This is a genomic window from Novosphingobium lindaniclasticum LE124 (genome assembly GCF_000445125.1).
GTDB classification, from domain to species: Bacteria; Pseudomonadota; Alphaproteobacteria; order Sphingomonadales; family Sphingomonadaceae; genus Novosphingobium; species Novosphingobium lindaniclasticum.
On the sequence record NZ_ATHL01000047.1, the window covers coordinates 1 to 53,161 of the forward strand.

The 53,161-nt window shown below is 65.9% G+C and carries 43 protein-coding genes; 21 read left to right on the plus strand and 22 right to left on the minus strand.

Annotated features, from left to right (window positions below; all coding sequences use genetic code 11):
- The 7 genes from odhB to L284_RS30805 all read left to right on the plus strand — a co-directional run.
- Positions 1-973: 2-oxoglutarate dehydrogenase complex dihydrolipoyllysine-residue succinyltransferase (gene odhB / locus L284_RS30790; protein ID WP_021233169.1), on the plus strand; the 973-nt coding region annotated here is incomplete at its 5' end.
- Positions 974-1,090: 117 nt separating this feature from the next.
- The gene (gene lpdA, locus L284_RS30795; RefSeq protein ID WP_021233170.1) at positions 1,091-2,488 is read left to right on the plus strand and encodes a dihydrolipoyl dehydrogenase; all 1,398 of its coding nucleotides are present in this window, start codon (positions 1,091-1,093) and stop codon (positions 2,486-2,488) included.
- A 207-nt stretch (positions 2,489-2,695) separates the two neighbouring features.
- Positions 2,696-3,103 carry a hydroxyisourate hydrolase gene (gene uraH, locus L284_RS0123850; RefSeq protein WP_052018343.1) on the plus strand — a complete coding sequence of 136 codons (408 nt, stop codon included), beginning with the start codon at positions 2,696-2,698 and terminating at the stop codon, positions 3,101-3,103.
- Positions 3,104-3,239: 136 nt separating this feature from the next.
- Positions 3,240-3,668 carry a hypothetical protein gene (locus tag L284_RS46820; RefSeq protein ID WP_152524616.1) on the plus strand — a complete coding sequence of 143 codons (429 nt, stop codon included), beginning with the start codon at positions 3,240-3,242 and terminating at the stop codon, positions 3,666-3,668.
- A gap of 21 nt (positions 3,669-3,689) precedes the next feature.
- Positions 3,690-4,463, plus strand: a complete 774-nt coding sequence (locus tag L284_RS0123860; protein ID WP_021233173.1) for a TorF family putative porin — start codon at positions 3,690-3,692, stop codon at positions 4,461-4,463.
- Positions 4,464-4,548: 85 nt separating this feature from the next.
- The gene (locus L284_RS30800; RefSeq protein ID WP_021233174.1) at positions 4,549-6,090 is read left to right on the plus strand and encodes a DUF4403 family protein; all 1,542 of its coding nucleotides are present in this window, start codon (positions 4,549-4,551) and stop codon (positions 6,088-6,090) included.
- Positions 6,091-6,195: 105 nt separating this feature from the next.
- The gene (locus tag L284_RS30805) at positions 6,196-7,170 is read left to right on the plus strand and encodes a quinone oxidoreductase family protein (RefSeq protein WP_152524617.1); all 975 of its coding nucleotides are present in this window, start codon (positions 6,196-6,198) and stop codon (positions 7,168-7,170) included.
- Positions 7,171-7,176: 6 nt separating this feature from the next.
- Here L284_RS30805 and L284_RS30810 read toward each other — a convergent pair whose 3' ends face one another.
- The 3 genes from L284_RS30810 to L284_RS30820 form a co-directional block, all read right to left on the minus strand.
- Positions 7,177-8,829, minus strand: a complete 1,653-nt coding sequence (locus L284_RS30810) for a dipeptidyl-peptidase 3 family protein (RefSeq protein WP_021233176.1) — start codon at positions 8,827-8,829, stop codon at positions 7,177-7,179.
- A gap of 260 nt (positions 8,830-9,089) precedes the next feature.
- Complete coding sequence (gene recN / locus L284_RS30815) at positions 9,090-10,751, minus strand: DNA repair protein RecN (protein ID WP_021233177.1); 1,662 nt, start codon at positions 10,749-10,751, stop codon at positions 9,090-9,092.
- Positions 10,752-10,833: 82 nt separating this feature from the next.
- Entirely contained in the window at positions 10,834-11,631 is a 798-nt protein-coding gene (locus L284_RS30820) for an outer membrane protein assembly factor BamD (protein WP_021233178.1), read from the minus strand.
- A 179-nt stretch (positions 11,632-11,810) separates the two neighbouring features.
- Between L284_RS30820 and L284_RS30825 the strand changes: the two genes are divergently transcribed.
- A complete protein-coding gene (locus L284_RS30825; protein WP_021233179.1) occupies positions 11,811-13,592 on the plus strand; it encodes a cation:proton antiporter domain-containing protein in 1,782 nt (593 codons plus the stop codon).
- A 47-nt stretch (positions 13,593-13,639) separates the two neighbouring features.
- Here L284_RS30825 and L284_RS30830 read toward each other — a convergent pair whose 3' ends face one another.
- The 7 genes from L284_RS30830 to dapA form a co-directional block, all read right to left on the minus strand.
- Positions 13,640-14,185 carry a hypothetical protein gene (locus tag L284_RS30830; protein ID WP_021233180.1) on the minus strand — a complete coding sequence of 182 codons (546 nt, stop codon included), beginning with the start codon at positions 14,183-14,185 and terminating at the stop codon, positions 13,640-13,642.
- A gap of 268 nt (positions 14,186-14,453) precedes the next feature.
- Entirely contained in the window at positions 14,454-17,114 is a 2,661-nt protein-coding gene (gene alaS / locus L284_RS30835; RefSeq protein WP_021233181.1) for an alanine--tRNA ligase, read from the minus strand.
- 247 nt (positions 17,115-17,361) lie between these two features.
- Positions 17,362-18,438 carry a recombinase RecA gene (gene recA, locus L284_RS30840; RefSeq protein WP_021233182.1) on the minus strand — a complete coding sequence of 359 codons (1,077 nt, stop codon included), beginning with the start codon at positions 18,436-18,438 and terminating at the stop codon, positions 17,362-17,364.
- A 96-nt stretch (positions 18,439-18,534) separates the two neighbouring features.
- Positions 18,535-21,012 carry an ATP-binding protein gene (locus tag L284_RS30845; protein WP_021233183.1) on the minus strand — a complete coding sequence of 826 codons (2,478 nt, stop codon included), beginning with the start codon at positions 21,010-21,012 and terminating at the stop codon, positions 18,535-18,537.
- Complete coding sequence (locus tag L284_RS30850) at positions 21,009-21,617, minus strand: DUF2062 domain-containing protein (protein WP_021233184.1); 609 nt, start codon at positions 21,615-21,617, stop codon at positions 21,009-21,011. The genes L284_RS30845 and L284_RS30850 overlap by 4 nt, the downstream gene beginning before the upstream one ends.
- Entirely contained in the window at positions 21,614-22,096 is a 483-nt protein-coding gene (gene smpB, locus L284_RS30855) for an SsrA-binding protein SmpB (RefSeq protein ID WP_021233185.1), read from the minus strand. The genes L284_RS30850 and smpB overlap by 4 nt, the downstream gene beginning before the upstream one ends.
- 140 nt (positions 22,097-22,236) lie before the next feature.
- Positions 22,237-23,118: a 4-hydroxy-tetrahydrodipicolinate synthase gene (gene dapA / locus L284_RS30860; protein WP_021233186.1), complete on the minus strand. Its 882-nt coding sequence runs from the start codon at positions 23,116-23,118 to the stop codon at positions 22,237-22,239.
- Between the two features lie 80 nt (positions 23,119-23,198).
- On the opposite strand from dapA, the gene L284_RS30865 reads away from it, so the two are divergent.
- Positions 23,199-25,175 (plus strand): lytic transglycosylase domain-containing protein, encoded by a 1,977-nt coding sequence (locus L284_RS30865; RefSeq protein ID WP_021233187.1) that lies wholly within the window; start codon positions 23,199-23,201, stop codon positions 25,173-25,175.
- Positions 25,176-25,350: 175 nt separating this feature from the next.
- Here L284_RS30865 and L284_RS30870 read toward each other — a convergent pair whose 3' ends face one another.
- Positions 25,351-26,760: a glycoside hydrolase family 27 protein gene (locus L284_RS30870; RefSeq protein WP_021233188.1), complete on the minus strand. Its 1,410-nt coding sequence runs from the start codon at positions 26,758-26,760 to the stop codon at positions 25,351-25,353.
- Between the two features lie 123 nt (positions 26,761-26,883).
- Between L284_RS30870 and greB the strand changes: the two genes are divergently transcribed.
- A complete protein-coding gene (gene greB, locus L284_RS30875; RefSeq protein WP_031341675.1) occupies positions 26,884-27,369 on the plus strand; it encodes a transcription elongation factor GreB in 486 nt (161 codons plus the stop codon).
- Positions 27,369-27,875: a hypothetical protein gene (locus L284_RS30880; RefSeq protein WP_031341676.1), complete on the plus strand. Its 507-nt coding sequence runs from the start codon at positions 27,369-27,371 to the stop codon at positions 27,873-27,875. The genes greB and L284_RS30880 overlap by 1 nt, the downstream gene beginning before the upstream one ends.
- Before the next feature lie 52 nt (positions 27,876-27,927).
- Here the strand turns inward: L284_RS30880 and L284_RS30885 are convergent, their stop codons facing one another.
- A complete protein-coding gene (locus L284_RS30885) occupies positions 27,928-28,596 on the minus strand; it encodes an outer membrane protein (protein WP_031341677.1) in 669 nt (222 codons plus the stop codon).
- Positions 28,597-28,863: 267 nt separating this feature from the next.
- Here L284_RS30885 and rlmN point away from each other — a divergent pair, with 267 nt between their 5' ends.
- Positions 28,864-30,192, plus strand: coding sequence for a 23S rRNA (adenine(2503)-C(2))-methyltransferase RlmN (gene rlmN, locus L284_RS30890; RefSeq protein ID WP_021233192.1), 1,329 nt, complete (start codon positions 28,864-28,866; stop codon positions 30,190-30,192).
- Positions 30,193-30,344: 152 nt separating this feature from the next.
- The gene (locus L284_RS30895; protein ID WP_031341680.1) at positions 30,345-31,271 is read left to right on the plus strand and encodes a formylglycine-generating enzyme family protein; all 927 of its coding nucleotides are present in this window, start codon (positions 30,345-30,347) and stop codon (positions 31,269-31,271) included.
- A gap of 57 nt (positions 31,272-31,328) precedes the next feature.
- Here the strand turns inward: L284_RS30895 and L284_RS30900 are convergent, their stop codons facing one another.
- From L284_RS30900 to L284_RS30915, 4 genes are all read right to left on the minus strand, one after another.
- Positions 31,329-32,069 carry a LuxR C-terminal-related transcriptional regulator gene (locus L284_RS30900; RefSeq protein WP_021233194.1) on the minus strand — a complete coding sequence of 247 codons (741 nt, stop codon included), beginning with the start codon at positions 32,067-32,069 and terminating at the stop codon, positions 31,329-31,331.
- Positions 32,070-33,101: 1,032 nt separating this feature from the next.
- Positions 33,102-33,785: a PIG-L deacetylase family protein gene (locus L284_RS30905; RefSeq protein ID WP_021233195.1), complete on the minus strand. Its 684-nt coding sequence runs from the start codon at positions 33,783-33,785 to the stop codon at positions 33,102-33,104.
- Positions 33,786-33,788: 3 nt separating this feature from the next.
- A complete protein-coding gene (locus L284_RS30910; protein WP_021233196.1) occupies positions 33,789-34,694 on the minus strand; it encodes a methionyl-tRNA formyltransferase in 906 nt (301 codons plus the stop codon).
- 16 nt (positions 34,695-34,710) lie between these two features.
- A complete protein-coding gene (locus L284_RS30915; protein ID WP_021233197.1) occupies positions 34,711-35,955 on the minus strand; it encodes a glycosyltransferase family 4 protein in 1,245 nt (414 codons plus the stop codon).
- Positions 35,956-36,431: 476 nt separating this feature from the next.
- Between L284_RS30915 and L284_RS30920 the strand changes: the two genes are divergently transcribed.
- The 3 genes from L284_RS30920 to L284_RS30930 are packed head-to-tail and all read left to right on the plus strand — an operon-like array spanning position 36,432 to position 40,700.
- Complete coding sequence (locus L284_RS30920; protein WP_160172102.1) at positions 36,432-38,528, plus strand: nucleoside-diphosphate sugar epimerase/dehydratase; 2,097 nt, start codon at positions 36,432-36,434, stop codon at positions 38,526-38,528.
- 13 nt (positions 38,529-38,541) lie between these two features.
- Positions 38,542-39,855 carry a DegT/DnrJ/EryC1/StrS family aminotransferase gene (locus L284_RS30925; RefSeq protein WP_235054316.1) on the plus strand — a complete coding sequence of 438 codons (1,314 nt, stop codon included), beginning with the start codon at positions 38,542-38,544 and terminating at the stop codon, positions 39,853-39,855.
- Positions 39,852-40,700, plus strand: a complete 849-nt coding sequence (locus L284_RS30930) for a sulfotransferase family protein (RefSeq protein ID WP_021233200.1) — start codon at positions 39,852-39,854, stop codon at positions 40,698-40,700. Before L284_RS30925 ends, L284_RS30930 begins: the two co-directional genes overlap by 4 nt.
- A gap of 250 nt (positions 40,701-40,950) precedes the next feature.
- Here L284_RS30930 and L284_RS30935 read toward each other — a convergent pair whose 3' ends face one another.
- The gene (locus L284_RS30935) at positions 40,951-43,419 is read right to left on the minus strand and encodes a PhoX family protein (protein ID WP_021233201.1); all 2,469 of its coding nucleotides are present in this window, start codon (positions 43,417-43,419) and stop codon (positions 40,951-40,953) included.
- Between the two features lie 111 nt (positions 43,420-43,530).
- Positions 43,531-44,259, minus strand: a complete 729-nt coding sequence (locus L284_RS30940; protein WP_040712738.1) for a Crp/Fnr family transcriptional regulator — start codon at positions 44,257-44,259, stop codon at positions 43,531-43,533.
- A gap of 277 nt (positions 44,260-44,536) precedes the next feature.
- Between L284_RS30940 and L284_RS30945 the strand changes: the two genes are divergently transcribed.
- The gene (locus tag L284_RS30945) at positions 44,537-45,145 is read left to right on the plus strand and encodes a heme oxygenase-like domain-containing protein (protein ID WP_021233203.1); all 609 of its coding nucleotides are present in this window, start codon (positions 44,537-44,539) and stop codon (positions 45,143-45,145) included.
- Entirely contained in the window at positions 45,138-47,699 is a 2,562-nt protein-coding gene (locus tag L284_RS30950; RefSeq protein WP_040712740.1) for an HWE histidine kinase domain-containing protein, read from the plus strand. The genes L284_RS30945 and L284_RS30950 overlap by 8 nt, the downstream gene beginning before the upstream one ends.
- 27 nt (positions 47,700-47,726) lie before the next feature.
- Here L284_RS30950 and L284_RS30955 read toward each other — a convergent pair whose 3' ends face one another.
- Both L284_RS30955 and L284_RS30960 read right to left on the minus strand, forming a co-directional pair.
- Positions 47,727-48,359: a hypothetical protein gene (locus L284_RS30955; protein ID WP_021233205.1), complete on the minus strand. Its 633-nt coding sequence runs from the start codon at positions 48,357-48,359 to the stop codon at positions 47,727-47,729.
- Between the two features lie 78 nt (positions 48,360-48,437).
- Positions 48,438-49,451: a DNA topoisomerase IB gene (locus L284_RS30960; RefSeq protein WP_021233206.1), complete on the minus strand. Its 1,014-nt coding sequence runs from the start codon at positions 49,449-49,451 to the stop codon at positions 48,438-48,440.
- A gap of 92 nt (positions 49,452-49,543) precedes the next feature.
- On the opposite strand from L284_RS30960, the gene L284_RS30965 reads away from it, so the two are divergent.
- The gene (locus L284_RS30965) at positions 49,544-50,026 is read left to right on the plus strand and encodes a hemerythrin domain-containing protein (protein ID WP_021233207.1); all 483 of its coding nucleotides are present in this window, start codon (positions 49,544-49,546) and stop codon (positions 50,024-50,026) included.
- A 106-nt stretch (positions 50,027-50,132) separates the two neighbouring features.
- On the plus strand, positions 50,133-50,597 hold the full coding sequence (locus L284_RS30970; RefSeq protein ID WP_021233208.1) for a pyridoxamine 5'-phosphate oxidase family protein: 465 nt from the start codon (positions 50,133-50,135) through the stop codon (positions 50,595-50,597).
- A 113-nt stretch (positions 50,598-50,710) separates the two neighbouring features.
- Here L284_RS30970 and L284_RS30975 read toward each other — a convergent pair whose 3' ends face one another.
- The gene (locus L284_RS30975) at positions 50,711-51,118 is read right to left on the minus strand and encodes a response regulator (RefSeq protein ID WP_040712743.1); all 408 of its coding nucleotides are present in this window, start codon (positions 51,116-51,118) and stop codon (positions 50,711-50,713) included.
- Positions 51,119-51,165: 47 nt separating this feature from the next.
- A complete protein-coding gene (locus L284_RS30980) occupies positions 51,166-51,837 on the minus strand; it encodes a sigma-70 family RNA polymerase sigma factor (RefSeq protein ID WP_021233210.1) in 672 nt (223 codons plus the stop codon).
- A gap of 476 nt (positions 51,838-52,313) precedes the next feature.
- Between L284_RS30980 and L284_RS30985 the strand changes: the two genes are divergently transcribed.
- The gene (locus tag L284_RS30985) at positions 52,314-53,105 is read left to right on the plus strand and encodes a response regulator (RefSeq protein ID WP_021233212.1); all 792 of its coding nucleotides are present in this window, start codon (positions 52,314-52,316) and stop codon (positions 53,103-53,105) included.
- Positions 53,106-53,161 lie beyond the last annotated feature (56 nt).

A 53,161-nucleotide genomic window follows, 5' to 3' on the forward strand; every position in this document is an offset into this window, starting at 1 on the left:
GGCCGCTGCCGCTCCGGCCGCTGCTGCCCCGGCTCCGGCACCCGCCGCTGCCGCCGTCGCCCCCGCTGCCGCCCCCTCGGACGAAGGTTCGGCCGGTTCCTCGGTCCTCTCGCCGGCCGTGCGCCGCGCGATCCTGGAACACGGCATCGACCCGGCCACCATCAAGGGCACCGGCAAGGACGGCCGCATCACCAAGGACGACGTCCTTGAAGCGGCCAAGAACAAGCCCGCCTCGGCGCCGGTCTCGGCTTCGGCTGCCGCCGCTCCGGCCGCGCGCAGCGAGGAACGCGTCAAGATGACGCGCCTGCGCCAGACGATCGCCAAGCGCCTGAAGTCCGCGCAGGACAACGCCGCGCTGCTCACCACCTTCAACGACGTCGACATGTCGGCCGTCATCGAGGCGCGCGAGAAGTACAAGGACGTGTTCCAGAAGAAGCACGGCATCAAGCTGGGCTTCATGTCGTTCTTCGCCAAGGCTTCGGTCCTGGCGCTCAAGGACATCCCGGCCGTCAACGCGCAGATCGACGGTGACGAGATCGTCTACCACGACTACGTCGACATCTCGGTCGCCGTCTCGGCCCCGAACGGCCTCGTCGTTCCGGTCGTCAAGGACTGCGACAAGCTGGGCTTCGCGGGCATCGAGAAGGCCATTGCCGAATTCGGCAAGAAGGCCAAGGAAGGCACGCTGACCATGGCCGACATGACCGGCGGCACCTTCACCATCTCGAACGGCGGCGTGTTCGGCGGCCTGATGTCGACGCCGATCATCAACCCGCCACAGTCGGCCGTGCTCGGCCTGCACCGCATCGAGGACCGCGCCGTGGTCCGCAATGGCGAGATCGTGATCCGCCCGATGATGTACATCGCGCTGTCCTACGACCACCGCATCATCGACGGCCGCGAGGCGGTCACCGCGCTCAAGACCATCAAGGAAGCGATCGAGGATCCCACCCGTCTCCTCATCGACCTCTGAGTGAACAAGCCCCGCCCGCCCCGATCCGGTCGGGCGGGGTTTTCACTTGAGCCGAAACGACTATTTTCCGCTCGTGCCCTGATAGTTGCGAAGCACGAGCGTACGGAGGCCTGAACAATGGCTGATTACGATTACGACGTCCTTGTCATCGGTGCCGGCCCTGGCGGCTACGTCGCGGCGATCCGCGCCGCGCAGCTCGGTCTGAAGACCGCCTGCGCCGAAGGCCGCGAGACGCTGGGCGGCACCTGCCTCAACGTCGGCTGCATCCCCTCGAAGGCCCTGCTCCACGCTTCGGAATATTTCGAAGCGGCCAAGGGCGGCGCAATGGCGGCGATGGGCATCAAGGTGACCCCTGAACTCGACCTCCCCACCATGCAGGGCCAGCGCAAGGACGCCGTGAAGGGCCTGACCGGCGGCATCGAATTCCTGTTCAAGAAGAACAAGATCGACTGGCTGAAGGGCTACGCCCAGTTCAAGGACGCGCACAGCGTCGAGGTCGCGGGCAAGACCGTCACCGCCAAGAACATCGTGATCGCCACCGGCTCCTCGGTGACCCCGCTTCCCGGCGTCGAGATCGACAATGCCGGCGGCGTCGTCGTGGACTCGACCGGCGCTCTGGAACTGGCTTCAGTTCCCAAGAAGATGGTCGTCATCGGCGGCGGCGTGATCGGTCTGGAACTCGGTTCGGTCTGGCGCCGTCTCGGTGCGGAAGTCACCGTCGTCGAGTACCTCGACCAGCTCCTGCCCGGCATGGACGGCGAAGTGCGCCGTGAAGCGGGCAAGATCTTCAAGAAGCAGGGCATGGTCCTGAAGCTCGGCACCAAGGTCACCGGCGTGACCGTGGAAGGCAAGACCGCCAAGGTCACCGTCGAGCCCGCCAAGGGCGGCGATGCCGAAGTCATCGAAGCCGACGTCGTGCTGGTTTCCATCGGCCGCCGTCCCAACACTGAAGGCCTCGGCCTCGACAAGATCGGGCTGGAGCTGAACCAGCGCGCCCAGATCGAGACCGACCACGACTTCGCCACCAAGGTGGACGGCGTCTGGGCCATCGGCGACGTGATCCCCGGCCCGATGCTCGCCCACAAGGCCGAGGACGAAGGCATCGCCGTGGCCGAGAACATCGCAGGGCTCACCGGCATCGTGAACCATGACGTGATCCCGGGCGTGGTCTACACGCAGCCGGAATTTGCAGGCGTCGGCCTCACCGAGGAAGCCGCCAAGGAACGCGGCGCCATCAAGGTCGGCAAGTTCCCGATGCTGGCGAACTCGCGCGCCAAGACCAACCACGAGCCCGACGGCTTCGTGAAGGTGATCGCCGATGCCGAGACCGACCGCGTCCTCGGCGTGTGGTGCATCGCCTCGGTGGCGGGCACGATGATCGGTCAGGCCGCGCAGGCCATGGAATTCGGCGCGACCTCGGAAGACATCGCCTACACCTGCCACGCGCACCCGACCCATTCGGAAGCGATCAAGGAAGCGGCCATGGCCGTGCTGGGCAAGCCCATCCACATCTGACCGGCGCCTTCCTTCGCGCCAGGAAAAAGGCCGGCGGTGCGGATGCATCGCCGGCCTTTTTGTATTCCTGAACGAGCTTGTAACCCGCCCGCAGGAACCGGGGCTTTGTCACGGATCCATGGTGCAACAATCGCAACCTTTCGCCGGTTGCTGATTGATCTGCATTACTATGTAACGAACGCCAACCATCCAGCACCGGAATCCGTCATGAACCGCATCGCTCTCGCTCTTGCCCCGCTTGCCGGCCTCGCTCTCGCGTCGGCCCCGACTTTCGCCACGGCCGCGGAGATTTCGACCCATGTCCTCGATCTCGCCAAGGGAGTCGGCGGCCGCGATGTTCCCGTGGTGCTGTTGAGGAAGGCGACCGACGGCACCTGGAGCGAGGTCGCGCGCGCGCGAACGGATGAAAACGGCCGCGTTCGCGCGTTCGGCGCCAACAATTTCGAACCCGGCACTTACAAACTGCAGTTCGACATGACGGGCTACCCCGCCCCGCAGGCCTCGCCCTTCTTCCCGGAGATCGACCTGGTTTTCGCCGTGTCCGACAAGGCCGCGCACTATCACGTCCCGGTAGTCGTCAGCCCCTATGGCTATTCCACCTATCGCGGCAACTGAGGGTCGTTTCGCGCGAACCGTAAAGCATAGTCAAGCATGGGAAACGGGTCAGCAACGATCGATCACTATCTCCTCGATGCACAATACGTGAGCACGTAGTGCCTACGTTTTAGGCACCATAGAGAGGATGATGACAGTGAGCCTGCTAGCCCTGGTCGCCGCGGCTGCCGCCGCTACCGCCCCCGCACATAGCCTCGAGATCGAGCATCGCGGCGCGAATTACGCCGTGGACTATGTTACGCATGTCGAGACGCGGTCCAAGGCCATCGGCATCTCGCCGTCCACGCGCCCCAGTTCGCGCCGCTGCCTGGTGACGGCCGAAATCGCCGTGGAACGCCGCATCCAGCCTGCGAGCGGCGGCCAGGCCATTGCCTCGCGCCTGCCCGGCACGCGCAGCTTCACCCAGAATCACCCGGGCGACTGCCGCCGCGACGGCAAGGAAGCCGCCAAACTGGTCGCCAGCAAGTCGAAAGCCATCGGCGCCCATGTCCGGGAACGCGCATCGGCCGATCATCAGGACACTTTGGCCGCGATCGACGCCGCGCGTAATTTCGCAGTGAACTGAAAACAGGCTACACGCCTCCGCATGAACCGTACTCTGATTCCGGCGGCCCTTCCGGCCGTCTTCGCCGCCCTGTTCACCCCTGCTGCCAGCCAGGCCCAGACCGCCTCGCCCAGCGTCTCGATCGAAGCGACCACCGATCTGCGCGAGCGTGGCCTGAGCTGGAGCGGCGGCAAGGCCGCCATGTCGGCCGAGGCCACGCTGCCGGTTTCGCCCGCCGTCACGGTGGACCTTGGCGCGGCCACCCTGCGCGACAGCGCCAGGCACGGCGGCGCCGATATCGGCCTTACGCTTTCGCCCGAGATCGCGCTGTTCTCCACCGGAGGATGGACCCTTTCCGCGGGTGCCAAGGGTCACGTCTTCGTCGGCGCGTCGGGCCTCAGCTATGCCGAAGCGACCTCCACGCTCGCTTATGCCATCGGCCCCGCGCAGCTTGCTTTCGGCGCCAGCTTCGCACCGTCGCAGAAGGCGATCGGCGGCAGCGATCTCTATCTCGAAGGCAATGCCGCAATCGGCGTTCCGGGCACGGCGCTCACCCTCTACGGCGGCGGCGGCTACAGCACCGGGTCGACCCGCGACACCGCCCTGGCTGCAGAGCGGGTCCGGCGCCTGCGTCCCGACGGCAGTTATTGGGACTACTACGTAGGCGCGGAACACCAGATGGACCGTCTGGCGCTCGGTCTGCGCTACACCGGCACTTCGATCGACCAGGACCGGGTCGCTGCGATAAGCGACCGCCGCTATCTCGACCGCCACACCGGCTCCCGTATCTCGGCCTACTTGCGCTTCACGCCCTGAGCTTGCGCGCGCGGGCCGCGTTGGAACCCTGTCCTGCCTCGGGTATTGTTCCTGATCTTGGGGACATATCCGGGGCTTGTGCAGGATGCGAACGGGGCGGGCTGGTGCAGCAGGCAGAGCGAAACATCGGCAAGGCCGAACCCTGATCTCGCTGGGGCTGCTGGTCCTGGGCCTTTCGATCGCCGGCTGCAAGCGGCAGACGGCGGAGGGCCCACCCCCCAGAGCGAACGACCCCATCGCCATCGCGCCGCAAGCCTCGCTCATCACCGTTCCGATCCATGCGGACGTAAGCGGCCTCGCCGCCGCGCTGGAGAAGGAGATCCCGCGCCGGCTCTGGGGAATCGACCGTCCCGAAACGCCCTGCGTGCCTTCGAAACGGGTCGACCTTGCCGTCGTCAAGATCAGGACGCCCACGATCAAGTGTCGCATCGTCGGTGAAGTGACGCGCGGCCCGCTGCGCCTGGTAGGCGGTGGCAGCAGCGGCCGTGAAGGGCGCGATCTCGTCCTCACCATGCCGCTCCATGCCGTGGTCCGCGCCGAGGATATCGGCGGGGTGCTGAAGCGGGAGACGGCCACCGCCGATGCCAATGCCCGTGCGACCATCCGCCTGACCATAGCCTCGGACTGGACGCCGCGCGCCGCCGTGGACATCCGTTACGACTGGACCAACGAGCCGCACATCGATTTCCTCGGCCAGCGCATCGCCTTCACCGAGCAGGCGGACAGCAAGCTCAAACCCGTCATCGCGCGCCTCGAGCGCACGCTGCCGGCCCAGTTGGCACGCCTGAAACTGCGCCCCCAGATCGAGCGCGCCTGGGCCTCTGCCTTCACAGCGCTGCCGCTCAACAAGAAGAACCCGCCCGTGTGGATGCGGGTCACGCCGCAGGAGCTGCAATACGGAGGCTATGCGCTCAAGGGCAACCGCCTGGAGCTTCGGCTCGGCTTGAAGGCGCTGACCGAGACCTTTATCGGAGACCGTCCGGCGGATCCCCGGCCCAGTCCGCTGCCGCCGCTGCGACCGCTGGCGGAAGGGGCCGGAAAACTCGCCTTCTTCATACCCGTCATCGCCGATTATCGTCAGCTCGAGCCGGTGCTGATGCGCGCCTTGCGCAAGCGGGCGGCCCGGCCTTTCGAGGTGCCGCATTTCGGCCCGGTCCGCGCGGATTTCCACAAGGCCACCCTCTACGGCACGACCGGCGGCCGCCTCGCCGTGGGCGTTACCTTCACGGCGCAGGACACGGCGAAGCGGGTCAAACCGGCGCGCGGCACCGTGTGGATGACCGCCACCCCGGTCAATGCCGAGAACTCGCGCAAAGTGGATTTCGCCGACTTCCACGTCAGCGGCACCACAGACGCAGTGGGCGGCGACCTGCTGCTGCAACTGGCCAATGCGCCCGGTCTGTCGAGCACTCTGGCTGCCGCGCTCGGGCAAAATTTCGAGAAGGACTATCAGGAACTGCTCGGCAAGATCGCCGTCGCCATCGACGAAAAGCGCGAAGGCGCCTTCGTGATCCGCGCGCAAGTCCGCGAGGCGCATACCGGCCGGATCAGGGCCAGCGGTCAGGGGCTTTACATCCCGGTCTCCGCCAAGGGCACCGCCTCGATCACGTTGCAGCCCGAGCCCTGAAGCCGTCTCGAAACTGGACGCAGGTTTTACGTCACTCTTGACGTGCAAACGATTTATACAGAGCTGTCCAACTTTTCGGCCCATGATGACGACGACGAGGACCGCGTGAACGCAGTATTTTGCTCCGGGGCCAAGAGCGGCCCGCTGCTGACCTTCGGAGAAACCCCCGAGCCTCGGCTTGGCCCGGACATGGTGCTCATCCGTGTCGAACTGGTCTCCATCGAAGCTATCGATCTGATCAAGCTGGCGCTCTATCGCAGCGGCCTGGCCGAAGCGCCTTGCTCGGGCGCAGTCGGCTGCCAGGCCAGTGGTACGGTGGAAGCCGTGGGCGCCCACGTCACCCGTTTCCGCCTGGGAGACCGCGTCGTCGGTTATCACGGCTGCGGCAGCCATGCGGAACTCTTCGCGGCGCCGGAAGCCTCCACCTGGCACTTGCCGGAAGGGCTCGATCCCAGCATCGCCGCGGCGGCGCCCTTCACCCTCGCCGCCACCAGCGACACCCTCCACACGCGCGGGAAGCTGCAGGCGGGCGAGACGATCCTGATCAACCATGTGACCAGCAGCCTCGGCATCATGACCGTGCAACTGGCGCTGGAAGCCGGTGCGAACGTCATCGGCATCGCCCGTCATCCGGCTTGCGACGAACGTCTGCGCGGCATCGGCCTTGCCCATATCCTGAACGAAGGGCGTGACGATATCCTCGCCCGCTGCCTCGAACTCACCGCCGGGCGCGGCGTGGACTTCGTCTTCGACGTGAGCGCCGGGGAGCGGGCGGCCGATCTCATCCGCCTGGTGGTTCCGGGCGGCCGGTACGCAGCCCTGTCGGCCGCCGGCTGCCTGGGTGCGGCGGATTATGGTCGCGACGGCACCGCGCCCGCCCCGCAGCGCCTGACGATCATGCCTGCCACGCCGATGCAGGATCCGGTCCTTCACGGCCGGGTCGCCAAGATGCTGGAACGCGTCGCGAAAGGCGAACTGCTGCTCCCGATCGAGTACGAGTTTGCCCTTTGCGAGGCCGCCGAGGCCTATGACTTCATCCTCGGCGGCAGCCCTTTCGGCCATGTGGTCATGCGGCCCTGAGCGGGATCAGATCGCTTCGGGATAGACCGGCCGGATATCCACCGGCAGGTCGGCCATGCTGGCGATCACGCTTTCGGCTTCGCTGTCGAGCTTCGCCCAGCGCGCCATGAAGGCCTTGGTGCCCGCGTAGTCGCCCTTGGCCTGGAGCATCAGCATGTCGTGCAGAAGATCGCGCAGCCCCGCTTCCATCTTCGCATCGTCATAAGTGTAGCGCCTGGTCGCCGCGTCGTAGGTGAAGGCGCCCTTCGCGCGCAGATAGCCATATTGCAGCGCCGCGCCCTTGCCGTGGGCCTCCACCGCGCCGAAGCGCACCGCGCGGAAAATGCCGGCGACGTAAGTAGCGAACAGCTGCGGGCGCTCGGCAGCCGGGATCTCGCCCTTCTGCATCATCAGCAGGATGTCCCAGACGCCCGCGACATCGGCCTTGGCTTCCTCGATCGCGGAGTTCTGCTCCTTCAGGGCCTTGTCCACCGTGGTGGTCTGGCCATTCACGACGATCGTGCCCGGCCCCAGGCTGTGCGACAGCTCGTGGAACAGCGTCTCAAGCTGCATGTACTTGCGATCGACCTGCGCCGCCTGCGAAGGCACCAGCACCAGCGCGCCCATCGGCTTGAGAATGCGCTCGAACTTGGCGCCCAGCACGTTGGAAAGGATCACCTTCTTCGCGCCCTTGGCCTCGCGCACCCGCTCGTCGTTGGGCAGGTTGAAGGCCACCGTCTGCGGGCCCGGCACATTGTCGCCGCCGCCGCGAATCTGCTCGGCCACGGCGATCGGGCTTTCGAAACCGCGCTGGAAGTTCTTGTATTCCTCCGCGATCGGCAGGTTCGCTTCCATGTCGCGCAAGTGGTTCTTGTACTTGGCAAGCGCCGCCGATTCGACCGGATCCTTCAGCGTCACGAAGCTCTCGAACGAGGTCTTCGCGCCCATCAGTCGGTCGGTGTAGACCTCGTAAGGCCCGATCGCGACTTCGATCGGCGTGTCCTTCAGGTCCATCCACGCCAGCTCGCTCTCGTAGTAGTCATCCGTGCGGAAGGCCTTGGCGCGCAGGCCGAGGAACCGCTTCAGGCTGGCATTGCTGGTCCGCGCCGCCGCTTGGTCCAGCAGCTTCGCCGCCGGCTCCAGCCATTCCCTGTAAGCGACCGAATAGGGCACCGCGACGAGCTTGCCACCGTCCCGGCGAACCACCGTATAGGGACTGGTCAGCGCCGCCTTCTCACCCGGATGCGCCGCAAGATAGGCCTCGAAGTCGGCGCGTGTCAGGTCCTCGGGATAGAACCCCGCGCCTTCCGGCATCGGCGTGGTGCCCCAGAACGGATGGAGGTCGGCCAGTTCGTCCCAGGGGCCGAAATTGCGGTCGAACATCTCGACCAGCAGGTCGCGATCGGCGCGGCGGTTCATCGAGACTGCGCGGCGCACCTGCGGGTTCTCGGCATAACGCTGGCGCAGATAGACCTCGCTCATGAGGTCCGAAGCCTTGATGAGCAAGTTCACCACGTCCCGCTCCTCGGCCGAGAGGAACTTGGTGTCCACCTCCATCGGGATCGTCGCCAGCTTCGCCTTCTGCGCGGCGAGGTCGTAGGCCGGTTCAGCCGCAAGCACCGGAGCCGAAACGAGGCTGGTCGCGGCCAGAAGCGCGGAGGCGAGGAGGAATTTGGGCATGGGTATGGTCCGTCTGGGAATTGTTGGGGCGGACACTAGGCTTACTGGGTGGCAGTGCAAAGGGAGGAAAAGGAAAAGCAGGGGAGCATAGCCCCCCTGCACCCCAACACCGTCTAGGTCATGCCAAGCCTGTCCGTTGCGCGCCCATGGCTGCGTCGGGAGACTTATTGGCTGCGCCGCAGGGAGCGCACGACCGATAGGTAGCGCGCGGCGCTGACATTCCGAGGGTCCGGGGGATCATCCCCCGGGTCTTCCCCCTTCTAAACTTCCAGCAACCGATCCGCCTGCGCCCGCGCCTCGGCGGTCACTTCCGCGCCGGAGAGCATGCGCGCGATCTCTTCCTTGCGCTCGCCCTCATCGAGCAGCGCCACCGAAGTACGCGTAACGGTGCCTTCGCTGGACTTGGCGATCATGTAGTGCCGCCGCCCGCGCGCCGCGACCTGCGGGCTGTGGGTGACGGCGAGCAGTTGCCCATCGGAAGCGAGCCGCGCCAGACGCTCGCCGATGGCGCTGGCCACCGCGCCGCCGACGCCGCGGTCGATCTCGTCGAAGATCACCGTCGCCGCGCCGCCCTCTTCCGCCAACGCTACCTTGAGCGCGAGGATGAAGCGCGAAAGCTCGCCGCCCGAGGCAATCTTGGCCAGCGGGGCGAAATCGGCGCCGGGGTTGGTGCTGATGAGGAATTCGACCATGTCCATGCCCTGCGCATTCCAGCGCTCCTCGGGCAGGCGGATCACCGAAGTCTGGAACCGCGCGGCATCGAGCTTGAGCGGCGCCAGTTCGGCGGCCACCGCCTTGTCGAGCCGCTTGGCGGCGGAACGGCGCAGGTCATGCAGCGCCTCGGCCTGCTCGCGGTAGACCAGCGCGGCCTTCTGCGCTGCCCGTTCCAGCCCGGCCACATGTTCCTCGCCGCCCTCGATGGCGTCGAGCGCGCTGCGCATCTCGCGCATCTTTTCCGGCAGGTCGTCCACCTGGCAGCCCTGCTTGCGGGCAGCGGCGCGCAGGTCGAACAGGCGGGTTTCGATGCGGTCGAGTTCGTCGGGATCGAAAGCCAGCGCCTCGGCCGCGCGGTCGAGCCGGTCTTCCGCCTCGCTCGCCTCGATCACGGCACGGTCGAGCGCTTCCAGCGCCTCGGCCAGCAGCGGATGTTCCCCGGCGATCCGGTCGAGCCGGCGCGAAGCGCCGCGCAAGGTGGCCAGCGCCGAATCGGACCCGGTCCAGAGATGCTGGAGCGCCACGAGATCGTCGGACAGCTTCTCGCCCTTCTGCATTCCGGCGCGGGCCTGGGCGAGTTCCTCTTCCTCGCCTTCCAGCGGCGCCAGGGCATCGAGTTCGGCCAGATGGGCCAGCAGCAGGTCCTGGTCCTCGGCCGCCTTGGCTACTTGCGCGCGCGCCGTATCGAGCGCGTTTTGCGCGGTGCGCCAGGTCTTCCAGGCCGCCTCCACGCCGGCGACGTCGCCCCCGGCGAAACGGTCGAGCAACGCGCGGTGGCCCTTGGAGTTCACGAGGCCGCGATCGTCGTGCTGGCCGTGGATCTCGACGAGCGCAGGCGCGATCTCGCGCAGCAGGGCGACGCCGACGGGCTGGTCGTTGAGGAAGGCGCGGCTGCCGCCATCGGCCTTGAGCTGGCGCTTGAGGATCAGCGGCTCGCCCGGCTCTATCTCGATATCGGCTTCGTCGAGCACGGCACGGAGGGCGGCGGGAAGCTGCGGAAACTCGAAACTGGCGGTCACCGTCGCGCGGGTTTCCCCGGCGCGAACGAGGCCGCTGTCGGCGCGATTGCCGATGACGAGACCCAACGCGTCGAGCAGGATCGACTTGCCCGCGCCGGTTTCACCGGTGAGCACACCCAGACCGCGCCCGAAATCCAGGTCGAGCGCTTCGATCAGTACGATATTGCGGATGGAGAGGCGGTTCAGCATGTTCGCGATCCGTTCTAGCGAAAACCGTCCCGCCCGTCACCCATCTTCGCGCATGGCCCGGCCCTGCGCACGAGTGCGCCCGTCAGGCCGTCAGGTTTTCGGGCGCGTGCCTGTTCATCAGCTTGTAGGCGCGTTCGTACCACTTGCTGGTGGGATAGTTGTGCTCGAGCACGGCGGCCGCCTTCTGCGCTTCTTCCGGGACGCCGAGCGCCAGGTAGCCTTCCACCAGACGGAACAGCGCCTCGGGCGCGTGGCTGGTGGTCTGGAAATTGTCGACCACGTTGCGGAAGCGCAGCGTTGCCGCAAGCCACTTGCCGCTGGCTTCGTAACCGCGGCCGATGGTCATTTCCTTGCCGGCGAGGTGATCGTTCACAAGGTCGATCTTGAGCTTGGCGTCGGAGGCGTAGGACGTGCCGGGATAGCGGCGCATCACGTCAGTCAGCGCCTGCTTGGCCTGCTCGGTGGTCTTCTGGTCGCGGGTCACGTCGCTGATCTGCTCGTAATAGCAGACGGCGATCAGGTAATAGGCGTAAGGCGCGTCCTTGTTGCCCGGATGGATCGACAGGAAACGCTGCGCCGACTGGATCGACTTGGTGTAATCGCGCGCGGCGTAGTAGCTGAACGCGCTCATCAGCTGGGCGCGGCGGGCCCAGGGCGAATAGGGATGCTGGCGCTCGACCTCGTCGAACAGGGCGGCGGCCTGGCGGGTGCGGCCCTGGTTCAGGCGCTCCTGCGCGGCGGCGTAGAGCGTATCGACGTCCCGCGCGACATAGGCGGTATCCTTGTTTCCGCCTCCGCGCCCGGCACAGCCGGCAGTCATTACGAGCGCCCCGGTAGCGGCGGCGGCGAGGGCGATCTTGAAGCGCGAGCGTTCGAACATGGGGCCGGTCTATAACCAGCGCTTCGCTGAACGCCAAGTGAAGTTGCGACGGGATACACATTAGGTCCACGATGCCCGGCACCTGCCCGGCACCGGCCCGGCCTAAGCGCAGAAATACCCGTGAACAGGGCAGGTTCGCCATTGTCTGACGCGCCGCGCCTGCCATAGTCGAAACCATAATGGCCGGCAGCAACGCACTCTCCTCCCCCGTCATGTCCGACGCGCTCGTCATCCTCGGCGCCGCGGGCATCGTGATTCCCGTTTTCAACCGCTTCCGCATCACGCCGGTGATCGGCTTCATTCTCGTGGGCCTGCTGGTCGGCCCTTTCGGGCTCGGCAGGCTGGTCTTCGATCATCCCTGGCTGTCCTGGGTCACCATCACCGATCCTGACGGACTGGAGATCTTCGCCGAATTCGGCATCATCCTCCTGCTGTTCTCGATCGGGCTGGAGCTGTCGTTCGGGCGATTATGGGCGATGCGCAAGTTCGTCTTCGGGCTGGGATCGCTGGAGCTGATCCTGACCGGCAGCGCCCTCACCTTCTTCTTCGCGGCGATCGGCCAGGGTTTTTCCGGCGCCATGGCGCTGGGCCTCGCGCTTGCGCTCTCCTCGACGGCGCTGGTCCTGAAGATGACCGATACGACCACGCCCGTCGGCCGCGCGGCGCTGGCCATGCTGCTGTTCGAGGATATCGCCCTGGTGCCGATCATCTTCCTGCTCGGCGCGTTGGCTCCTCACGCAAAGGGCGCGGGAGTGGACGAACTGATCCATACGCTGGTCTGGGGCACGCTGGTGGTCACCGCCCTGCTCGTGCTCGGCCGCTACCTGCTGCCGCCGCTCTTCGCCCAGGCCGCGCGCACCAAGAGCCCCGAACTGTTCCTGGCGGCCAGCCTGCTGGTGGTGATCCTGGCCTCGCTGGCGACCGGCGCCACCGGCCTCTCTCCGATCGTCGGCGCGCTCGTGGCGGGCCTGCTGATCGCCGAGACCGAGTATCACACCGAAGTCGAGCAGATCATCGAGCCGTTCAAGGGCCTGGCGCTCGGGGTGTTCCTCATCACCATCGGCATGAGCATCGACCTGCGGATCGTATGGGAGAATCTCGCCTCGATCCTGATCGCCACGGTCGGCGTGATCCTGCTCAAGTCCACCGTCACCGGGCTGCTCCTGCGCATGATGGGCGCGCGCCGCGGCACCGCGACCGAGACCGGCATCCTCATGTCGAGCCCTTCGGAAACGACCCTGATCGTGCTGAGCGCCGCCGGCGCGGCCCAACTGATCCAGCCCGGCACCGCGATGTTCTGGCAGATCGTCACTGCACTCGGGCTGACGGTCACGCCCTTGCTCTCGATGATCGGCAAGATGCTGGCCCGGCAGGTGGACAGCGTGGAGGCGCCGCACCAGCCTGCCGAAGCTCCCGACAAGCCGCGCGTTCTGATCGTCGGCTTCGGCCGCGTCGGCAGGCTCGTGGCCGACATGCTCGCGCGCCACGGACGGCCCTACATCGCAGTGGACAGCAACACCGACCTCGTCACCGACGGCCGCCGCCACGGCTACACGGTCGCTTTCGGAGATGCCGGGCGGGGAGACGCCATGCTGCGTTTCGGCGCTGCAAGCGCGGCAGCGGTGATCCTGACCATGGACGAGCCGGTGACGGCCCAGCGCATCGTCCGCAAGCTGCGCGCCGACTTCCCCGACCTGCCGATCATCGCCCGCGCCCGCGACGCCGAGCACGCCGCCGTCCTCTACCGCGCCGGGGCCACCCACGCGGTGCCCGAAACGCTGGAAAGCTCGCTGCAGCTTTCCGAAGCCGCGCTGACCGAAATCGGCGTCGCCATGGGCCCGGTGATCGCCTCGATCCACGAAAAGCGCGACGAATTCCGCGAGCAGATCATGCAGGAAGGCGGCCTTTCGCAAAAGCCCGCCCTTAAGCTCGGCCAACTGCGCGAGGCGGAGAAGGCCTAGGCGGCGCGGACGAATTCAGAGTGTCGGCTGGCGTCCCATAGCGGTCATCAGCGGCGGGGGCGGATCAAAGCGGCGATAGCGTCTCCGCCTTCGTTCACGTAGAACGAATACTGTTCGCCCTTTTCCGCCACAACGTCGATCTTCTCTGAAATATAGCTAAGAGGCGGCGGCACCGACCCACTTTTGTCGCTTCTCGTGCGGTCGAAAGGGCAGGTGCGAGAAACTGCTTCTGAAAGGCGCTTCCCGCTGCTGTCGTCGAGAACCCACGCGGCGCGCGTCATAGGGGTAAACTCTGCCCCCACTATCATGCTTCGTTGACGGCCAACCGCTGTTCCACGCCATTGTCCATCGGCCGCACAGGCTACGACTATGCTGTACTCCTCCTCCGCCAAATGCCCGCCTTTCCCATGAAGCATCACCATCGGCCTTTCGTCGGGCAACGGTTCGTCCAATGCCTGTCGCAGCTTCTTGTGCTCATCAAAATCGGAGGTTGTCGCCTGAAGGTTATCCGACGCCACCGGCACGCACAGCGGTTGGTTATTCGACGGACTTAAAGAGCCAGCGGCAGCGGCGAGGAGCAGCAGTGCTATCATGAGAGTACGATGCGTCTTTTAGTCATACACATCAACACTTCGGACAAGCGCCGCCTATAAGCTCCACTATGGCCATAACCGCATATGCCGTGAGCGTGCATGTCCATTTAGGAAGGTTAGGGCCACAACCGGAAGTTCCGCTGTCCACCCATCACAGATTCCCGGATGGGCGGAATTTGTCCACGCGCCCTTGCCTTCGGAGCAGCGAGGCGACCGGGCACGAGGCCCGATCCCCAACGTCCCGGGCTTGATCCGGGACGACGGGCAATCAACCTGCCAGCACTGCCCTCACCGCGGCGATGGCGTCAGCCGCCTTGTCGCCGTTGGGGCCGCCGCCCTGGGCCATGTCGGCGCGGCCACCGCCGCCCTTGCCGCCCAGCGTCTCGACGCCCTTGCGGACGAGATCGACGGCGCTGATCTTGCCGATGAGGTCTTCGGTCACGGCGGCCGCGATCGAAGCCTTGCCCTCGTTCACCGCGACGATCGCCGCGACGCCCGAGCCCATGCGCTGCTTGGCCTGGTCGAGCAGCCCGCGCAGTTCCTTGGGATCGAGGCCTTCGAGCACTTGGCCCGAGAACTTCACGCCGCCGACTTCCTCGTCAGCGCTTTCAGCCTTGGCTCCGCCGCCACCGAGGGCCAGCGCCTTCTTGGCTTCGGCCAATTCGCGTTCGAGCTTGCGGCGCTCATCCAGCAATGCGGCGACGCGGGCCTCGACATCCTCCGGCGTGGTGCGCAGCGCGCTGGCCGCAGCCTTGAGCGCTTCCTCGCGCGCGACGAGCCACTGGCGCGCACCTTCGCCGGTCAGCGCCTCGATGCGGCGGATGCCCGAGGACACCGCACTTTCCGAAACGATGCGGAACACGCCGATGTCGCCGGTGGCGCGCACATGCGTGCCGCCGCAAAGCTCGACCGAATAGTTGCGCTCGCCGCTTTCCGTCTTCGCGCTGCGGCCCATCGAGAGCACGCGCACTTCATCGCCGTACTTCTCGCCGAACAGGGCCATGGCGCCGGCGCCGATGGCGTCTTCGGGCGTCATGAGGCGGGTGAGGACCGGATCGTTGGCGCGGATTTCCGCGTTCACTTCGGCTTCGATGGCCGCGATGTCAGCGGCGTCGAGCGCTTTGGGATGCGAGAAGTCGAAACGCAGGCGCTCGGCGGCGACCAGCGAGCCCTTCTGGGTGACGTGATCGCCCAGGCGGCCCCGGAGCGCAGCGTGAAGCAAGTGCGTGGCCGAGTGGTTGGCCCGCACCGCATCGCGGCGCTCGACATCGACGGTGAGATGGACGGCATCGCCCAGCTTGATCGTGCCGGATTCGACCGTGCCGCTCATCGCATGAAGGCGGCCAAGGGGCTTCGAGGTATCGGTGACGACGATGTTCAGGCCGTTGCCGCCGACGATCGTGCCGCGATCGCCTTCCTGCCCGCCTGATTCGCCGTAGAACGGTGTCTGGTTGGTCAGCACCACCACCTCTTCGCCCGCCGTGGCGGACTGGACTTCCTGGCCGTCCTTCACCAAGGCTACGACCTGGCCCTCGCCGGTGGTGGAGGTATAGCCGGTGAATTCGCTGGCGCCTTCGCGCTCGGCGATGTCGAACCAGACTTCGCTGTCGGCAGCTTGGCCCGAGCCCTTCCACGCGGCGCGGGCGGCAGCCTTCTGCTGCGCCATGGCGGCATCGAAGCCGGCACGGTCCACCGCGATGCCACGCGAACGCAGCGCGTCTTCGGTGAGGTCGTAAGGGAAGCCGTAAGTGTCGTAGAGCTTGAACGCGGTTTCGCCGGGCAGCTCGCCGCCCTCGCCCATGCCGCCCGTCGCTTCATCCAGCAGCTTGAGGCCGTTGGCGAGGGTGCGGCGGAACTGCACTTCCTCGCGCTCCAGGGTTTCCTCGATCAGCGGCTGGGCGCGGCCGAGTTCCGGATAGGCCTGGCCCATCTCGGCCACCAGTGCGGGCACCAGGCGGTGCATCAGCGGATCGCGGGCGCCGAGCAGGTGGGCGTGGCGCATGGCGCGGCGCATGATGCGGCGCAGGACGTAGCCGCGGCCCTCGTTCGACGGCAGCACACCATCGGCCAGCAGGAAGCTGGTGGAGCGCAAGTGATCCGCGATCACCCGGTGGCTGGCGCGCTGCTCACCTTCGGCGGCGACGCCGGTCAGGCTTTCGGACGCGGAGATCAGCGCCTTGAAGGTGTCGATGTCGTAGTTATCGTGCACGCCCTGCATGACCGCAGAGATACGCTCGAGGCCCATGCCGGTGTCGATCGAGGGCTTGGGCAGGTTACCGACGATCTCGCCGGCGGACTGCTCGAACTGCATGAACACGAGGTTCCAGATCTCGATGAAGCGGTCGCCGTCCTCGTCCGGCGATCCCGGAGGGCCGCCCCAGATGTGATCGCCGTGATCGAAGAAGATTTCCGAACACGGGCCGCACGGGCCTTCGTCGCCCATGGCCCAGAAGTTGTCCTTGGTGGGGATGCGGATGATCTTCGATTCCGGCAGGCCGGCGATCTTCTTCCAGAGATCGAAGGCTTCGTCGTCGGTGTGGTAGACGGTGACGAGCAGCTTTTCGACCGGGAGGCCCCATTCCTTCGTCAGCAGGGTCCAGGCGTGCGTGATCGCCTGTTCCTTGAAATAGTCGCCGAAGGAGAAATTCCCCAGCATCTCGAAGAAGGTGTGGTGGCGCGCGGTGTAGCCGACGTTGTCGAGATCGTTGTGCTTGCCGCCGGCGCGGACGCACTTCTGCGAGGATGTAGCGCGCGGCGCAAAAGGGGTTTCCAGACCCGTGAACACGTTCTTGAACGGCACCATGCCGGCATTCACGAACATCAGCGTCGGATCGTTGTAGGGAACGAGCGGCGCGGATTGAACGGCCTCGTGACCATTGCTGGCGAAATAGTCGAGGAAGGACCGGCGGATTTCGTTGGTCGTGTGCATAGATGGCGCCGATAATCCAGCGACGCGGCGGCGGCAAGCGGCTTGCTGCGGTCAGACTGTTCGGTTTTCGCGATAAGCGCAGCCACTTTGGCAGTGTTGCATGGGTGCCACGGGTCTTGGCTGCGCGATCTTGCCTCGACGTCGTTCCGGATCAAGTCCGGGACGACGTATCGGTCGTTCCTTTGCCTCTAACGAAAAACCCCGGCGCAATGGCCGGGGTTCTCTCATCCTGCGGGGACGCGCAGACTTATTCCGCGTCGTCTTCTGCGGAGGGGCCGACCATCATTTCCTCGGCCAGACCGGCGGTCTGGGCGCGGATGGCCTTTTCGAGGCGGTCGGCGATTTCGATGTTTTCCTTCAGGTAGTTCTTCGCATTCTCACGGCCCTGGCCGATGCGGATCGAATCGTAGCTGAACCAGGCGCCGGACTTCTCGACGATGCCGGCCTTGACGCCGAGATCGAGGATCTCGCCGATCTTGGAAATGCCTTCGCCGTACATGATATCGAATTCGACCTGCTTGAACGGCGGTGCAACCTTGTTCTTGACGACCTTAACGCGGGTGGCGTTGCCGACGATATCGTCGCGGTCCTTGATCTGGCCGGTGCGGCGGATGTCGAGGCGGACCGAGGCGTAGAACTTGAGCGCGTTGCCGCCCGTGGTCGTTTCCGGGTTGCCGTACATGACGCCGATCTTCATGCGCAGCTGGTTGATGAAGATCACCATGCAGCGCGAGCGGCTGATCGAGCCGGTGAGCTTGCGCAGCGACTGGCTCATCAGGCGGGCCTGGAGACCGACGTGGCTGTCGCCCATCTCGCCTTCGATTTCGGCGCGGGGGACCAGCGCGGCGACCGAGTCCACCACCAGCACGTCGATCGCGTTCGAACGCACCAGGGTGTCGGTGATTTCCAGCGCCTGTTCGCCGGTATCGGGCTGCGAGACGATCAGTTCATCGATGTTGACGCCCAGCTTCTTTGCATAGACCGGGTCCAGCGCGTGTTCTGCGTCGATGAAGGCCGCGGTGCCGCCCGACTTCTGCGCCTCTGCAATGACGTGGAGCGCGAGCGTGGTCTTGCCCGAGCTTTCCGGCCCGTAGACTTCGATCACGCGGCCGCGCGGAAGACCACCGACGCCCAGCGCGATGTCGAGCCCGAGCGAGCCGGTGGAGATCGCCTCGACCTGCATCGCTTCCTTGGAACCCAGCTTCATCGCGGAGCCCTTGCCGAACGCCTTGTCGATCTGTGCAAGCGCGGCTTCGAGCGCCTTCTGACGGTCCATGTTGTCCTTTTCCTTGCCTTCCTGGATCAGCTTGAGCTGAGCAGCCATATCACTTCCCCTTGCTACCGGCCTGACCGGAAAGGTCAACGTCGTGGGCAGCTATGTATCCAGTTTGTTCTCATGGAACAAGAGGGGAACGATGAATTATTTCCTATTTTTAACCCCGGCTGCGGCACGGGCGAGAACATCCCCGACTTTTTCCGAAAGCTGCTGCACGGAAAACGGTTTGGGCATGAACCAGGCGTTGGCGATGCCGATTTCCTTGCGCAGCTGCTCCTCGGCATAGCCCGACATGAACAGCACCGGCAGGTCCGGCGCGATGCGGCGGATCTCGCGCGCCATGCCGGGGCCGTCGAGCGAGGGCATGACGACGTCCGAAACCACGAGGTCGAACCGCCGCCCCTCTTCCACGAGTTCCAGGCCCTCTTCGCCGTCGCGCGCGCAGGTCACCTGATAGCCCTGCCGAGTCAGCGCGCGCTCGGCAACGACGCGGACCGGATCCTCGTCCTCCACCAGGAGGATCGCGCCGCCGCCCGCCCACTGGCTGGGCTCTGCCTCCGGTTCCTCGACCGCGGCGGGCTCGGGCGCAGAGCCGGGGGCGATATGATGGACCGGCAGATAGACGACGAAGCGCGTTCCTCGCCCCGGATCGCTCTCCGCGAAGATGAAGCCGCCGGATTGCTTGACGATGCCGTAGACGGTCGAAAGGCCGAGCCCGGTACCCTTGCCCTGTTCCTTGGTGGTGAAGAACGGCTCGAAGATCTTGCCGAGATGCTCGGGCGGAATGCCGCCCCCGGTATCCTCGACGATGAGGGCGGTATAGTCGCCCGCCGGAATGATCTCGCTGCGCATCGCCCGCACATCGACATTGTTGATGCGGCGGGTGGCGAGCGTGAGCGTGCCCGCGCCGTCGCCTTTCATCTGCATCGCATCGCGCGCGTTCACGGCGAGGTTGACGATGACCTGCTCAAGCTGGGTCGGATCGGCGCGGACCGGCCCGAGGTCGCGGTCATGGGTGACGACAAGCTGGATCTTCTCGCCGATGAGGCGGCGCAGCATCTGCGAGACGTCCGCCACCACGTCGGGCAGCTGGAGCACTTCGGGACGAAGGGTCTGCTGGCGCGAGAAGGCCAGGAGCTGGCGGGTCAGCGAGGCCGCGCGATTGGAGTTGGCGCGGATCTGCTGGATGTCGTCGTAGTCCGAATCGCCCGGCGTGTGACGCATCAGCATGAGGTCGCAAGTGCCAAGGATCGCGGTGAGCACATTGTTGAAATCGTGGGCCACACCTCCGGCGAGCTGGCCCACGGCCTGCATCTTGGTGGCCTGTGCGACCTGGCGCTTGAGGCGGGTTTCCTCCGAAGTATCGGTGAGGCCGAGCAGCACCGCCGCTTCCCCCAGCCCCCGGACGCCGGCAAGGCTGAGCGAGACCGGATCGTCCGGCTGCGAGGTCAGCCGCACGGCGATGTCGCCCGCGGCGGCAGGGCCCTGGGCGAAACGGCGGATCGCCTCGGACAGGGCGCGCTTGTCGTCGCGGACCACCAGGTCGGTGGGATAGCTTGGCGGGTGCTGCCCTTCCTGGCCCGCCGCGCGCATGAAGGCGGGGTTGGCGAACAGCAGGCGCCCGTCGCGATCGGCCATGGCAAGGCCGAGCGGCAACTGGCTGAGCAGGGCCTCGAGATGCGGCGCGGCCGTGCCGCCGCCCCCGCCCGCCCCGATGCCGTGACCGGCTTCGACCACCAGCATCAACGAAGGCGTAAGATTGGGATCGGGCTCGACCGGCGAATCGGGATCGGCGATCGGAACGTGATAGAGCACGAGCGGCCCGCCGCGTCCGGCATCGCGGGCCCAGCCGATGCGCTCGCCTTCTTCCTGGCTGATCAGCGAGACGAAATCGAGCCCCGACATGTCAGCCAGCGCATCGCCCGTCGCGGACTGCGAGAAGCCGGCGCTGGCGGCGCGGATCATGCCGTCCGGGTCGACCACGGCAGCGGAAATGCCGGCGCGGGCGAGGCCTTTGCCGAGTTTTCCGTCGATCTGGCGGACCATCTCGCCCACGAGATCGACCGAACTGACCGGCTGGATGCGCCAGACGAGAAAGTCGTCGCCCCGGCCCGAGCGCTGGATCTCCACGCGCCAGTCTGCGGCCGTATCGCCTTCGGTGCGCACTTCGGCCCGTGCATGGCCGTCACGCCAGGCAGCGCGGACGGCATCGGTGAGGCGCTCCATCGCGGCATCGTCCACCGGCAGGCGCGGCGGCGGGTTGGCGGTACCGAACCACAGTTCGAAGCTACCGTTGGCGCAGGCGAGCCGTCCGGCGCGGTCGGTAACGGCGATGGCGATGTCGGTGCGGTCGATGGCGGCGACGGTCACCGACCAGTCCGGCTGGGCGAACTCGACCTCGGCCGCTTCGAACCGCCGGTTGGCGACCATCCAGGCAAGACCCGCAAAGACCAGCAGCGTGCCGGTGAGGATGGCGACGAGCAGGCCGTCTCCGCTGACCAGCCAGACCAGGGCGGCGCTCGCGACCAGCGCCAGGCCGACGACAGCGGTGTCCGAAAGACCGCCGATCCGCCCCGCTGCGGTGTTCCGGCTCCGGTCCTGGTCGCGGGCGCCTGCCTTCATGCAATTCCTTCCGTGTCGCCGGTCTTGCGTTCGGCTTCCCCTTCGGGGTGACGGAACAGCGAGCGATGGCGGCGCATGCGATGCTTGCGGCCGATCCAGTAGCGCCAGAACCACATGGTGAGGAAGTAGCTCACGAAGGCGGCGACAACCGACTGGATGAACAGGCCGATGACCACGGCGGGCGCGGTATCCGACAGCAGCCAGCGCTGCCATTCCGCCAGACCCGCCCCCTCGCGGACCATCGCGGCCACCGTGGCGATATCGGCGTGGTAGCCGAAGCTGTTGCCGATCGCGACCGCGACCGGGAGAATGATGAGCAGCGTCGTCACCGGATTCGAAATGAAGGTGACGGCGGCGGCCAGCGGGATGTTCCCGCGAAACGGCACGCACATCAGTGCGGCGCCGACGATCTGGACGCCCGGAATGAGCGCGAAGATGCCGATGAACATGCCGACCGCCACGCCGCGCGGCACCGAGCGGCGGGTGAAGCGGAACAGTTCGGGTCGGCGCGTGAACGGCGCCGTGAAGCGATTCGCCTCAAGCTGCGCGTGGGTGGGCATCTGGCCGTGCAGCCAGGCCCCCAGCCGGTGCAGCAGCGCGCTCACTTATGCTCGCGCAGGATGCGGCCCTGCTCCCGCTTCCAATCGCGTTCCTTGATGGTGTGCCGCTTGTCCGCTGCGTTCTTGCCCTTGGCCAGCGCCAGTTCCACTTTCGCGCGGCCCCGGCCGTTGAAGTAGACCGACAGCGGCACCAAGGTCATGCCCTTGCGCTCCACGGAGCCCTGGAGGCGGGAGATTTCCCGCTCATGCAGCAGCAGCTTGCGCGGCCGCTTGGGCGTGTGATTGTAGCGGTTGCCGTGGCTGAACTCGGGCACGTTGGAGTTCACCAGCCAGCATTCGCCGTTCTTGATCTCGGCGTAGGCCTCCGCGATCGACCCTTCGCCGAACCGCAGCGACTTCACCTCGGTGCCGGTCAGCGCGATGCCGGCCTCGAAGGTTTCCTCGATGTGGTACTCGAAGCGGGCCTTGCGGTTTTCCGCGACGCTTTTGTGCTTGTCGAATGTGGGGTGCTGCGGACGTGCCATGATGACCCGGCATGTAGGGATTCGCGCGCGAAAAGGAAACGCCTCCTTTGCGCGATTTCGTCATGCGGTGGGGATGGGCAGTTGGGGTGAGAGCACCCTCGTCGTCCCGGACTTGATCCGGGACGACGGCCCTGGAATCCTCAGAGCAGTCCGGCGTGGGCCAGGGCCGCATCGACGGCGGTGCGGGCCTTGTCGCTGCACGGAACGAGCGGCAGGCGCAGTTCGTTCTCGATCCAGCCGTGCACCTGGGCCAGCGCATACTTGCACGGCCCGGGCGAGCTGTCCTCGAACATGGCGTAGTGCAGCGGATAGAGCAGGTCGTTGAGGCGGCGCGCTTCTTCCAGGTCGTTGGCCGCGCAGGCCGCCTGGAACTCGGCGCAGAGCTTCGGCGCGACGTTCGCCGTCACCGAGATGCAGCCCACGCCGCCCGCCGCGTTGAACGGCAGCGCCAGTTCGTCGTCGCCGCAGAGCTGCACGAAGTGCTTGCCGATGCCCATGCGGTGGTCGGTCACGCGGCTGAGATCGCCGCTGGCGTCCTTGATGGCGATGAAGCGATCCGGGAAGCGGCGGGCCAGCTCGCAGACGGTTCCCGGCAGCAGGTCGGTGACGGTGCGGCCCGGCACGTTGTAGAGCACGATCGGCAGGTCGTTGTTTTCCGCCAGATAGGTGAAGTGGGCGAGCAACCCTTCCTGGCTGGGGCGGTTGTAGTACGGCGCCACCAGCAGCGCCGCCGAGGCACCGCACTTCTTGGAGAAATTCATGTGCAGCAGCGCGTTCATCGTATCGTTGCTGCCGCAGCCGGCGATCACCGGCACCCGGCCCGCGGCCTGTTCGACGCAGAGTTCGATGACCCGGTGGTGCTCGGCGTTCGAAAGCGTCGAATTCTCGCCGGTCGTGCCGCAGGGAACGAGCGCCGAGGAACCCGATTCGATCTGCCAGTCCACGAGTCGCCGAAAGGCCTGTTCATCGAACGCTCCGTCGCGAAACGGTGTAACAAGCGCAGGAATGGAACCCGAGAACATGGACTTTACCTCACCTGATGTTCATTGATCGGAACCGACGGACCCGATGTTCAGCGCCTGATAAGGAGCCTTTTCCCAAAATGTCCAGCATGCAGCGTGTCGCCCTCCTCGTCTTGCTTGCTTCGACCGCCCTGTTCGGTATCGCAATCGGCGGCCCCGCCGCCGCGCAGGACGGCCGCGAATGGGATCTCGCCAAGGCCCGCGCGATGCAGTCGCACGACATGGCCGTCCACCAGTCGATCGACCGCTGGCGCCAGCTCGTGGCGTCCGACAGCTTCGACTTCGGCAGCTATTCCAGCTTCCTGCTGACTTATCCGGGCTATCCCCAGGCCGACAAGATCCGCGCCTCGGCGGAGCGGGCGCTGGTCAACCAGTCGCCGGACGCCAATTCGGTGGTCGCCTTCTTCACCCGCTATCCGCCGCTGTCGAACCAGGCGGCCGGGCGCTATGCCGTAGCGCTGACCACCCTGCGCCGCCCTGATGCCCAGCAGCGCGCGCTCGCAGCCTGGCGCGGCGGCAGCCTGGCGCCCAACGACGAGGCGCTGATCCTTGCCACCTATCGCGGCGCGCTGACCACCGCCGATCATGACGCCCGCATGGACCGCCTGCTCTGGCAGAGCGAAACGTCGCAGGCCGAGCGGCAGATCTCCTTCGTCTCCGCCGAGCGCCGCGCCCTGTTCATGGAGCGGCTCACCATGCTGCAAGGCTCGCCCCCCGGTTCGCTGGGGCTGGTACTGACGCCGCAGATGAACGCCGATGCCGGCTATATCTATGCCCGCGCCGTGCAGGCCCGAAAGAGCGGCAACCTGCCGGGCGAGATCGCCTTGCTGGCCAATCGCCCGCCTTTGACGGCGCCGGTGCCCGAACCTGAGAAATGGGTGCGCGAACTGCTCACCGCCGCCAAGGGCGCGGGTGCGGATTCGGCGGTACGCATCGCCAGCGGCATAGACGACGCTTTCGCACCCGGCACCGACATCAGCCAGCAGTCCTTCCGCCTGCGCGACGACTATACCTCGCTGGTCTGGCTGGGCGGCACCAAGGCACTTTGGCAACTGGGCGACGCCCGCCGCGCCGCGCCGCTGTTCTACCGCTACGGCGCCGCCGCGCAGACGCCGGGCACGCGCTCCAAGGGCTTCTACTGGGCCGGTCGCGCCCTCGCCCGCGCCGGCGACACGACAGGCGCCAACCGCTATTTCCAGATGGCGGCCGCCTATCCGCACTACTTCTACGGCCAGCTCGCGCTCGAACGGCTGGGCCGCCCCCTGCCCGACCTCGACAGCCGCCCCCGCGCCGTGCCGACCCAGGCCGAGCGCAGCGCTTTCCTGGCCAAGCCGCTAACCGCCGCCGTGCGCGACGTGGCCCGCGATGCCGACTGGCGCACCGGCGTGCAGTTCTTCCGCGAGATCTCGGACCAGGCCCAGAGCGAAGCGGACCACGTCCTCGTCGCCGAACTGGCCCGCGACATCGGCCGCCGCGACCTCGCCGTAATCCTGGGCCAAAGCGCGCACGGCGACGGCTATCAGGACTTTGGCCAGATCGCCTATCCGCTGATCCCGGTGCCGCCGGGCGCGAACTTCGCCATGGTCCACGCCCTCACCCGGCAGGAAAGCCAGTTCGCCCAGAACGCGCTCAGCCACGCCGGTGCGCGCGGGCTGATGCAGCTCATGCCCGCCACCGCGCGCGAGCAGGCAGGCAAGCTCGGCATGGCCTACGACCAGAACCAACTGGTCAGCGACGCCACCTACAACATCCGCCTCGGCGATGCCTACTTCGCGCGCATGACGGACTACTTCGGCGGCTCGCTGCCGCTGGCTGTCGGCGCCTACAACGCGGGCGCGGGGAACGTGAACAAGTGGCTGCGCGCCAACGGCGATCCCCGCACCGGCGCGGTGGACTGGATCGACTGGCTGGAGCAGATCCCGATCTACGAGACCAAGAACTATATCCAGCGCGTGCTGGAAAACGCGGTGGTCTATGAATCGATGTACCCGAAGGAGTCGGGTTATCGCGGGAATACGCCGCTTACGCAGCTGATCGGGAAGCGGACGCCGGGGTGAAGGTTAAGGGAAGAAGCAGGGGAGCATAGCCCCCCTGCACCCCCATTACTGTCTAGGTCAGGCACCAGCTACCCGTTGCGCGCCCATGGCTGCGTCGGAGACATAATGGCTGCGCCGCAAGGAGCGCACGACGGATAGGCTTGGCGCGAGGTCGACATTCCGAGGGTCCGGGGGATCATCCCCCGGGTCTTCCTCTTCTTAAACCCCCTTTAACCCTGAACAACCCCGCCCCGTGCGAAGCAAGCCGCGCCGAAACGCGCCCTTCGACCGCACCGAGATCCTTGCCCTCCCACAAGTCCCGCACCGAAGCCTTCGCGCCCAAACCGAGCAGCGAAAGCGGCACGCTCACATCGCGTTCCTTGTCCGACACGTTGAACAGCGCCACGTAGCGATCCGCGCCACCCTCGGCGCGCGCGGTCCAGACCTTGGTGCCGTCGTCGAGGAACAGCGGCGTGTTTTCGGTGCTCGACTGGTTCACCGCCAAGACCTCGCGATTGGTGAGCAGCGCCAGCGTCGGCGCGTCGAGGTGGCGCAAGTCGCCGCCCATGATCAGCGGCGAGCGGGCGATCGACCAGAGCGTCATCAGCGTGCGCTGCTCGTCCGGCGTGAAGCGGGTGTCGCGATCGCCCAGGGCGAGGCGGCCGAGCGGCAGCATGTCGGCATCGGGCCAGGAGCCGGGGCCGCGGAACGGCGTCCAGTTTTCGAGGCGGGTGAACTGCGCGTAGAGCTGCGCCCATTCGTCCCAGAAGTCGTCGGAGATGCGCCACATCTGGGCATGCTGGCGAACGTGGGCGCCGCGCAGGACGGGAGTTTCGCCCGGCGAGAGGCTGAGCACCATGGGTCGGCCGCAGCGGGCGATGGCCTTGGCGGCGGCCTCGATTTCGGGCGCGTGGGCATCGTAAGGACGGCTCATATCGTCCATCTTGACGAAATCGACGCCCCACGAGGCATAGAGCCTGAACACGCTGTCGTAATATTCCTGGGCGCCGGGCTTGCCCATATCGACGCCGTACATGTCGGGGTTCCAGGAGCACACGCTGGAGATGTCGGCAATGTCCTGCGCGCGCAGCCTGGTTCCGAGCACCGGGAGGTTGAGCTTCACGGCGTGGCGCGGGATGCCGCGCATGACGTGGATGCCGAACTTCATGCCCATGGCGTGGACCTTGGCGGCGAGCGGCGCGAAGCCCTTGCCGCCCTTGGCGGAGGGGAAGCGGTTCGGTGCGGGGATCATCCGGCCATGGGTGTCAAGCGCCGGCACCGGATTGGCATTGTAGGTGTAGCTCTTGGCCTCCGGCTCGTACCACTGGATGTCGACGGTAAAGACGTCGTAGCCGAAGGGCAGCAGCTTCTCGCGCATGATCGCGGCGGTTTCGAGGGCCTGCGCCTCGGTGATGGTGCCGGCGAAGCTGTTCCAGCTGTTCCAGCCCATCGGCGGGCGCGGCGCGAGTGCGGCGCCGGGCGCGGCAGGCAGCGTTGCGGAACTGGCGCCGACAGGAGCAATCGTCTGGGCACCGGCCCTGCCGGCAAGCCCCGCCAGCGGTGCGGAAGCGGCGGCCAGCAGCGCGGTGCGGCGTGAAATGTCCATGATGATCCTCAATCCCGTTCAACCTTGGCCAGTCTTTTGTCGGACTAATAGGCAGTGCGCAAGGCGGTGACGAAGCGGATCGGGGACTTGGCCGGATCGGCAATGCTTTATATGGATCTCGCCATGAAACCCGCCGGTCCTCCGATCTCGCCTTCAGGCATGGCCGCCCTGCGCGCCCGCTACGACCACCTGCTCGGCAAGGAGCGGCCGGAGATCGTCGAGATCGTATCCTGGGCGGCGGGTAACGGCGATCGCTCGGAGAACGGCGACTACCTCTACGGCCGCAAGCGCATGCGCGAGATCGACCGCGAACTCGGCTATCTGGCCCGCCGCATGAAGGCGCTGCGCGTGGTGAACCCCGCGGACCAGACCGAGCGCGGGAAGGTCTTCTTCGGGGCCACGGTGACGATTGCCGACGAGGACGACAATCACAAGACCCTGACCATCGTCGGCGACGACGAGCAGGACGCCGCCAAGGGCCTGATCGGCTGGAGCGCCCCCCTCGCCCGCGCCCTGCGCGGCGCGGCGGTAGGCGACCTCAAGATGGTGCGCCTGCCTTCCGGCGAAAAGGAATGGGAAGTCCTGGAAATCGAGTACCCGGCACCGTGATCCGGCGCTCGCGCCGGCTGGCACTGGCCGCGGCGGGCCTCATCGCGGCCCTGCCTGTCGCGCCGACACTCGCTCGCGAGAGTCTGGGGATTTATGCGACCTGGGGGGCGTTTCGCGATCCGGTGATCCCCCGTTGCTATGCCATCGCCATGGCGGAACCCAATGCGGCGGCGCGCGAGTATCAGCCTTTCGCGACGGTGGGATCGTGGCCACGGCGCGGGGCGCGGGGGCAAGTGCATGTCCGGCTTTCGCGCCGTCTCGCGCAAGGGGCGCAAGTCACGCTCTCTATCGGTAGGCAGCGCTTCATCCTCGTGGCGGGCGAAGGCGATGCCTGGGCGCGGGACGAGAAGGACAATGCCGCGATCGTCGCCGCCATGCGATCCGCGCCCCGCATGACCGTCACTGCCCGAGACCGCCAGGGCAGGCGCTTCGTCAATGCCTGGGCACTGCCGGGTGCCGCCTCTGCCATGGACGCCGCGCTGATCGGCTGCGCCAGACTTCAATAGAAAAGGGCGGGAACTTCCGCTCCCGCCCTTCTCGCTAGATCGTGCGCGCGGCTTAGAAGCGTACGCCGACGCCGGCCATGACCTGGTGACGGTCGAGGTCGAGGTCGAAGCGCTGGCCGTCCGCAAAGTCGCCGGTGTAGTCGAGTTCGCCCTTCTCGTAGTTCGAGTAGCGGTATTCGAGCTTCACGAAGGCGTTGTTGGTGATCGCCTGCTCCACGCCCGCGCCGATGCGCCAGCCGTCGGCGTCGATGTCACGGTTGGTTTCGACGTTGCCGAAGGTGCTGCGCACGTCGAACTTGGCGTTGGTGTAGCCGCCCTTGGCGTAGATCATGGTGGTCGGCGTCACGACGTAGCCGACGCGCGCGCCCACATAGAGGTCGCGGTTGGTCTTGACGTTGCCGAGGCCGAAGCCTTCGAAGTCGCCGTCGTCGAACTTGGTCTTGGCCGTCGACCAGGTCACTTCGGCCTCGGGGCCGAACACCAGGTTGCCCGAGCGGAAATCGTAGCCCGCGCCGACGCCGTAGGCGAAGCCGTCGATCGACTGGTCGTTGTCGACATTGACGTCATCGTCGACGCTGCTGCCGGCCTTGGTGACATCGTAACCGGCGAGCGCTTCGACGTGGAAGCCGGAGAAAGGCTGGGCCGGGCCGGTATCCTGGGCCATGGCGGGAGCGGCGATAGCGGCGGTTCCGAGAGCGAGGCAGACGAGAATCTTCTTCATGGGATGCTCCATTGGTTGTTTTTCCGACGGGCATCCGTTGGCGGCGACCGGCCCGTCTGGACTGGTCAAATGATCGTCATACCGCGCTGGTTTCCTGAACCTAACACAACGAAAACACTGATGTTTTTCAGCCACAGTAAAGCGATGGGACGAATGAGGCGAGCGCCCGGCGAAGGGAACCGCGACGCCTGGGCAGGCGTTCGCGCGAACCCCTCTGCGCGCGCATCTTTCGTTTTCGTGCCGGATGCATTATATGGCCGCTCAATCATGACAGACCCGACGACCCTTCCCGGCGCCACCGGCGCTGCGACCCATCCCGGCGCCTCGATGCCGATCCCCGGTCATATCGATCCGGTGCCGGTGCCCCGCCCCAACCTCGTCGAAGGCGTGACCCCGCGCGAGGATGGCCGCCTGGATCTGATCGGTCTGCCCAAAAAGCGCATCGCGGACCTGTTCGAAAGTGCCGGGCTCGATGCCAAGGCCGCCAAGCTGCGCGCCAAGCAGGTCTATCACTGGCTCTACCATCGCGGCGTCACCGAGTTCGAGGCGATGACCGACATCGCCAAGACCATGCGTCCCTGGCTCGCGGAACGCTTCGTGATCGGCCGCCCGGAAATCGTCGAGGCCCAGCATTCCAGCGACGGCACCCGCAAGTGGCTGCTGCGCACGGCGGACGCGCACGACTTCGAGATGGTGTTCATTCCCGACGCGGATCGCGGCACGCTTTGCGTATCCTCGCAGGTCGGCTGTACGCTTAACTGCCGCTTCTGCCACACCGGCACCATGCGCCTGGTGCGCAACCTGACGGTGGGCGAGATCGTCGGCCAGGTCATGCTCGCGCGCGACACCTTGGGCGAATGGCCCAAGGGCCGCATGGACTTCGCCTTCGCCGATGGCGTGGACGGCGCCGAAACCGATGACGAGGAAGGCGGCTACTCGTCGGATGGCCGCCTGCTCACCAACATCGTGATGATGGGCATGGGCGAGCCGCTCTACAATTTCGACAATGTGCGCGATGCGCTGAAGCTGGTGATGGACGGTGACGGCCTTGCCTTGTCCAAGCGGCGCATCACGCTCTCCACATCGGGCGTGATCCCGCAGATGGCGCGCTGCGGCGAGGAAATCGGCGTGAACCTGGCCGTCTCGCTCCACGCAGTGACCAAGGAAGTCCGCGACGAGATCGTGCCGGTCAACAAGAAGTACGGCATCGAAGACCTTCTCCAGGCCTGCGCCGACTATCCCGGTGCGTCCAACGCGCGCCGCATCACGTTCGAATATGTGATGCTGAAGGACAAGAACGACAGCGACGCGGATGCGCACGAACTGGTCCGCCTGCTGAAGAAGTACGACCTTCCCGCCAAGGTCAACCTGATCCCGTTCAACCCCTGGCCCGGCGCGCAGTACGAATGCTCGACGCCGGAGCGGATCAAGGCTTTCTCCGAGATCGTGTTCAGGGGCGGCATCTCGGCCCCGGTGCGCACCCCGCGCGGGCGCGACATCGATGCGGCCTGCGGCCAGCTCAAGACTGCCGCCGAGAAGAAGAGCCGCGCCGAACTGGAGCGTCTCTATGCCGAGAAGGAAAAGGAACTCGGCTGACCTTTCGCAATTCCCGGCTCTTTCGGCTGCTTTGGCATTACGCATTTGGCGCCATGCCAAAGCAGCCCTAGGGTAACCGGCGAGATCGACCGAAAGGACTTTGGATGACCGAGACCCTGCTCCCGACTGCCGGTGACGCGCGGCTGCGCGGCATGATCCGCGTGCCGGGCGGCACCTTCACGATGGGCTCGGAAACCTTCTATCCCGAGGAAGCGCCGCTGCGCCGGGTTTCGGTCGATGCCTTCTGGATCGACGAAGCGCCAGTGACCAACCGCGATTTCGCTCGCTTCGTGGAGGCGACCGGTCACGTCACCGTGGCCGAAGTCGCGCCCGATCCCAAGGACTATCCGGGAATGCCGGCGGAGATGGCGCGCGCCGGCTCGCTGGTCTTTCGCAAGACGGCCAAGCCGGTGGATACCTCCAACCCGGCGAACTGGTGGAATTTCGAATTCGGCGCCTCGTGGCGTCATCCCCTGGGACCAGACAGCAACATCGACACGCTGGACCTATGGAACCATCCTGTGGTTCACATCGCCTATGCCGATGCCGAAGCCTACGCTGGATGGGCCGGCAAGGACCTGCCCACCGAAGCCGAGTTCGAATTTGCGGCCAAGGGCGGCCTCGAAGGCGCCGACTATGCCTGGGGCGACGAACTGGCGCCGGAAGGCCGGATGATGGCCAATTACTGGCAGGGCCTGTTCCCCTTCGCCAACCAGTGCCTCGACGGCTGGGAACGCACCTCCCCGGTACGCAGCTTTCCCGCCAATGGCTACGGCCTCTACGACATGATCGGCAATACCTGGGAATGGACGCAGGACTGGTGGTCCGAGCGTCCGGATGGCAGCAAGAAGCCGGGCGGCTCCTGCTGCGCGATCAGCAATCCCAAGGGTGCGAAGCGCAAGGACAGCTTCGACCCTGCCCAGCCGCACGTAAAAATCGGCCGCAAGGTCATCAAGGGCGGCTCGCACCTCTGCGCGGCCAATTATTGCCAGCGCTACCGGCCCGCAGCGCGCCATCCCGAGATGATCGACACGGCGACGACGCACATCGGCTTCCGCTGCGTGGTCCGGGAAAAGTAGAAGAATTTCGCGCCGGACCTCGAGGCCGGCCGAAACGATCGGCCGGCCGCGTTGCTATCAACGTGCCAGGGACAGAGCCACCGGTGCGCGGACGGTCTCTTCCATCGGTACGAAGTCCGCCGTTTCGCGGAATTCGCCGCCGTGGGTGATGAGCCCCTGGTTCACGGCCCAGATTGCGGCCTGGGTGCGGTTCTGCACCATCAGCTTGCGCAGGATCGCCTTGACGTGGACCTTCACGGTCGCCTCGCTGATGTCCAGGCGATAGGCGATCACCTTGTTGGGATAGCCCATGACCAGACAGCGCAAGGTATCGATCTCGCGCTCGGACAGCAGTTCGCTGAGTTGCACCTGCACTTCGGCCTTGCCTTCGGCGATCGCCTGCTTCTGCGGCAAGTGCTGCAGCAGCGCGCTCGGCAATACCTTTTCACCCTGGTTAACCAAACGCAGCGACTCGATCAGCGGCTCGGAGCCGATTTCCTTCAGCAGGAATGCATGAGCGCCGAGCTGGAACGCCTCCACCATCTGGCCGAAGTCGAACTCGTCGGTCAGCAGCACCGCCCGCATCTGGGGGTGGCGCTCCTTCATGCCCGGAAGAGCTTCGAGCAGATCCACGCAAGTCCCCATGTCGAAGACGGTCAGGCCGACCGGCGGCATGTCGCTATCGCTGAGCACGGCATCGCAGTCCTTGAAGAACCGGGTGCACTTGAATTCGCATTTGTCGAGGATCTTGCAGATTCCCTCCCGAACCAGGGAATTGAAGCCAACAATGCTCACGGACACTTCATCAAAAGTCGACATCGTCTTTCTCTCCTGAATAACGGAAATACGGACGACCCAATTTATGTTATAATATTTTTTTGGGACTGTTCCTGACTTACCCAAGCGCAGGACCGAACAGTCAAAGAATCACCCTCTCGGGAAATCCCAATTCAGAAAATCAACGACAATCTTCGGATGACATGGCCAGAATGGCACGCCCCCCATTGTATGCCCCCTATTTCCACCCACACCTTAGGTAGATCACCTTAGAACATATCCGCGTCTTCAAGTCGAGGGGGTGGCAGGGTTCTATTCGAGCCGTGAACGAGCATTCTAGGTGGGTCCGTTTTCCCCTTATGATCAGTGGCATACCCACCCTTTCCAAAAGTTCATTTCTGGGGTGAGGGAGTCAAACGTATAATTCTGGTACAGTCTACCTCCAAAGAGGTATGATAAAGCCTAACTCGGGCCTTTTCAAAGCATTAGCTTACGGAACTTAACGCTCGCAAGAGATGGCCATGGCTCATCGGGTCGGTCGGACCTGCTTCAGAGTTCAACCGGAACGAAGCGGATCTCTTCAGGAACCGCGCAATTCCGCCATTCGAATCAGGTTGCGCTTGTCTGCCCCCGGTGCTGCGGCGTGCTGCCCAGGATTCTCATGGCCGTTCAACGACTCGAAGAACCTGGCGTGCGAATCTTTTCGCGGCCGCAACAAAGCTTGGGAGAGGCCGCAGCGATCGTCCCCAAGGACGGCACCATAAGTTGTACGGTAAACTAACCAGGCCGATCTATTTCGCGCTTCTGCGGGATCATTCGCGTCATGCGACAGGTCTCGATCGGCACCGATCGGCGCGCGTACCGATCCCCTCAAACTATCCGGCGTCCGCAGTCTATACAGAGCGATCTCAAGTTCTCGACATCTATACCTGCGGCATTGCAATACTGGCGAGACGAACTACTTGAAAAGCGCGCGGCGTGGACAGATGACGACACCCGTCAGCCGCGAACCGGCGCAGCCTTTCAGCATCCTGATAGCCTTGGCCGATGTCGCGCGGATTACACCGGGACCGGTCAGCGCTCGATCGCGCGAACCAGCACGAAACCTTCGGCCGCCTCGGAAAAGACCGTCGAACCCCGCAACCGGGCCAGCGCCTCTATCGTGATCAGCGAGCGTTCGTCGGGGAAGTCCCGGACCTGGCTCTCGAACATCGCGAAGGCTTCCAGCTTGCGCTGCAAGGTGGCGGCGATGTCGATGTGGACGTTCGGCACGAAAGGCGGCGTCAGAGGGGCCGCGTACCAGTTGGTCTCCGACAGGGTCTCGTAAGCCAGCACACGCGTCGGCACGGTGCGGTCGCGCGGCCGCGCCGCCACCATTGCGGCCAGGAATGCGAGTTGATGGTCCTGATGGATATCGCCCAGGAAGGGCACGAACAGCGTGTCCGGCTGGACCTCGCGCACGACGCGGCCGAGTGCGGCATTGAGTTCCGCCGCCGGCACGATGTCGAGCGAAGCCGCCGGGAAATCGAGCATGTGTACCTGGCTCACGCCGATGTGCGCATGGGCGCGCTTCATCTCCGCCTGGACCCGTGCGACGCCGTCTTCCGCGAAAGCGGGCGGCCGCCCGCTGGTGACGACCACGACCTGCACGTCCATGCCGGCCGCCGCCATGCGCGCCATCGTGCCGCCGCAACCGAGGATCTCGTCATCGGGATGCGGCGCGACGACGAGGATCTTTCCATAGTGATCGAGAGGCAAGTGCTATCCTTTCAGCACGGCATGCAAGGCCGGAGGCTTGCCTTCGGCAAGCTCCCAGTCGGTCAGTTCCAGCAGTCCGTCGCCGGTCTGCACCGTCAGCACGCCGTCGCGCCGCGCCATGACTTGACCGGGGATCGCGTGATGCCGGTGTCCTCCGGTCACCTGCCGCGTGGCCCAGACCGTCAGTTTGCGCCCGGCGACATGCGTGAAGGCGCCGGGATAGGGCCGCCCCACCGCGCGGACGAGCCGGTCGATCACCGCGGCGGGATCGCGCCAGTCGATGAGGCCGTCCGCCGGCGTCCGCTTGGTCGCCCAGGTCGCATAGCGCTCGTCCTGCACCTGGCGGGGCTGTTCGCCCGCCGCCAGCCGGGGCAGGACCTCCCGCAGCATCAGGCGCAGGGCATCCATATGCTTGTCGTAGAGCCCCTGCGCCGTTTCATCGGGCGCGAGGTGGAAATAGCGCTGCGCCAGGATGTCTCCGTCGTCGGTACCCTCGGCGATCCAGAACAGGCTGGAGGCGGAGATCGGCTCGTCCAGCAGGATCGTCCAGGGGATCGCGGCGCGTCCGCGCAGGCGTGGCAGAGGCGCGGGATGATAGCCGATCGCCCCTTTGGCGGCGATCGACAGGAATTCCGGCCCGACGATCTGCGACCAGCCGACCACGAAGACATAGTCCGGCCGCTCGGCGCGGACCCGGTCCAGCACCTCGGCATCGTTGGTCCGCGTTATGGGAAACAGCGCCGCGCCCGCCTTTTCGGCGAGCGGCGCCATGTCGACCAGATCCGAATGGCGCCCGTGCAACTCGGGCGGCAGGGTTCCAACCAGGCTAAGCTCCCATTCCGGGGCTTCGGCCAGTTCCTCGACGAGAACCTGGGTGCTGCCCACGGCACCGATGACGACAGCCCGCATTGTCCGCTCCCGTCCCTTAGCCCGCTATCGCCCGCGATCCGGCGCTGGAGCGCGCGTCCTGCCGTTGTCCGATGGCTTGCGGAAGATCGCTGCTGGGTAACGCTTCGGCACGGATCGTCGCCGGTTCGTTCCAGGGTTCGCGAAGGAGGTCCATCTCGTCGAGCAACTGGTGGTTCACCTTGCGAACGTCGTAGATCTTCTCGGCCAGATCGCGCGAGCGGGCAGCCATGCTCGTCACCAGTGAAGGCGCCTCGATGAAGCGCTGCATCGCCGCCTTCAGGGAATTGACATCGCGCGGGGACACCAGGAAGCCGTTTTCGCCCTCGATGATCGGCTCGCGGCAGCCCGGCATGTCGGTGGTGATCACCGGCCGGCCGGTGGCCATGGCTTCGAGGATCGTGCGCGGCAGCCCCTCTCGGTAGTAGGAGGGCAGCACGAAGACCGAGCAACTCGCCAGATAGGGCCGCACGTCGCTGGTGCCGGGAATGAACTGCACCGGATACTGGCGCGCCAGCCGCGCGCATTCGACTTCGTCGATCCCGGTCGGGTTGTCGCGCTCGTAATGGCCGAGCACGCAGAACTCCACTTCGGGGTTGTCCAGCTTGAGCTGGCGCGCCGCCTCGACGAATTCGTAGATGCCCTTGTCGCGCATGAGGCGGCCGACAAGCAGGAAGCGCAAGCGGCCGCGCGGCAGCGGTTCGAGGCGGAAACGCTCGAGGTCGATCCCGGAGCCGGGCACCTGGATCACGTTCTGGCGCCGGGTGACGATGCCCAGGTCGATCATCTCCTGCCTGTCATCGGCGTTGAACACGAAGACCCCGCGCGACCGGCGCACCGCCTCGCGGTAGAGCCGCGTCACGGCCCAGCGCAGGCCCTTGCGCGCCTTGCTGTCCTCGCTGAAGACATAGCCCAGCCCGGACATCAGCGCGAAGAAGCGCGGCACGCAGAGCAGGCGCGCGGCGATCCCGCCGTAGATAATGGGCTTCTGCGTATAGGCCAGGACGAGGTCCGGTTTCTCTGCCATCATCAGCCGCATATAGGCCGAAAGCAGCGCCGCGTCCTTCAGGGGGTTCGTGCCGGTACGCGCCATGGGCACGATGCGCAGGCCGATCCCCCAGGCCGCGAGATCCCTTTCCACGGCGGCATTCTCATCGGGCGCCACGGCCACGACGTCGTGGCCGTTCGCCTTCAGTTCCCGCAGCAGGGCGCCCCGGAAATTGGTGAGCGAATAGGCAAGGCTGGACAGGACGAGTATCTTCATGACGTGTTCGAGCCCCAAGCTGACGGATGGTGTCGCATGTCGGCTTCCACGCCCCCCGCGTGTGTACCCCCATCCAAATTCAGGTCGAATGATGACCCGCGAACCGGCGATCGCAAGCGACTAATCGGCTGATAGCCCTTCGAGATGACGGGCGGCGATTAAGGGATGAATAAGCGGCGTTTTGCCCGCTCCCTTTGGATCAGCGCCATGTCCGACAGTCGGACCTGCCCCCTATCCGCACGAGATTCGGCAATTTCGGTTGATGACTTCATGCACAAGTGCGCGGCCCGAAATTGGTCAATAGATCAGGAAGGAACGGGGCTCCGAGGAGCTTCGATGCATGTTTTCAGGTCCCGAAAAACGGCCCCTGGGATGAGGAGCCGAAAGACCGGACCCGAAACGAATTGCTCCCCTCCGCCACGCATATCGTGATGCGCCGGGGAACTTGGGCCCGAAAAGCTGAGAAGGTCGACGCGATGAGTCATACCGCTACGGGAAGCAGTGCTTCGACGGTCGCCGTCGATTCGGGGAACAGATCCCTGCGCGTGCGCAAGTTCGGATCGTCCGGCGCGCGTTCGCGCACATCCTCGCAGTTCAGCCTGCGCCGCACGTTTCGCAATACCGTGCTGATGACGATCGATTTCCTTGTCCTCTCGATCACGCTGGCGCTGGCGTTCGAACTGATCGGCAAGACGGGTTTCCCCCGGTCGGACGGCCACCTCGGCGCGATCCTGTCGTTCGCGCTGGTGGTGATCGGGGTGTTCTACACCGCCGGCATCTACCGCCGCAGCTGGCGCTACTTCAGCTTCTCCCACGCGATCCAGCTGGCGATGCTGACGCTTCCCGCCTTCGCGCTCGCCTGGGTTGCGATCATGATCGTGCCGGGCGTACGGGCCGAGCGCGGCCAGCTCGTGGAGATCGCACTGGCGCAGTGGCTGTTCGCAATGACCGCGCTGTTCTTCGTGCGCGGCGCCAGACGCGCCCTGCGCGAGAAGCTGACCTATACCGCCAAGGCCCGCCCGGCCCACATCGACAGCAAGAACCTGCGCGGCGCACTGCTGGTGGGTTCGCCCGACTGGGCGCTCTCGATCATCGAGATGCTCAAGCACGAGGCCATGCCCAGCTTCTCGGTCACCGGAGTCCTGCTGCCCTCGGACAACGACACCCTGCAGCAGATCGCCAGCGTGCCGGTGCTGGGCAGCCACGACGATCTTGCCCATGCAGTGGAGACGCTGGAACTGCAGGGCCGACGCCCCGCTCTGGTGATCGCTTGCGATGACGGCACCGACCTGTCGAACCGCGAGATGGCGCGCCTCACCTCGCGCGCTCGCAACCTCGGCCTCGAACTCTCACGCATCCGCGACGGCTGGAGCCACATCCTCCAGCGCAACCACGGCGCTTCGCCCGACGAGCTTTCGGTCAAGGATCTGCTCGGCCGTAGCGAGTTCACGCTGGAAGGCGAGCAGATCACCAGCCAGATTACCGGCAAATGCGTGCTCGTCACCGGCGCGGGCGGCACCATCGGCGGCGAACTGTGCTGGCAGCTCGCCAGCTTCCGCCCCTCGCGCCTGGTGCTGGTCGAGCACAGCGAATACCACCTCTACGCGATCGAGATGAAGCTGCGCGAGCAGTATCCGGACCTCGACGTCCAGCCCGAGCTTTGCAACATCCGCGAGCGTGACGAAGTGCGCCGCGTATTCGAGCGGCACCGGCCGGTGATCGTCTATCACGCCGCCGCGCTCAAGCATGTGCCGATCGTCGAGGCCAGTCCCTGCGCCGGGGTCCACACCAACATCCTGGGTACGCGCATCGTGGCCGACGCGGTCTGCGAATATTCGGCCAAGGCCATGGTCCAGGTCTCCACCGACAAGGCGGTGAACCCGGTGGGCATGATGGGCGCGACCAAGCGCGTGGGCGAACTCTACAGCCAGGCGCTCGACATGTGCGGCGTGGACGATCCCGAAGCGCCGCGCTTCATGACCGTGCGCTTCGGCAACGTTCTGGGATCCAGCGGCTCGATCGTCCCGCTGTTCCACCGCCAGCTGCGCGAAGGCCGCGCGCTCACCGTCACCCACCCGGACATCGAGCGGTTCTTCATGACCGTGCGCGAGGCGGTGCAGCTCATCCTCCAGAGCAGTTCGGCGGCGCTCAGCCAGAACTCGCAGCGCGGAACGATCTTCGTGCTCGACATGGGCAAGGCGGTGCGCATCGTCGACCTCGCCTACCGGATGATCCGCCTTTACGGTCTCCAGCCGGAGATCGACGTGCCCGTGGAATTCGTGGGCCTGCGCCCCGGCGAAAAGCTCTACGAGGAACTGTTCGACATCTGCGAGGAACAGCTGCCTTCCGGCATCAAGGGTATCTTCGAAGCGCAGTCCAAGCCGATCCCCCTGCCCTTCATCTCGCGCAGCATCGACCGGCTCGCCCGCGCGGTGGAACTCGGCGATCATACCGAGGCGCGGCGAATCACCCATACCCTGGTCAAGGTGCCCAGCGGCAGCGCCGGCTTCGGCGTGGTCGAGAATCCGAGCTGGACCAATTCCCAGGACACCGACGAACCGGTCAAGGTCTGAGGAGACAATCCCCGTGAATCTGGCTTCCCCGCCTCCTGTCGAGGACATGTCCTCGACGTCGATCCCGAATGACGAGGACTCGTCCTCGACCTTGGAACCTTCCGCTTCGCCGGACAAGGCAGCCGCCTCCCAGGCCCCTGCCGCGCCCCAACCGGTTCGCAGCCTCTGGCCCCGCCACGAGCCGGACGAGATCGAGGCGGTCGCGCATGTCCTGCGCTCCGGCAAGGTCAATGCCCTGGTGCACGGCGAACAGAACCGCGTTTTCGCCGCGGACTTCAGCCGCTTCGCGGGCATGCCGGAAGGCATGTGCCTCGCCAACGGAACGCTGACCCTGGAGGTCGCCTTGCGCGCACTGGGCGTCGGACCCGGCCACGAAGTGATCGTGCCCGCCCGCAGTTTCTTCGCCACCGCCGGCTGCGTTCTGGCGATCGGCGCCCTGCCGGTCTTCGCCGATGTCGATCCGGTGAGCCAGAACATCGATCCGGCTTCGGTGGAACGCCTGGTCACGCCCGCCACCCGCGCGGTGATCTGCGTCCATCTCGGCGGCTGGCCTTGCGACATGGATGCGCTGGGCGAAATCTGCGCCGAGCACCGCCTCCACCTGATCGAGGACTGCGCCCAGGCCCACGGCGCCACCTGGCGAGGCCGGCAGGTCGGCTCGTTCGGCGCGGCATCCTCCTTCTCTTTCTGCACCGACAAGATCATGTCGACCGGGGGCGAAGGCGGCATGCTGCTGCTGCGCGACCACCAGGTCTGGCTGCGTGCCTGGGCCATGAAGGACCACGGCAAGAACTACGCCAAAGTCAGCGACCACACCGGTACGCCAGGCGCGTTTCGCTATGTTCACGACACGCCCGGATCCAACTATCGGATGACCGAAATGCAGGCCGCGATCGGCCGCTGCCAGCTCGCCAAGCTGCCGCGCTGGCTGGAGGCGCGCCGCCGCAATGCCGAAGTGCTGCTCGGTGCGCTGCGGGACGTGCCGGGCCTGCTCCTGCCCGAGCCGCCTGCCGAAGTGGCGCATGCCTGGTACAAGTTCACGCTGCGCCTCGACGGCCCCGGCCCGGATGTGGAGCAACGCCGCGCCGCCGTGCTTGCCGCCCTGCTGGCACGGGGCATCCCCGCCGGCAGCGGTTCCTGTCCCGACATGAGCCGCGAGCATGCGCTGTCCGCTCTGCCCATCCGCCGCGACGGATCCCTGGCGAATGCCGTGGACCTGGGCCGGCGGACGCTGATGTTCCCGGTCGACCACACCCTCGCGGCGCAGGACATGTTGCGCATGGCGGAAGCCCTTCGCGAGGTCATGGCGGAGACCGGCGAGCGATGATGGCTCCCGAGTGGTATCCTCGCTTCATCGTCATCGGCGCGGTCAAGGCGGCCACGACCTGGATCCAGGCGCGCCTTCAGGACAATCCGGCCATCTTCATGCCAAGAGCGGAACCGCACTACTTCAGTTCCGAATTCGAACGCGGGGAAGACTGGTATCGCACTTTCTTCGAGAACCGGCCCCAAGGGGTGCAGATGATCGGCGAGAAATCGGCCGACTACCTCGCCCATCCCCTGGCCGCCGAACGCATCGCCCGCGTCATGCCGCAAGCGCGCCTGGTCCTGCAGCTTCGCAATCCGGTGGACCGCGCCTATTCCGACTACAAGATGTTCTACCGGCGCGGCACGGTGAACGGCGAGCCGGAGGAGTATCTCCGTTCGCTGGACAACCCTTTTCCGCGCTTTTTGCAGGACGGGCTCTATGCCCGCCATCTCGCCCGCTGGTACGATCTGTTCCCGCGCGAGCAGATCCTCGTCTACCTTTACGAGGATGTGACCCTTCAGCCGCAGCGCATCGTCCAGGCGGTCTCCGAGCATATCGGGGTGCCGCCGGTGTTCCGTCCCGAACTGGCCGGCGAGCGGGAGAACAGCAGCCGCACCGCCATGCTGCCCCTGCCGCTTCGCAAGGCGCTGGCGCCGCTCAAGGAAACCGTCCGCCCGTTGCGCGGCAAGCCGGTATTCGAGAACGTGCGCGCCCTGCTCGCGCGGGAAATCGCCTATCCCCCGCTGGCGCCGAGCCTTCGTGAGCAACTGCGCGATTTCTATGCCCGCGACATAGAGACGCTGGAGGCGATCTGCGGGCTGGATCTGTCCCGCTGGAAGATTCCCGCTCGATCGACGGCCTGAAAGCGTAGCGCATATCCGTCATCCCGGACATGATCCGGGATCGCCGGCAATCCGTCAGGCGCCCTCGCAGCCACGCACCTTGCTGGCAGCGCTTGCGCAAAGGCCAGCGGTCCCGGACCAAGTCCGGGACGAGGTTTGTCCTGGGCGCTCGCAACGGGTAGCCGCGCACTATCGCAGGACATGCAAAAGGGAGGGAGCGCATCGCGCCCCCTCCCCTGCATCGTGAACCATCCGGTCTTGCGACCAAGGATCAGAGCGCGACCACGCCGCCGTCGTCCTTGGTGATCGCCACGATCGCCGAGCGCGGTCGGACGGTGGCGCCCGCTGCACCCGTCTGGCTGTCGGGCCAGTGGCTGGAAGGCGCGGTGGGGGTGCCGTTCTCGCCCGGATGCTGGATGCCCACGAAGATCGTGCGGCCATCGGGCGTGGTGTCGATGCCGGTGATCTCGCACTCGACCGGGCCTACCAGGAAGCGGCGCAGGTTCGCGGCGGTGGCAGGAGCGCCGACGATGGTAGCCTGCGTGGCGGTGGCGCCGGTCGAACCGGTGTTGGTGATGGTCTTCGCGCCGCCGTCTCCCACGCGGCCGGGGATCGCCGCCAGCAGCATGCAGTTGGTGCGGTCGGTAAGAGCGCCGTCGTCGGTCTCGATCCAGAGCACGGGATTGAACTGACCCGCGGCATTGGTGCTGCGCGAGAAGTAGGCTCCGTCCGGGCTGGAGAAGTCGTTGTCCGCCGTGAGGCCCGACAGGTTGACGTTCGCCCCGGCATCGGCGGCGTCGGCACCGAACAGGTAGATGTCCCACTTGAAGGTGAGCGCGGCGGTATTGTCGCCGTCTTCGCGAAGGCGGACGATGTGGCCGTTGGGATTGCCGTACTGCGCCGTGTTGGACGTGCCCTTGGGGTCATTGTAGTGGCGCGGGTTGGCGGCATCAGTGCCGTTCAGCGGACGCCCGGCGGCATTGTTGTTGGTGAGGGTGAGATAGATCTCGCCGGTCACGGGGTTGCCCGCCGTCCATTCCGGCCGGTCCATCGGCGTCGCGCCCACGGCGTCGGCGGCAAGGCGCGGGTTGACGAGGATGTCGGCCTGATCGGCAAAGACGTATTCCGGAGTCGAGCCGGCTGCCGGACGGTTGGGCACCGATCCGAACACCAGCGGCAGCCACTGGCCCGAACCGTCGGCATTGAACTTGGCGACGTAGAGGATGCCGGCGTCGAGGTACTTGTCGCCCATGGCGAGGCGGCTGGTCGAAGCCGCATCGGCCGCCGCGTAAGTCGCCGAGGAGACGAACTTGTAGAGGTATTCGCGGCGCGAATCGTCGCCCATGTAGACGCCGAGCTTCTGACCGTTGACGGCCCGCACGAACGCGCCTTCATGGCCGAAGCGGCCCAGGGCGGTGCGCTTGCGGGGCGTCGATTTCGCGTCGAAGGGATCGATCTCGACCACCCAGCCGTACTGGTTGGGCTCGTTGCGATAATCCTCGGCGGCGCTGGCGCCGATGATCGTCGCGTTCCACTTGGTATAGATCGAGTCGGTCGAGTTGGCGAAGGACCAGGCATAGTTGCCGGTGCGGCTGGTCACGCCGTAGCGCGACAGCGCGGTCAGTTCGCGGGCGCTGCGCTTGGCATCGTCGGCCGCGTCGCGGCGGAAGTAGCCGGCCCAGTTTTCCTCGCAGGTGAGATTGGTCGCCCAGGGCGTCATGCCGTTGGCGCAATTGTTGATAGTGCCGCGACCCGCCGTGCCGTTCGTCGAGTAAGCCGTGACGAGCAGCGCCGATCCGGCGGCCGGTCCATGGAAGGTCATCGGCGTGTTGGGCGTGATGCGGCGGTTGAAGCTGCTGTTCTGGACGTAGGACCACTTGCGGTTACCGGCGTCCACGTATTCGGACACCGAAACGCCGTGCGCCTCGATTTCCTTGAGCGCTTCGGCAGCCGGGCGCGGGCCGGTGGAGACATTGGTAGGGCCGTTCGGATGCAGGTACTGCACGTTCAGGTTCTCGTGGTTCTGCACCATGAGGCCCCGTGTCGAGCTGGCGTCGTCGCGCCCGCCCGCTGCCGAGAGGCCGAAGTAATGCAGGGCATCGCCGTGATCGCCGATACGCTGCGCGAAGTTGCCGTCCGAACCGTCGTTGGCATAGGCGGAGACGCCAGCTGCCAGCGGATCGCCAAGGCGCGTCATGACGGTGACCGAGTAGCCGGCCGGAACTTTCACGACGTCTTCCAGGCTGTGCGGCACCGCGGCGAAGCCGAGCACGGCGGGCGAGACGCGAACGGTCGTCGTCGCGGTGCGCACTTCGCCGGTGACGCTGGTGGCCGAGAAGGTGAAGACGAGATCGGTCGCCGCGCTCACGCCGGGGGCGATGAAGCTGACCGAGGAGCCGGTTCCGGTCAGCGCGACGGTCGGGCCCGAAGTCTGGGCCCAGTTCGTGACGAAGCCGCCGAAGCCGTTTTCCGGGCTGCCGGTCAGCTTGACCACGCGGCCCGCGCTGGTCGCGGCATTGGCGCCGGCGCTGACCGCCACGGTGTTCTCGCCGTCATCGTCGCCGCAAGCGGCAAGCAGCGCGGTGCCCATGAACGCCATGGTCGTGGCGCCGGCGCCGCGAAACAGGGCCTGACGGCGCGAATAACGCTCTGCGGCCATGCTTTCGAGCGAGCGCTCGGTCGTGGCATTGGTATCGACATCGCCGTCGGTGTAGCCGTTGGCGGGAAGCTGTTCGGTCATGGTGTGCCCTGTTCCTGTGACAATCGCACAGGCTAGCTAGGGCCGCTTCATGGCAATTGAGCGCAATAACCGTGTCAGTTCGATGTAACTTTCACGACAGTATGCGGTAACTCAGACCTCGCTCGGATAGACGCCGCCGAGCACTTTGCCGAAATGGGCAGCGACATGGTCGTTGCACGAACAGGCCTTCTCGCTGAGACTGCCCCGATCGGAGACGCTGATGCCGCCGCGCCGGGTGCGGACCAGCCCTTCACGCTTGAAGCGCTGCAGCACGCGGCTGGCATAGCTGCGGCCGATCCCCATCATCGAGGCAAGCTGTTCCTGCGTCATCGTCACGTCGTTGCGGCCGATCCGATCCACGGCGGCGATCAGCCACTTGGCGGCGCGCTCCTCGATCGTGTGGACGGCATTGCAGGCGATCGACTGGAAGACTTGTGCCATCATGCAGTCGGCATAGCGCGAGAACAGGCTGGCCAGTGCGGGAGAACGGCTTTTCGCCTCGTCCAGATGGCGCGTGGGGATGCGCCAGAACAGCCCCCCATGCAATACGTTGGCGCGGGCATAAGCGGGAAGACTGCCGTGGCTGACCACGCCGCCGAGCGCCCCTTCCCGGCCGACCAGAATCGTCTCGACGGAAATGCCGCTGTCGAGTTCCACGAAGAACGAACAGATCGAGGCGCCTCGCGGCAGGTAGCAATAGTCCACCTGGTCGCCCGGCTGATAGATCACGTCGCCCGACCGCAGTTGCACTTCGGAGAGATTCGGTTCGAGCAGCGCGAAATCTCCGGGCCTCAGCACCGCGAGAAGGTCGCTTTGCTCCAGGCTCGTCTGTGACGCCATTTCCATCGGCTCCCTGAAATACCGCGCTGTCACGCCGCCTCGCATTTTCCGCGCCATAGCGGCATCGTAACGCGAACAATGCGGCAGGCCGCTTGCGGTTCCCTGCGGCTACGTACAGAAGTGAACAGACGGGTCGCATCGATATTGATAAAGCGTTACGGAGGAACATTTCTCCGACGCGGGGATTGTGAACCCTCGAACCGAAATCCGGCGCGTCGACGCGGGGATGGGCGCTGGTCCCATCGCCCGCAATTGATCTTCTTAGGCGAATTTATCGATGCGGACTGAGAACCTTATTGCCGACACTGCCGATCTGCTCACGGCGCTCAGGGGCGCGACGGCATCGGCGCACCAGGGGCTCGACGCTGCCTTCGGCTCGCTCGACCTGACCCGCCGGGAGGAGCAGGCCCGCTTCCTTGCCGCCCATGCGATCGGCCTTGAAGGCCTGTTTCCCGCCGTCCGCGATTTCGCGCGGGACGTGCTCGGCTTCGCTTGCCCTGACTATCCGGCGATGCTGCGTTGCGACCTTGCCGAGCTCGGCGTGGAGATCGACCTTGCCGCTTATGCCGAAGTCTACGATGCCGCGGCCTCGTCCGGGACATGCTACGTGGTCGCCGGATCGCGCCTGGGCATGACGGTGATCCGCCGCGAAGGCTATTGGGGCCGTGATAACGGCAAGCCGTCGCGCTATATGGAGGATGAGGCGGGACACGGCTTGTGGAAGGCGCTGGTGCCCTGGCTCAAGAGCCGGCGCGCAGACGCCCCGGAGAGTTCCGCAGCGGTAGCCGCCGCCGCAAGCGCGTTCCGGGCCTTCGAACGCGCCTTCGAACAGGCGGGGATCGTCGCTTCGGTCTCCGGCATTCCGGCGGATGCCGCGCATGGCTGACGGCATGCACCGGGTGGACCTGAACACCTGCGATCTCGAACCGATCCACATCATCGGCCGAATCCAGAGTTTCGGCTGGCTCCTGTCGTTCTCCAGCGACTGGATCATCAACCACGTCTCGGCCAACTGCGAGGACCTGTTCGAGGTTTCGCCGCGCGACATGGTGGGGCTTCCCGCCACCCAGTTCCTTTCTCCCAATGCCCTGCACGACGTGCGCACCCGCCTGCAGATCCTGGGCGGCGCCAGCACCGTGGAGCGCGTGTTCGAGGTCGACCTGCGCGGCGACGGCCGCCTGTTCGATATGGCGGTGCACGTTTCCGGCCGCTCCTACGTGCTGGAGATCGAGCCTCACGAAGGCGGCCGACGCCGCGATTTCGTGAGCTATGTCCGGCCCATGATCGACCGGATGCGCCAGTCCACCTCGATCGAGCAGCTTTGCGCCAGCGCCGCCCGGCACTTGCGCGGCCTCACCGGCTTCGACCGCGTCATGGTCTACCGTTTCGAAGGCGACGGTGCGGGCGAAGTCGTGGCGGAAAGCCTCAACGGCATGGTGGACAGCTTCAAGGGGCTGCACTTCCCCGCCTCGGACATTCCGGCCCAGGCACGGCGGCTCTACACCCGCAACCTGCTGCGCATCATCAGCGACGTGGACGATCCCACCGTGGAGATCCACCCCACCACCGATCCCAACGGCGACCCGCTCGACCTGTCGATGTCGGGACTGCGCGCGGTTTCGCCGATCCATGTCGAATATTTGCGCAACATGGGCGTAAAGGCTTCGATGTCGGTCTCGATCATCCGGCGCGGCAAGCTCTGGGGGCTGATGGCGTGCCACCACTATTCGCCGCTGCGGCTGTCCTACTCGGTCCGCACTGCCAGCGAACTGTTCGGGGAATTCTTCGCCTATCTGCTGGAGCAGAAGGAGACCGACTTCGCGCTGGCCCAGCGCACCGCCTCGATGCGGCTTCATGACGAGATGATGTCCCGCGTCGCTGCCGGCGGATCCCTGCTGGAGGCATTCGAGGACTTTTCCGATTCGATCGCCCGGGTCATTCCCTTCGACGGCGTGATCGGCTGGGTCGATGGGCAGTTCAGAAGCCACGGCTCGGTTCCGAACCAGGTGCAGTTCAGCGAACTCGCGCGCTTCCTCAACACCGCGGGGGCCAGCACCGTCTGGTCGACGGACGCGATCGGATCGGTCTTCGCGCCTGCCCGCGAATGGTCCGATCGGGCGGCGGGCCTCCTGGCCTTGCCCGTGAGCCGTTCCCCGCGCGACTATATCGTGCTGTTTCGCCGCGAGCAGCTGCGCGAGGTCAACTGGGCTGGGAACCCGGAAAAGTCCATCGAACTCGGCCCGCTCGGCGCCCGGCTGACGCCGCGCAAAAGCTTCGAGATCTGGAAGGAAGAGCGCCGGGGACACTCCCGCCCCTGGACCGAGGAAGAGACGCTGGCTGCCGATGCCCTGCGCATCACGCTTCTCGAAGTCGTGCTGCGGCTGGCCGATGCGGTCCATGCCGAACGCGAGCAGGCCACCCGGCAGCAGGACGTGCTGATCGCGGAACTCAACCACCGCGTCCGCAATATCCTCAACCTGATCCGCGGCCTCGTGACCCAGAGCAAGGAAGGCGCCGCGACGATCGACGAGTTCGCCGAGATCGTCGGCAGCCGCATCCACGCCCTTGCCCGCGCCCACGACCAGGTGACGCTGAAGGACTGGACGCCCTCCTCGCTCTACGACCTCATCCGCACGGAAGCCGCCGCCTATGCCGCCGGCAATGCCGACCGCGTGGCGATCGACGGCCCCGACGCGCTGATCGCGCCCAGCGCCTTCACCACTCTGGCGCTGGTGTTCCACGAGCTGATGACCAATTCCTGCAAGTACGGCGCTTTGTCGGATTCGCGCGGGACGGTCACGATCACGCTCAGCCGCGACGACGACGGCTCGCTTGAGATCGACTGGCGCGAGGCCGATGGTCCGCCGGTGAAGACGCCCACCCGGCGCGGCTTCGGCTCCACCATCATCGAGCGCACGATCCCGCACGAACTCGGCGGCTCCGCCTCGGTCATCTACCCGCAAGAGGGCCTGAAAGCGCTGTTCCTCCTGCCGGCGGAGCATGTCGCCAGCTTCGAGACGCCCAGCCCCTCGGAACACCCGCCCGCCGTCGACATGGCGGTATCGGACGGCCTTGCGGGCGCGCTGAAGCAGGGAACGGCGCTGATCGTCGAAGACAACATCATCATCGCGATGGAAGCCGAGGACGTCCTGCGCGGCCTCGGCTTCGCGGATTGCCGGATCGCCGGTTCGGTAAGCGCCGCGATGGCGCTGGTGGAGACGGGCCAGGTCTCCTTCGCGATGCTCGACATCAATCTCGGCCGGGACACCAGCGAACCCGTGGCCCATGCACTGGAGGAGCGCGGCGTACCTTTCATCTTCGCCAGCGGTTACGGCGAGCGCTCGCTCCTGACCGGCACTTTCAAGGACGCGCCGGTCGTGACCAAGCCTTACGGCGAACGGGAGGTTCGCGCCGCGATCGCACGGCTGCACAAGGGCTGATCGGCGCATCGGTCCGATAGAAGCCCCTCATGGTAGATCGGACTTCTCCTTGGGCGAAGGACAAGCGCCGACCTGACGCCCTGTGATCGACCACCGCGTCAGGTCCGACTTCTGCGCGGCCGACGGGTCGGGCACCAGCATCTCGCGTCGGCCGTTGAAATCGAGCCTGAACCGTTCGGCGTCATAGGTTCCGGTGACAGTCAGAATCAATCGGGTGCGCTGTGTGTGGATCAGGCCGGATGGGTCGGGACCGGTGACGTTCCCGCCCATGCAGGTCTGAGTTGCGCGCAGACGCCCATCGCCGAGTTGCAGCGCGAGTTTGCGGCAATCGGTCGTTATCGACGATTGTGCACGCCCTTGCCCCGCCAGTAGCGCGACCAGGGCCTCGACCCGCGTAGCGGGAAGGCAGAAGCGCCATTCTCGGTCCTGCCCCGCAGCAGGCACGATCTCGCGGCCGTCCAGGCTTTTGCCGAAGTGATAGGATCGGGAAACCCTCACCAGCCATTCGCCCGCCGCGAACACGCCTCGGTCCCGCGTGCCCTCGACGACGATGTCGCCCTCTGTCCCGGCCTCCTTGGCAGATCCGCCGGAGGACGGCGACCACAGGATAGCCGCCAGAGCAAGCGCAAGAACCGGATAATGTCGCTGGTTCTCCATCATCGGCGGCAATCGTGCCGTATCGCCGGTGGCACGGCAATCCGCATGTGCGGATAACAAACGCCGGATCGGCGCCTTCGCTCAGTTCCAGCTGGCGGCTGACGGTGCCGCTTCCAGGAAGGCTACCAGCCCCCGCTCCTCTCGCGCCAGCCACTGCGTGCGGCGCGGCAGGCTGCTCGGAAGCTCCGGAACGGGCTCGGTGCCCCGCACATAGGCGACCAGCGCGGGATGGACGTAGGACTTGCGGGCAATGGCCGGGGTGTTGCCGAGATGGTCAGCCACATCCTCCAGCAGCGCTTTGAGTGTCACTTTCGGTTCCTGCCAGATCCGCGCGAAAGCCAGAGTGCTGGCCGCGAAGGTTCGGAAGTCCTTGGCCGAGAAATCCTCGCCCATCGTCTCGTGCAAGTAGTCGTTGACGTCCTGCGAGCCGACCGGACAGGCGCAGCCCTCCTCGTCCAGGTACTGGAACAAGTGCTGCCCCGGCAGATCCTGCATCTTGCGCACGCAGGCCACGAGCGCCCGGTCGCTGGACAACACTTCGCGCAGCTTGCCGTGCTTGGCGCGGAAACGCAGCTTGAGCGTGCGCCCTTTCACGGTGGCATGGCGGCCGCGCAGGGTGGTGGCGCCGAAGCTGCGGTTCTCCTTAGCGTAACGCTCGTTGCCGATGCGGATGGCCGCCGTGTCCAGCAAGGCGACGACCGAGGCGATCGCGCGTTCGCGGCAGAGGCGCGAAAGCGCGAGATCCTCGGCCACGCGTCGGCGCAGTTCCGGCAGCGCATGGCCGAAAGCGGCGCAGCGGTCGAACTTGCGCGCATCGCGATCCGCCCGCCAGTCGGTATGGTAGCGATACTGCTTGCGCCCGCGCGCATCGATCCCGGTGGCCAGCAGATGCGCGTCGGGATCGGGCGAGAACCAGCAATCGACATAGGCCGGCGGCAGGGCGATGCGATTGAGCCGGTCGATCTCTTCGCGGTCGCGGATCCGCGCGCCGTCGGGATCGAAGTAGGCCCATCTCACGCGCGTGTCCTTGCCGCCTCTCACGGGCTTGCGCGTAATTCCGGGAGCGGTTCCATCGGCGAAGGTGAGGCGTGGCATCGAGGTTCCCTGATCGTGGCCCCTTCGGAACCGCCGGGCATGCCGGCCCGTTCCTTGACCGATACGAATTGCCCCAAGGAAGGAGCGACACCATGGCCGATGCCCGTATTTTCAGGGACCTCAAGGCGGATCACGACCGTCACCGCGAGATGCTCGCCAAGCTCGGCGAGACCAAGGGCGACAGCCCCGAACGCCGCGAACTCTTCGAAGAACTGCGGCGAGAACTGCAAGCCCATGCCGCGGCGGAAGAAGAATCGCTCTATGCGACGATGCTCGCCTGCCCGGAATTGCGGGACGAAGCGCGCCATTCGGTGTCCGAGCACAAGGAAATCGACGATTTCCTGGGCGAATTGATCGAGATCGACATGGCGTCGAGCGCCTGGCTCGCCAAGTTCAAGGACATGCGCCACCGCTATCTTCATCATATCGACGAGGAAGAGGAAGACATGTTCCCCAGCGCAGCGGAAACCCTGTCCGCCGATGCGGAGCGGCGCATGGCCGAGACCTTCGAGAATCGCAAGCCGCGCGAGTTGCAGATCGCCGCCAGCCAGAAGCCGGGAGACGAGCGGGAATGACGGCGTGACCGGCGGCGCTCACCGGCTTTCGGCAGCCGGGGCGCCGCTACGGGAACGCCGAAGGCCTTCGGGCATTGTTTCGTTAACAACCAGGAGGAGAGCTGCCATGGAAAGCCACGTCCGCGAAAGGTTCTGGAAAGCCTTCGCCGCCAGCCCGTTCATCATGATGCGCCTCGAATCGGCTCATGGCCATGCCGAGCCCATGACGGCGCTGCTCGACAAGGAAGCGCATCATGCCGTCTGGTTCGTCTGCAAGCGGGACAACCGCATCGGCGCGGGCGGCCGGGCCATGGGTCAGGTCATGACCAAGGGGCACGATGTCTTCGCCTGCATCGCCGGCACGCTCGTCGAGGAAACCGACCCGGCGGTTCGCGACAGGCACTGGACCAATCATGTCGAAGCCTGGTTCCCCAACGGCAAGCACGATCCTTCGATCGTCATGCTGCGGTTCGAGATCGACGATGCGGAAGTCTGGACTTCGGACGTCGGCATCACCGGTCTTTTCAAGCTGGCGACAGGCGGCACCATCGATCCGTCTCGAACTGGCGAGCACGAAGTCGGCGCGGTCTGAATCCCTCGTCGACCGCACGACCCAGTGCTCCCGGGGGGCGTGGAGGCCAGCCCCTCCGCGCCCCTTCCGTTTTGCCCATCGCTTTGAACGCGGTGGAGCAGCGACCGGAGCCATCAGGCGCGAACCAGCGGCTCCAGGTCGGCGGGTCTCGAAGTTTCGGGGCAATCGGCAAGGGCATAGGCGATCGCCGATAGGATCGCCTGGCGCGAAAACGGCTTCTGGACGATTCCGACCGCCGTGGGCGCGGGAGCGTCGATCTGGCCGGGATTGGCAGTGACGTAGATGATCGGCGCGCCGAACCGGGACGCGAGATCGCGGGCCACTGCCGGACCGGTCAGCCCGTCGCGCAAGTTGAGGTCCACCAAGGCGATATCCGGCCGTTCCGCCAGAGCCGCCACCGAAGCGGAATCGGGGAAGGTGCCGAGGACGGCGTGACCGCCGTCCGACAGTATATCTTCGAGTTGCAGCGCCACCAGGAATTCGTCCTCGACGATAAGTATCCTGGCGGCGTTGGGGATCATCGAGTCCAAGGCAGTGGAGTCCTAAACATTGGCGACTGTCTGGAAGATCAGGCGGCGAGCGTGTCCCGCTCGTCGACATTGGCGATCTTCACGAGTTCGGCGAAGAACGCGTCGATCGCTTCGCCGTTCAGCACGAAGTTGTGACGGAAATCGGGAAGCTGGCCAGACTCGATCACTTTCAGGAGCATGGCGCGGGCGCGGCAGATGCGGCTCTTGACGGTGCCGAGAGCGATGCCGCAGATCTTCGCGATCTCTTCGTAGGAGAGATTGCCGGCAGCCACGAGAATCAGCGCCTCGCGGTAGGTTTCGGGAATGGCGGTCAAGGCGCGGAGGACGTCCGCAAGCTCGATGGCGCTTTCCTGGCTGGCTTCGGCGCGCAGGATGCGTTCGGCGGCCAGTTCGTCGTATTCGCCGTGGAACCGGGCCCGGCGCGCTTCGCTATAGAAGTGATTGCGCAGGATCGTGAACGTCCAGGCCTTGAAGTTGGTGCCGGCCGCATAGCGACCGCGGGCTGCCCAGGCACGCAGCATGGCTTCCTGCGCAAGATCGTCGGCGCGATCGCGGCAACCGCAAAGGCCGCGTGCGAAAGCACGCAAGTGCGGCGCCACTTCCGAGAGCGCGCGCTTGAAGTCCCGGTCGCTGAGCGCGGCCACGGCAGGTGCCGCGGTTTCGCCTGAGACGATTTCGGCACCGGCGCTGGTTTCGGTTGCTGCGGACATTGCGTTCCCTCCTTGGCTGATCACGTTTCGTGACCGGTCGAATTGGCAAACGCGACTAATGAACACAAAGTTCCCGGTGCGATGCTTAGTGACCATTTCCGGCGCGGATTCGCGTTCGATTTCGAGATGGACCGAGGCTGCTGCACGATCTTTCGTGCAACCAAGATGATTTTTTTCGTTCACCTTGGGAACATCCCTGCGCCGTAAACTTTGAGGCCTCCGTCCACGCATTCGTGAACGGAGGCCTCCGGGATCGGGTCACCACCGGTTGCGGGGGGTGGGGGAGCCAGTGGTGACACCGAGCAAACGGGCCCGACCCGACTTGGTTCCCGCAAAACCGGCTCTCCGGGAAAAATTTTGAGGTTGCCCTGCCCTGCTCGCGGCGTCAGAAATCGATGATCCATCGGGAGGGGGCGGGCCACCGGTGCGGTGAAAAACACGGGGACGATCACGTCCCCACGATTCGAGGAATTTCGATGTCCGTCTCTGACCAGATCGCCATCCAGCTGCCTTATCTGCGTCGCTATGCGCGCGCGCTGACGGGGTCGCAACAATCGGGCGATACTTACGTCCGCGCCACGCTGGAAGCAGCCCTGGCCGACAAGGTGCTGCGCGAGGATATCGCCCGCAGCCGGGCAGCGCTCTATGCCGCCTTCACGCGCATCTGGGCCACCGGCCATGTGGAAGAACCCGGCCTTGCCGACGGCGGCCAGCACGAGCAGGCGGCGCAGACCCGTCTCGCCACCATCGCGCCCACGCATCGCCAGGCGTTGCTGCTGACCACCGTGGAGGAATTCTCGCGCGAAGATACCGCGCGGATCCTGGCGGTCTCGCCCGAGGAAGTCGACGCGCTCGTGGCCCAGGCCATTCTCGAGATCGAGAGCGAGAGCACGACCGACGTTCTCATCATCGAGGACGAGCCGCTGATCTCGATGCAACTCGAAGGCCTGGTCAGCGATCTGGGGCATCGGGTCGTCGGCACGGCGGCCACGCACGCCCAGGCACTCGACATCTTCGAGCGCTCGCCCGCCGGCCTGGTCCTCGCCGACATCCAGCTCGCCGACGGCAGCTCGGGGATCGAGGCCGTGGAAGACCTGCTGAAGTTCGGCGACGTGCCGGTGATCTTCATCACCGCCTATCCCGAGCGCCTGCTCACCGGCGAGCGGCCGGAACCGACCTACCTGGTCACCAAGCCGTTCCAGGAAGCCACCGTCCGCGCCGCGATCAGCCAGGCGCTGTTCTTCGGATCGAGCAAGCCGCTGGGCTGACGCCCGGCCCGCAAGGCATTCGCGAACGGCCCTGCCGGCACCCGCCGGCAGGGCCG

What these genes read in the sequence shown, in the direction of transcription:
- L284_RS30900 (WP_021233194.1), bottom strand. Translation starts at nt 32,069, where the DNA reads ATGTCGACTTTTGATGAAGTGTCCGTGAGCATTGTTGGCTTCAATTCC.
- L284_RS30845 (WP_021233183.1), bottom strand. Translation starts at nt 21,012, where the DNA reads ATGAAGGCAGGCGCCCGCGACCAGGACCGGAGCCGGAACACCGCAGCG.
- L284_RS30920 (WP_160172102.1), top strand. Translation starts at nt 36,432, where the DNA reads ATGAGTCATACCGCTACGGGAAGCAGTGCTTCGACGGTCGCCGTCGAT.
- L284_RS30945 (WP_021233203.1), top strand. Translation starts at nt 44,537, where the DNA reads ATGCGGACTGAGAACCTTATTGCCGACACTGCCGATCTGCTCACGGCG.
- L284_RS30950 (WP_040712740.1), top strand. Translation starts at nt 45,138, where the DNA reads ATGGCTGACGGCATGCACCGGGTGGACCTGAACACCTGCGATCTCGAA.
- L284_RS30985 (WP_021233212.1), top strand. Translation starts at nt 52,314, where the DNA reads ATGTCCGTCTCTGACCAGATCGCCATCCAGCTGCCTTATCTGCGTCGC.
- L284_RS30975 (WP_040712743.1), bottom strand. Translation starts at nt 51,118, where the DNA reads ATGATCCCCAACGCCGCCAGGATACTTATCGTCGAGGACGAATTCCTG.
- dapA (WP_021233186.1), bottom strand. Translation starts at nt 23,118, where the DNA reads ATGTTCTCGGGTTCCATTCCTGCGCTTGTTACACCGTTTCGCGACGGA.
- L284_RS30970 (WP_021233208.1), top strand. Translation starts at nt 50,133, where the DNA reads ATGGAAAGCCACGTCCGCGAAAGGTTCTGGAAAGCCTTCGCCGCCAGC.
- L284_RS30940 (WP_040712738.1), bottom strand. Translation starts at nt 44,259, where the DNA reads ATGGCGTCACAGACGAGCCTGGAGCAAAGCGACCTTCTCGCGGTGCTG.
- L284_RS30955 (WP_021233205.1), bottom strand. Translation starts at nt 48,359, where the DNA reads ATGATGGAGAACCAGCGACATTATCCGGTTCTTGCGCTTGCTCTGGCG.
- L284_RS30960 (WP_021233206.1), bottom strand. Translation starts at nt 49,451, where the DNA reads ATGCCACGCCTCACCTTCGCCGATGGAACCGCTCCCGGAATTACGCGC.
- alaS (WP_021233181.1), bottom strand. Translation starts at nt 17,114, where the DNA reads ATGCACACGACCAACGAAATCCGCCGGTCCTTCCTCGACTATTTCGCC.
- recA (WP_021233182.1), bottom strand. Translation starts at nt 18,438, where the DNA reads ATGGCTGCTCAGCTCAAGCTGATCCAGGAAGGCAAGGAAAAGGACAAC.
- L284_RS30830 (WP_021233180.1), bottom strand. Translation starts at nt 14,185, where the DNA reads ATGATAGCACTGCTGCTCCTCGCCGCTGCCGCTGGCTCTTTAAGTCCG.
- greB (WP_031341675.1), top strand. Translation starts at nt 26,884, where the DNA reads ATGAAACCCGCCGGTCCTCCGATCTCGCCTTCAGGCATGGCCGCCCTG.
- rlmN (WP_021233192.1), top strand. Translation starts at nt 28,864, where the DNA reads ATGACAGACCCGACGACCCTTCCCGGCGCCACCGGCGCTGCGACCCAT.
- L284_RS30935 (WP_021233201.1), bottom strand. Translation starts at nt 43,419, where the DNA reads ATGACCGAACAGCTTCCCGCCAACGGCTACACCGACGGCGATGTCGAT.
- L284_RS30910 (WP_021233196.1), bottom strand. Translation starts at nt 34,694, where the DNA reads ATGCGGGCTGTCGTCATCGGTGCCGTGGGCAGCACCCAGGTTCTCGTC.
- L284_RS30885 (WP_031341677.1), bottom strand. Translation starts at nt 28,596, where the DNA reads ATGAAGAAGATTCTCGTCTGCCTCGCTCTCGGAACCGCCGCTATCGCC.
- L284_RS30915 (WP_021233197.1), bottom strand. Translation starts at nt 35,955, where the DNA reads ATGAAGATACTCGTCCTGTCCAGCCTTGCCTATTCGCTCACCAATTTC.
- L284_RS30930 (WP_021233200.1), top strand. Translation starts at nt 39,852, where the DNA reads ATGATGGCTCCCGAGTGGTATCCTCGCTTCATCGTCATCGGCGCGGTC.
- L284_RS30895 (WP_031341680.1), top strand. Translation starts at nt 30,345, where the DNA reads ATGATCCGCGTGCCGGGCGGCACCTTCACGATGGGCTCGGAAACCTTC.
- L284_RS30965 (WP_021233207.1), top strand. Translation starts at nt 49,544, where the DNA reads ATGGCCGATGCCCGTATTTTCAGGGACCTCAAGGCGGATCACGACCGT.
- recN (WP_021233177.1), bottom strand. Translation starts at nt 10,751, where the DNA reads ATGCTGAACCGCCTCTCCATCCGCAATATCGTACTGATCGAAGCGCTC.
- L284_RS30980 (WP_021233210.1), bottom strand. Translation starts at nt 51,837, where the DNA reads ATGTCCGCAGCAACCGAAACCAGCGCCGGTGCCGAAATCGTCTCAGGC.
- L284_RS30870 (WP_021233188.1), bottom strand. Translation starts at nt 26,760, where the DNA reads ATGGACATTTCACGCCGCACCGCGCTGCTGGCCGCCGCTTCCGCACCG.
- L284_RS30820 (WP_021233178.1), bottom strand. Translation starts at nt 11,631, where the DNA reads ATGTTCGAACGCTCGCGCTTCAAGATCGCCCTCGCCGCCGCCGCTACC.
- L284_RS30825 (WP_021233179.1), top strand. Translation starts at nt 11,811, where the DNA reads ATGGCCGGCAGCAACGCACTCTCCTCCCCCGTCATGTCCGACGCGCTC.
- L284_RS30865 (WP_021233187.1), top strand. Translation starts at nt 23,199, where the DNA reads ATGTCCAGCATGCAGCGTGTCGCCCTCCTCGTCTTGCTTGCTTCGACC.
- L284_RS30800 (WP_021233174.1), top strand. Translation starts at nt 4,549, where the DNA reads ATGCGAACGGGGCGGGCTGGTGCAGCAGGCAGAGCGAAACATCGGCAA.
- lpdA (WP_021233170.1), top strand. Translation starts at nt 1,091, where the DNA reads ATGGCTGATTACGATTACGACGTCCTTGTCATCGGTGCCGGCCCTGGC.
- L284_RS0123860 (WP_021233173.1), top strand. Translation starts at nt 3,690, where the DNA reads ATGAACCGTACTCTGATTCCGGCGGCCCTTCCGGCCGTCTTCGCCGCC.
- uraH (WP_052018343.1), top strand. Translation starts at nt 2,696, where the DNA reads ATGAACCGCATCGCTCTCGCTCTTGCCCCGCTTGCCGGCCTCGCTCTC.
- smpB (WP_021233185.1), bottom strand. Translation starts at nt 22,096, where the DNA reads ATGGCACGTCCGCAGCACCCCACATTCGACAAGCACAAAAGCGTCGCG.
- L284_RS30810 (WP_021233176.1), bottom strand. Translation starts at nt 8,829, where the DNA reads ATGCCCAAATTCCTCCTCGCCTCCGCGCTTCTGGCCGCGACCAGCCTC.